The sequence below is a fragment of the Flavobacterium denitrificans DSM 15936 genome, assembly GCF_000425445.1.
GTDB lineage: Bacteria > Bacteroidota > Bacteroidia > Flavobacteriales > Flavobacteriaceae > Flavobacterium > Flavobacterium denitrificans.
Map to the genome: position 1 here is coordinate 1 of NZ_AUDL01000011.1, position 57,671 is coordinate 57,671.

54 protein-coding genes, 1 tRNA gene and 2 rRNA genes (1 of these 57 running past the window's edge) are annotated in these 57,671 nt (G+C 33.6%); 28 read left to right on the forward strand and 29 right to left on the reverse strand.

Annotation, left to right across the window (positions count from 1 at the left end):
* The 3 genes from H600_RS0105960 to pafA all read left to right on the forward strand — a co-directional run.
* Window positions 1-346 (forward strand): 23S ribosomal RNA (locus H600_RS0105960); the annotation flags it as partial.
* 147 nt (window positions 347-493) lie between these two features.
* Window positions 494-603, forward strand: a 5S ribosomal RNA gene (gene rrf, locus H600_RS0105965).
* 374 nt (window positions 604-977) lie between these two features.
* Window positions 978-2,618, forward strand: coding sequence for an alkaline phosphatase PafA (pafA, locus tag H600_RS0105970; protein ID WP_026727931.1), 1,641 nt, complete (start codon window positions 978-980; stop codon window positions 2,616-2,618).
* Between the two features lie 122 nt (window positions 2,619-2,740).
* Here the strand turns inward: pafA and ald are convergent, their stop codons facing one another.
* Window positions 2,741-3,859, reverse strand: coding sequence for an alanine dehydrogenase (gene ald, locus H600_RS0105975; protein WP_026727932.1), 1,119 nt, complete (start codon window positions 3,857-3,859; stop codon window positions 2,741-2,743).
* Window positions 3,860-4,059: 200 nt separating this feature from the next.
* Between ald and H600_RS0105980 the strand changes: the two genes are divergently transcribed.
* On the forward strand, window positions 4,060-4,518 hold the full coding sequence (locus tag H600_RS0105980; protein WP_026727933.1) for an Lrp/AsnC family transcriptional regulator: 459 nt from the start codon (window positions 4,060-4,062) through the stop codon (window positions 4,516-4,518).
* Window positions 4,519-4,580: 62 nt separating this feature from the next.
* On the opposite strand, the gene H600_RS0105985 is transcribed toward H600_RS0105980, so the two are convergent.
* Both H600_RS0105985 and H600_RS0105990 read right to left on the reverse strand, forming a co-directional pair.
* Window positions 4,581-6,029 carry a glyceraldehyde-3-phosphate dehydrogenase gene (locus H600_RS0105985; protein ID WP_026727934.1) on the reverse strand — a complete coding sequence of 483 codons (1,449 nt, stop codon included), beginning with the start codon at window positions 6,027-6,029 and terminating at the stop codon, window positions 4,581-4,583.
* A gap of 159 nt (window positions 6,030-6,188) precedes the next feature.
* Window positions 6,189-7,589 carry a trypsin-like peptidase domain-containing protein gene (locus H600_RS0105990; RefSeq protein ID WP_026727935.1) on the reverse strand — a complete coding sequence of 467 codons (1,401 nt, stop codon included), beginning with the start codon at window positions 7,587-7,589 and terminating at the stop codon, window positions 6,189-6,191.
* 160 nt (window positions 7,590-7,749) lie between these two features.
* On the opposite strand from H600_RS0105990, the gene dapF reads away from it, so the two are divergent.
* The 4 genes from dapF to H600_RS0106010 all read left to right on the forward strand — a co-directional run bounded on the left by dapF (window position 7,750) and on the right by H600_RS0106010 (window position 11,307).
* A complete protein-coding gene (gene dapF / locus H600_RS0105995; protein WP_026727936.1) occupies window positions 7,750-8,532 on the forward strand; it encodes a diaminopimelate epimerase in 783 nt (260 codons plus the stop codon).
* Between the two features lie 29 nt (window positions 8,533-8,561).
* On the forward strand, window positions 8,562-9,095 hold the full coding sequence (locus H600_RS0106000) for a GNAT family N-acetyltransferase (RefSeq protein ID WP_026727937.1): 534 nt from the start codon (window positions 8,562-8,564) through the stop codon (window positions 9,093-9,095).
* Window positions 9,096-9,105: 10 nt separating this feature from the next.
* Window positions 9,106-10,146, forward strand: a complete 1,041-nt coding sequence (gene mltG, locus H600_RS0106005) for an endolytic transglycosylase MltG (protein ID WP_026727938.1) — start codon at window positions 9,106-9,108, stop codon at window positions 10,144-10,146.
* A gap of 519 nt (window positions 10,147-10,665) precedes the next feature.
* Window positions 10,666-11,307: a hypothetical protein gene (locus H600_RS0106010; protein ID WP_026727939.1), complete on the forward strand. Its 642-nt coding sequence runs from the start codon at window positions 10,666-10,668 to the stop codon at window positions 11,305-11,307.
* 50 nt (window positions 11,308-11,357) lie between these two features.
* On the opposite strand, the gene scpA is transcribed toward H600_RS0106010, so the two are convergent.
* The 12 genes from scpA to dnaA all read right to left on the reverse strand — a co-directional run bounded on the left by scpA (window position 11,358) and on the right by dnaA (window position 22,143).
* Window positions 11,358-13,496: a methylmalonyl-CoA mutase gene (gene scpA, locus H600_RS0106015; RefSeq protein ID WP_026727940.1), complete on the reverse strand. Its 2,139-nt coding sequence runs from the start codon at window positions 13,494-13,496 to the stop codon at window positions 11,358-11,360.
* Window positions 13,497-13,512: 16 nt separating this feature from the next.
* Complete coding sequence (locus H600_RS21905) at window positions 13,513-13,803, reverse strand: type II toxin-antitoxin system RelE/ParE family toxin (RefSeq protein WP_051234384.1); 291 nt, start codon at window positions 13,801-13,803, stop codon at window positions 13,513-13,515.
* Window positions 13,793-14,029: a hypothetical protein gene (locus tag H600_RS0106025; RefSeq protein ID WP_026727941.1), complete on the reverse strand. Its 237-nt coding sequence runs from the start codon at window positions 14,027-14,029 to the stop codon at window positions 13,793-13,795. The genes H600_RS21905 and H600_RS0106025 overlap by 11 nt, the downstream gene beginning before the upstream one ends.
* 42 nt (window positions 14,030-14,071) lie before the next feature.
* On the reverse strand, window positions 14,072-15,436 hold the full coding sequence (locus tag H600_RS0106030; protein WP_026727942.1) for a methylmalonyl-CoA mutase subunit beta: 1,365 nt from the start codon (window positions 15,434-15,436) through the stop codon (window positions 14,072-14,074).
* A 16-nt stretch (window positions 15,437-15,452) separates the two neighbouring features.
* Window positions 15,453-15,785 carry an FtsB family cell division protein gene (locus H600_RS0106035; RefSeq protein ID WP_026727943.1) on the reverse strand — a complete coding sequence of 111 codons (333 nt, stop codon included), beginning with the start codon at window positions 15,783-15,785 and terminating at the stop codon, window positions 15,453-15,455.
* A 156-nt stretch (window positions 15,786-15,941) separates the two neighbouring features.
* The gene (gene udk / locus H600_RS0106040; protein ID WP_008467967.1) at window positions 15,942-16,550 is read right to left on the reverse strand and encodes a uridine kinase; all 609 of its coding nucleotides are present in this window, start codon (window positions 16,548-16,550) and stop codon (window positions 15,942-15,944) included.
* A gap of 263 nt (window positions 16,551-16,813) precedes the next feature.
* Window positions 16,814-17,695 (reverse strand): SDR family oxidoreductase, encoded by an 882-nt coding sequence (locus H600_RS0106045; RefSeq protein ID WP_026727944.1) that lies wholly within the window; start codon window positions 17,693-17,695, stop codon window positions 16,814-16,816.
* A gap of 74 nt (window positions 17,696-17,769) precedes the next feature.
* The gene (locus tag H600_RS0106050) at window positions 17,770-18,897 is read right to left on the reverse strand and encodes a methionine aminotransferase (RefSeq protein ID WP_026727945.1); all 1,128 of its coding nucleotides are present in this window, start codon (window positions 18,895-18,897) and stop codon (window positions 17,770-17,772) included.
* A gap of 53 nt (window positions 18,898-18,950) precedes the next feature.
* On the reverse strand, window positions 18,951-19,445 hold the full coding sequence (locus tag H600_RS21910) for an energy transducer TonB (protein ID WP_051234385.1): 495 nt from the start codon (window positions 19,443-19,445) through the stop codon (window positions 18,951-18,953).
* A 19-nt stretch (window positions 19,446-19,464) separates the two neighbouring features.
* The gene (locus tag H600_RS0106060) at window positions 19,465-20,178 is read right to left on the reverse strand and encodes an SAM-dependent methyltransferase (RefSeq protein WP_026727946.1); all 714 of its coding nucleotides are present in this window, start codon (window positions 20,176-20,178) and stop codon (window positions 19,465-19,467) included.
* A gap of 60 nt (window positions 20,179-20,238) precedes the next feature.
* On the reverse strand, window positions 20,239-20,706 hold the full coding sequence (locus tag H600_RS0106065) for a low molecular weight protein-tyrosine-phosphatase (protein ID WP_026727947.1): 468 nt from the start codon (window positions 20,704-20,706) through the stop codon (window positions 20,239-20,241).
* Between the two features lie 9 nt (window positions 20,707-20,715).
* Window positions 20,716-22,143 carry a chromosomal replication initiator protein DnaA gene (gene dnaA, locus H600_RS0106070; protein ID WP_026727948.1) on the reverse strand — a complete coding sequence of 476 codons (1,428 nt, stop codon included), beginning with the start codon at window positions 22,141-22,143 and terminating at the stop codon, window positions 20,716-20,718.
* Window positions 22,144-22,329: 186 nt separating this feature from the next.
* Between dnaA and H600_RS0106075 the strand changes: the two genes are divergently transcribed.
* On the forward strand, window positions 22,330-22,734 hold the full coding sequence (locus H600_RS0106075) for an acyl-CoA thioesterase (RefSeq protein WP_026727949.1): 405 nt from the start codon (window positions 22,330-22,332) through the stop codon (window positions 22,732-22,734).
* 31 nt (window positions 22,735-22,765) lie between these two features.
* On the opposite strand, the gene H600_RS0106080 is transcribed toward H600_RS0106075, so the two are convergent.
* The 3 genes from H600_RS0106080 to ribD form a co-directional block, all read right to left on the reverse strand.
* Window positions 22,766-23,398 (reverse strand): IMPACT family protein, encoded by a 633-nt coding sequence (locus H600_RS0106080; RefSeq protein WP_026727950.1) that lies wholly within the window; start codon window positions 23,396-23,398, stop codon window positions 22,766-22,768.
* 196 nt (window positions 23,399-23,594) lie between these two features.
* Window positions 23,595-24,197: an HAD family hydrolase gene (locus H600_RS0106085; RefSeq protein ID WP_026727951.1), complete on the reverse strand. Its 603-nt coding sequence runs from the start codon at window positions 24,195-24,197 to the stop codon at window positions 23,595-23,597.
* Window positions 24,190-25,239, reverse strand: a complete 1,050-nt coding sequence (gene ribD, locus H600_RS0106090) for a bifunctional diaminohydroxyphosphoribosylaminopyrimidine deaminase/5-amino-6-(5-phosphoribosylamino)uracil reductase RibD (RefSeq protein WP_026727952.1) — start codon at window positions 25,237-25,239, stop codon at window positions 24,190-24,192. The genes H600_RS0106085 and ribD overlap by 8 nt, the downstream gene beginning before the upstream one ends.
* A 107-nt stretch (window positions 25,240-25,346) precedes the next feature.
* On the opposite strand from ribD, the gene H600_RS0106095 reads away from it, so the two are divergent.
* Window positions 25,347-25,832 (forward strand): GNAT family N-acetyltransferase, encoded by a 486-nt coding sequence (locus tag H600_RS0106095; protein ID WP_026727953.1) that lies wholly within the window; start codon window positions 25,347-25,349, stop codon window positions 25,830-25,832.
* Between the two features lie 84 nt (window positions 25,833-25,916).
* On the forward strand, window positions 25,917-26,765 hold the full coding sequence (prmC, locus tag H600_RS0106100) for a peptide chain release factor N(5)-glutamine methyltransferase (protein WP_026727954.1): 849 nt from the start codon (window positions 25,917-25,919) through the stop codon (window positions 26,763-26,765).
* Between the two features lie 71 nt (window positions 26,766-26,836).
* Here the strand turns inward: prmC and H600_RS0106105 are convergent, their stop codons facing one another.
* Window positions 26,837-28,081 carry an ABC transporter permease gene (locus H600_RS0106105; protein WP_035108434.1) on the reverse strand — a complete coding sequence of 415 codons (1,245 nt, stop codon included), beginning with the start codon at window positions 28,079-28,081 and terminating at the stop codon, window positions 26,837-26,839.
* Window positions 28,082-28,317: 236 nt separating this feature from the next.
* Here H600_RS0106105 and hisS point away from each other — a divergent pair, with 236 nt between their 5' ends.
* From hisS to H600_RS0106160, 11 genes are all read left to right on the forward strand, one after another.
* Window positions 28,318-29,745 carry a histidine--tRNA ligase gene (hisS, locus tag H600_RS0106110; protein ID WP_026727956.1) on the forward strand — a complete coding sequence of 476 codons (1,428 nt, stop codon included), beginning with the start codon at window positions 28,318-28,320 and terminating at the stop codon, window positions 29,743-29,745.
* A gap of 277 nt (window positions 29,746-30,022) precedes the next feature.
* Window positions 30,023-30,093, forward strand: a tRNA-Trp gene (locus H600_RS0106115).
* A 334-nt stretch (window positions 30,094-30,427) separates the two neighbouring features.
* Window positions 30,428-31,006 carry a nucleotide exchange factor GrpE gene (locus tag H600_RS0106120; RefSeq protein WP_026727957.1) on the forward strand — a complete coding sequence of 193 codons (579 nt, stop codon included), beginning with the start codon at window positions 30,428-30,430 and terminating at the stop codon, window positions 31,004-31,006.
* 84 nt (window positions 31,007-31,090) lie between these two features.
* Window positions 31,091-32,197, forward strand: coding sequence for a molecular chaperone DnaJ (gene dnaJ / locus H600_RS0106125; protein WP_026727958.1), 1,107 nt, complete (start codon window positions 31,091-31,093; stop codon window positions 32,195-32,197).
* A 161-nt stretch (window positions 32,198-32,358) separates the two neighbouring features.
* Window positions 32,359-33,288, forward strand: coding sequence for an ABC transporter ATP-binding protein (locus tag H600_RS0106130; RefSeq protein WP_026727959.1), 930 nt, complete (start codon window positions 32,359-32,361; stop codon window positions 33,286-33,288).
* Window positions 33,289-33,367: 79 nt separating this feature from the next.
* Complete coding sequence (locus H600_RS0106135; RefSeq protein WP_026727960.1) at window positions 33,368-34,684, forward strand: ABC transporter permease; 1,317 nt, start codon at window positions 33,368-33,370, stop codon at window positions 34,682-34,684.
* Between the two features lie 99 nt (window positions 34,685-34,783).
* Window positions 34,784-35,947 (forward strand): sigma-54-dependent transcriptional regulator, encoded by a 1,164-nt coding sequence (locus H600_RS0106140; protein WP_026727961.1) that lies wholly within the window; start codon window positions 34,784-34,786, stop codon window positions 35,945-35,947.
* Window positions 35,948-36,043: 96 nt separating this feature from the next.
* Window positions 36,044-36,730, forward strand: coding sequence for a DEAD/DEAH box helicase (locus tag H600_RS0106145; protein WP_026727962.1), 687 nt, complete (start codon window positions 36,044-36,046; stop codon window positions 36,728-36,730).
* Between the two features lie 121 nt (window positions 36,731-36,851).
* On the forward strand, window positions 36,852-37,070 hold the full coding sequence (locus H600_RS0106150) for a putative signal transducing protein (protein ID WP_026727963.1): 219 nt from the start codon (window positions 36,852-36,854) through the stop codon (window positions 37,068-37,070).
* Window positions 37,071-37,144: 74 nt separating this feature from the next.
* Window positions 37,145-37,948, forward strand: coding sequence for a Cof-type HAD-IIB family hydrolase (locus H600_RS0106155; protein ID WP_026727964.1), 804 nt, complete (start codon window positions 37,145-37,147; stop codon window positions 37,946-37,948).
* A 6-nt stretch (window positions 37,949-37,954) separates the two neighbouring features.
* Window positions 37,955-38,482, forward strand: a complete 528-nt coding sequence (locus H600_RS0106160; protein ID WP_026727965.1) for a GNAT family N-acetyltransferase — start codon at window positions 37,955-37,957, stop codon at window positions 38,480-38,482.
* Window positions 38,483-38,556: 74 nt separating this feature from the next.
* Here H600_RS0106160 and H600_RS0106165 read toward each other — a convergent pair whose 3' ends face one another.
* A complete protein-coding gene (locus H600_RS0106165; RefSeq protein WP_026727966.1) occupies window positions 38,557-39,075 on the reverse strand; it encodes a hypothetical protein in 519 nt (172 codons plus the stop codon).
* A 484-nt stretch (window positions 39,076-39,559) separates the two neighbouring features.
* Here H600_RS0106165 and mtaB point away from each other — a divergent pair, with 484 nt between their 5' ends.
* The gene (gene mtaB, locus H600_RS0106170) at window positions 39,560-40,894 is read left to right on the forward strand and encodes a tRNA (N(6)-L-threonylcarbamoyladenosine(37)-C(2))-methylthiotransferase MtaB (protein ID WP_026727967.1); all 1,335 of its coding nucleotides are present in this window, start codon (window positions 39,560-39,562) and stop codon (window positions 40,892-40,894) included.
* A gap of 312 nt (window positions 40,895-41,206) precedes the next feature.
* Here mtaB and H600_RS0106175 read toward each other — a convergent pair whose 3' ends face one another.
* The 8 genes from H600_RS0106175 to H600_RS0106215 form a co-directional block, all read right to left on the reverse strand.
* Window positions 41,207-41,713: a hypothetical protein gene (locus H600_RS0106175; protein ID WP_026727968.1), complete on the reverse strand. Its 507-nt coding sequence runs from the start codon at window positions 41,711-41,713 to the stop codon at window positions 41,207-41,209.
* A 67-nt stretch (window positions 41,714-41,780) separates the two neighbouring features.
* Entirely contained in the window at window positions 41,781-42,497 is a 717-nt protein-coding gene (locus H600_RS0106180) for a 3-ketoacyl-ACP reductase (protein ID WP_026727969.1), read from the reverse strand.
* 154 nt (window positions 42,498-42,651) lie between these two features.
* The gene (locus H600_RS0106185; protein WP_026727970.1) at window positions 42,652-44,838 is read right to left on the reverse strand and encodes a VWA domain-containing protein; all 2,187 of its coding nucleotides are present in this window, start codon (window positions 44,836-44,838) and stop codon (window positions 42,652-42,654) included.
* 70 nt (window positions 44,839-44,908) lie between these two features.
* Entirely contained in the window at window positions 44,909-45,865 is a 957-nt protein-coding gene (locus H600_RS0106190) for a hypothetical protein (RefSeq protein ID WP_026727971.1), read from the reverse strand.
* Window positions 45,866-45,867: 2 nt separating this feature from the next.
* Window positions 45,868-46,368, reverse strand: a complete 501-nt coding sequence (locus tag H600_RS0106195; RefSeq protein WP_035108437.1) for an RNA polymerase sigma factor — start codon at window positions 46,366-46,368, stop codon at window positions 45,868-45,870.
* Window positions 46,369-46,623: 255 nt separating this feature from the next.
* Complete coding sequence (locus H600_RS22505; RefSeq protein WP_084157358.1) at window positions 46,624-47,301, reverse strand: CPBP family intramembrane glutamic endopeptidase; 678 nt, start codon at window positions 47,299-47,301, stop codon at window positions 46,624-46,626.
* A 269-nt stretch (window positions 47,302-47,570) separates the two neighbouring features.
* On the reverse strand, window positions 47,571-48,407 hold the full coding sequence (locus H600_RS0106210; protein ID WP_026727974.1) for a DUF6929 family protein: 837 nt from the start codon (window positions 48,405-48,407) through the stop codon (window positions 47,571-47,573).
* 31 nt (window positions 48,408-48,438) lie between these two features.
* Window positions 48,439-49,170, reverse strand: a complete 732-nt coding sequence (locus H600_RS0106215) for a TPM domain-containing protein (protein ID WP_026727975.1) — start codon at window positions 49,168-49,170, stop codon at window positions 48,439-48,441.
* 479 nt (window positions 49,171-49,649) lie between these two features.
* Between H600_RS0106215 and H600_RS0106225 the strand changes: the two genes are divergently transcribed.
* Window positions 49,650-51,101, forward strand: coding sequence for a PhoX family protein (locus H600_RS0106225; RefSeq protein ID WP_026727976.1), 1,452 nt, complete (start codon window positions 49,650-49,652; stop codon window positions 51,099-51,101).
* 97 nt (window positions 51,102-51,198) lie between these two features.
* Complete coding sequence (locus H600_RS0106230; protein WP_026727977.1) at window positions 51,199-52,974, forward strand: cytochrome-c peroxidase; 1,776 nt, start codon at window positions 51,199-51,201, stop codon at window positions 52,972-52,974.
* Window positions 52,975-53,230: 256 nt separating this feature from the next.
* Here H600_RS0106230 and H600_RS0106235 read toward each other — a convergent pair whose 3' ends face one another.
* A complete protein-coding gene (locus H600_RS0106235; protein ID WP_026727978.1) occupies window positions 53,231-53,749 on the reverse strand; it encodes an outer membrane beta-barrel protein in 519 nt (172 codons plus the stop codon).
* A gap of 189 nt (window positions 53,750-53,938) precedes the next feature.
* Here H600_RS0106235 and H600_RS0106240 point away from each other — a divergent pair, with 189 nt between their 5' ends.
* From H600_RS0106240 to H600_RS0106250, 3 genes are all read left to right on the forward strand, one after another.
* Window positions 53,939-55,321, forward strand: coding sequence for an MATE family efflux transporter (locus H600_RS0106240; RefSeq protein WP_026727979.1), 1,383 nt, complete (start codon window positions 53,939-53,941; stop codon window positions 55,319-55,321).
* Window positions 55,322-55,432: 111 nt separating this feature from the next.
* A complete protein-coding gene (locus H600_RS0106245; protein ID WP_026727980.1) occupies window positions 55,433-55,660 on the forward strand; it encodes a hypothetical protein in 228 nt (75 codons plus the stop codon).
* Between the two features lie 157 nt (window positions 55,661-55,817).
* Window positions 55,818-57,671 carry the 5' portion of an LTA synthase family protein gene (locus tag H600_RS0106250; protein WP_245176542.1) on the forward strand. 99 nt of this gene lie beyond the right edge of the window, so only the first 1,854 of its 1,953 coding nucleotides appear in the window; the start codon lies at window positions 55,818-55,820; the stop codon falls past the right edge of the window.

Here is a 57,671-nt window from a genome sequence, read left to right on the forward strand (position 1 = left end):
CAAGGGTTGGGCTGTTCGCCCATTAAAGTGGCACGCGAGCTGGGTTCAGAACGTCGTGAGACAGTTCGGTCTCTATCTACTGCGGGCGTTAGAAATTTGAGTGGATCTGATTCTAGTACGAGAGGACCGAATTGGACAAACCTCTAGTGTATCTGTTGTCCCGCCAGGGGCACCGCAGAGTAGCTACGTTTGGAAGGGATAAGCGCTGAAAGCATATAAGCGCGAAACCCACCACAAGATGAGATTTCTTTTAAGGATCGTGGAAGATGACCACGTTGATAGGCTACAGATGTAAAGGCAGTAATGTCACAGTCGAGTAGTACTAATAATCCGTAAGCTTATGTACAAACTTTTCCCTCCGAGCAATCGGAGGGAGAGAACTTTCTAAAATATATTTACTTTTCTTTATCTCAGTATGTTAAGATATTGTTTTAATTATCAATTGTCAATTATCAATTATTAATTAAAAAGTTGCCCAAGCAACGAACGACCTTAAGGTGGTTATTGCGGCGGGGCTCACCTCTTCCCATCCCGAACAGAGAAGTTAAGCCCGCCTGCGCAGATGGTACTGCATCATTGTGGGAGAGTATGTCGTCGCCTTTCTTTTGAAAACCCTGTCCGTATCGGACGGGGTTTTTTGTTTTGTATCGGTTTTGAATTTTGGATCCCCAAGCTGTAATCCTGCCTTTTTCTTTGGACCACGATGCGTAAGGGATGCGAGCGGCATCTCCCGATTTGGAAAAACACGGCTTTTTTAGCCGTAGTTTTTGCTGATCGGTAATACATTGGACAGTCCGGCCCGGAGGTTGATGTCATAATGATTTTTATTTTCAAAGTTTGAATTAAACTTGCCATACTGTGCTATATCTAGTTATGTAAATCTGTTAAATTAAAGTCAATTTTAGGTTTTAAATTCCAGCGCGTTAGCCTTTTTAAATGTGAATCCTTATTTTTGTTTTAAATATTATAATTTAAGTATGAAAAAAACTATTGTATTGTTGGCATTGTTTGTTATTGCAAATTTAAATGCTCAACAGCGTCCTAAGTTGGTTGTAGGTATTGTTGTAGATCAGATGAAAATGGAATATTTATATCGTTTTTCTGATGACTTTACGCAAAATGGCTTCAAGAGATTGATGAATGAAGGATTTACTTTCCAAAATATGCATTATAATTATATGCCAACTTATACTGCTCCAGGCCATGCTTCAATTTATACTGGTACTACACCGGCGACACACGGAATTGTGGGTAACGAATGGTTCAGTAGAACTTTAGGTAAAGAAACATATTGTACAGATGATGCCAGTGTAAAAACTGTTGGGGACGGAACTGTAGAAGAGGGTGCCATGTCTCCTAAAAATCTTCAAAGCACTACAATTACAGATGAAGTTAGAATGGCAACCAATTTTAACGGTAAGGTAATAGGAATGAGTTTAAAAGATCGTGGTGCAATCTTACCTGCAGGACATTTTGCTAATTGGGCTTTTTGGTACAGTAAAACAGGTTCATTTATTTCAAGTACTTTTTATGGTGAAAAATTACCTGAATGGGTAACCGAATTTAATAATGAAAAGCATTATATGCCTTATATAAATAAGGGATGGGATTTGTATAAACCAGCTTCAACTTATAATGAGAGTTTGCCTGATAATAATCCTTATGAAGGAAAATTGTATGGAAGTGCTGCTCCAGTTTTTCCGTATAATTTAAAATCAATGTATGAGAAAAATGATGCTGGTATTTTAAGAGCGACTCCGTTTGGTAATGATCTTTTAGCTGAATTTGCTAAAAAAGCTATCGAAAAAGAGGAACTAGGAAAAGATAATATTACGGATTTTTTGACTGTAAGTTTTTCTTCGACTGATTATGTAGGTCATTTACTTGGGCCTCGTTCAATGGAACTTCAAGATACTTATTTAAGATTAGATCAGACAATTGCTGATTTCTTGGCTTATTTAGATAAGACTGTTGGTAAAGGAAATTATCTATTGTTCCTAACAGCGGATCACGCCGGTGCTGAAAATGTAATTTATTTGAAAGACCGAAAATATAATGTAGATAATTATCCTTCAAAAGATGTTAGGAAAAATCTTCAGGATTTTTCAGTAAAAACTTTTGGAGTAGATTTACTACAGAACTATTCTAATTTTAATATTTTCTTCAACAAACAAATTATTAAAGATAAAGGTTTTGAGTTGACGAAAGTAAAACAAGCTTTTAAAGAATTTTTGATTGCTCAACCACAAGTTAAAAGAGTTTATACTGAAGAGGAAATTCTTGCTAATAGTGGAAATGATTATTATTTAAACTTTGTGGCAAAAGGCTATGATGTAACTCAGGATGGTGATATGGTTGTTATAAATAAGCCTGGTGATATTGAATATTCGACTACGGGAACTTCTCATGGCACGCCATATACTTATGATACTCATGTACCAGCAATATTCTTTGGTTGGCATATTAAAAAAGGAGAATCATACGATAAAAAGGCTATTACAGAAATTGCTCCAACTATAGCGCAAAAAATAAAAGTTACTTTCCCAAATGGAACTGAAGCAAAAGTAATGCAGGAAGTTTTAGATGAGAAAAAAGAAGTTATGAATACAAAAAAGTAACATAAAATAAATTCAATTTAAGAGCCAGTCAATTGACTGGCTTTTTTGTGTGTAATAAAAAAAGGCTTTTCATAAGAAAAGCCTTTTATAGTGTTTAGTAAGCACTTATTTTAATGTTAGCCCTATGCGTTTGCTAACACTAATTCTTCATTATATGGAAGATTCCAAGCTTCAGCAACTCCTTTATAAAGGATTTTTCCATTCGCTACGTTTAATCCTTTTCTTAATTCTTCGTTCTCAGCACATGCTTTTTCCCATCCTTTATTTGCTAATTGTACAGCATATGGTAAAGTTGCATTGGTTAATGCTAAAGTTGAAGTGTAAGGAACAGCTCCTGGCATATTAGCAACACAATAGTGAACAATATCATCAATAATAAAAGTTGGGTTTTCGTGAGTAGTAGGAGTACAAGTCTCGATACATCCACCTTGGTCAACAGCAACGTCTACAACAACAGCCCCTGGACGCATTAATTTAAGCATGTCGCGAGTAATTAAGTGTGGCGCTTTTGCTCCTGGAATTAAAACTGCTCCAACAACTAAATCAGCATCTTTAATAGCTCTTGTAATATTATAGTGGTTAGACATTTCTGTATTTACGTTTGCTGGCATGATATCGTCTAATTGGCGTAAACGTGGCAAACTTAAGTCCATGATAGTAACTTGAGCTCCTAAACCTGCAGCCATTTTGGCAGCTTGAGTACCAACAATACCTCCACCTAAAACTAATACTTTTGCTGGTGGCACACCTGGAACACCACCTAAAAGAATTCCTCTTCCTTTTAATGGTTTTTCAAGGTATTTTGCTCCTTGTTGAATAGCCATACGACCTGCAACTTCAGACATTGGAACTAATAATGGTAAACTTCTATCTGTTTTTTCTACAGTTTCGTAAGCTAAACAAACCGCACCTTTTTCAAGCATTGCATGAGTTAATTCTTCAGAAGATGCAAAGTGGAAATAAGTGAATAATAATTGATCTTTTTTGATCAATGGATATTCAGAAGCAATTGGTTCTTTTACCTTAATGATCATTTCTGCAATAGCATAAACTTCTTCAATAGTTCCTAAAACTACTGCACCAGCATTTGCATACTCCTCATCACTAAACCCACTTCCTAATCCTGCAGTTGATTGTACATAAACAACATGTCCGTGTTTTTTCATTTCAGAAACACCAGCTGGAGTTAATGCTACACGATTCTCATTATTTTTGATTTCTTTTGGAACGCCTATTATCATATTGTTATATTTTTTTGTTTTTCTTGAATTTGTTTTACAAAGTTACTAGTAGAGAATATATTATTGATAAATGCTCTATAAATAAGAAAATATTATTTTATTTTATACTTTTACAGAAATATTTTCTGTTTAAAAGCTTTTAAACTTCGAAAAAGAGAAAAAATGACTAAATTATAATAATTAAAGAAAACGTTTTCGTTATGGTTTTAGATGATATTGACAAAAAAATCTTACGTCTTTTGCAGGAAAATGCACATTATACATTAAAGGACATCGCAAACAAAATAAATTTGTCCCTAACTCCTGTTCATGATCGTGTAAAACGCCTTGAAAAAGAAGGTGTTATAGAGAAATATGTTTCAATTTTAAACAAGAAAAAATTGGGAAACAATCTTACAGTTTATTGTCAAGTTACTTTAACTAAGCAGACATATGATACTTCTGAAGGGTTTAATCAAGCTATTTTAGAAATGCCCGAGGTTGTTGAATGCAATTATGTTTCTGGAAATTTTGATTATATGCTCAAAATTATCATTCCTGATATGGAAAGCTATCATCATTTTCATCAAAAAAAATTGTCTGTTTTGCCTGAAGTTTCGTTAATAAATACTGTTTTTGTTATTTCAGAAGTAAAAAGTACGACTGTGCTTCCGATTTAATAAAATAAAAATCCACCAAGAAAACTTGATGGACTTTAGAAATAGTTGGTTTTGGTTTTATATTAATAGTATGTAAAGCGTCGTACTTTTGCAATGTATTTTGCAAGACGAATTACCTGATGGCTGTAACCATATTCGTTATCGTACCAAATATAAAGTACAATGTTTTTTCCATCTTTCGAAACAATCGTGGCATTGCTGTCATAAATTGAAGGTGCAGAAGTTCCTACAATATCTGATGATACTAATTCATTATTCAAAGAGTATTTTATTTGCTCCACAAGTTCACCTTCTAGAGCATATTTTTTCATGATTTTATTTATTGCAGGAATTGTAGTTGCTTTTTTAACTTCTAAATTTAAGACAACCAATGAGCCATTTGGAACAGGAACTCGAATAGCGTTTGAAGTTAATTTTCCTTCTAATGATGGCAAAGCTTTTGCAACGGCACTTCCGGCACCAGTTTCAGTAATTACCATATTTAGAGCTGCTGCTCTTCCGCGACGGTATTTTCTGTGCATATTGTCAACCAGATTTTGGTCATTTGTGTAGGCATGAATAGTTTCTAAATGTCCTTTTACAACGCCAAGAGTATCTTCAACTGCTTTTAAAACTGGTGTAATCGCATTAGTTGTGCAAGATGCCGCAGAGAATATATTAATTTCTTCAGGGTTGAAATCATTATGATTGACTCCATGTACAATATTTGGAACTCCTTTTCCAGGTGCTGTCAATAATACTTTGCTAACACCTTGTGAAACTAAATGCCTTTTTAAAGCTTCCTCAGTTGTAAAAGCTCCAGTGTTGTCGATTACTAATGCTTCATTGATTCCGTATTGCGTATAATCAATTTCTTCTGGTGTATTTGCTGTTATAACATGAACTGTTGTTCCGTTAATAATTAAGGCATTGTTTTTTGGATCTGCCGTAACTGATCCCTGAAAATCTCCATGAATTGAATCATATCTTAATAGAGAAGCTCGTTTCTCTAGACTTGAGATATCATTCTTGTCACGTGTGACAATTGCTCTCAAGCGCAATTGATTTCCTTTTCCGGTTTTTGACATTAACTCTCTCGCTAACAAACGTCCAATTCTTCCAAAACCATACAAAACAACATCTTTTGGCTGAATTTCTTCCGAAGATTTGGCTTTCTTTAATTTATCCATTACAAAATATCTTGCATCTGGATATTTTTCATCTTCTAAACGATATTCGTAAGTTAGTTTTCCTAAATCTATTTTTGCGGGAGGCAAATCTAACGACAAAACAACTTTTGCGATTTCAACCGAATCAAAAATGGTAATGGGTTTGCCAACAAATTCACCTGCATATTGATGCAAATTGATTATATCGCTGACGTTTTTGTCCAACAACTGATTTTTAAATAAAACCATTTCGATGGATTTGTCATACCATAAATCACTTATAACTTTGATTAGTTCGACACCAGCTCTTCTTCGGTCGACTTGTAATGATACCTCTTTTTGGTACAAGGATTTTTTGCTCATAATTGATTAAATTGAAAAAATAAAATGCTCACTATTTTAAAATTTGGCGCAAAAGTATCTATTTCAATCGATTTCGTAAACTATTTTAGCATTTATTTTTGAAATAAAAAAGCCATCTTAAATTTAAGATGGCTTTGAAATTTTGAAAGTTTAGCCTTTTTAAATGATAATTCTAAAGATTTCTCCGTTTCTGTTTATCATTTCAATTCGAACACTTTGACCTTCGTCTTTTTTGCTTAAAAGTTTTGAAACTATTTCAACGTTTGTTGCTTTTACATTATCAATACTTAGAATAATATTTCCTTTCAGCTCATTTTGATACTGCATTAAATTCTCATTTGTTATGTTCTTAATTTTAACACCATAATCTATTCTGAATTTTTTCTTATCAACAGCATCAATATTTTCTAATTCGATACCTTTAAATTCTGCACTATAAAATTCATTTTTGCTAAGAGTTACAGGAACTGTTTTAGTTTTTCCTTCTTTAATATAAGTAACTTTTACAACGTCATTTGGTCTTTTTGTATTGATATATCCCGAAAGATCTGCATAAGTCGAAATGTTTTGATCGTCAAGTTTTACGATAATGTCGCCTTTGGTTAAACCTGCTTTTTCGGCTCCAGAATTTTTAGAAACTCGGCTAATATAAAACCCTTGTGTTTCTGTTACTCCTAATTCTTTTGAAGCAGTTGCGTTTAATTCGCCTCCTTCAACTCCAAGAATACCTCTTTGAACATTTCCGTATTCCATTATATCTTCAATAATTTTTCTGGCAATGTTTGATGGAACTGCAAAAGAATATCCAACATAAGAACCTGTCATAGAAGAAATCATGGTGTTAATTCCAATCAATTCACCTCTTGCATTTACTAGCGCTCCACCACTATTGCCTGGGTTTACAGCTGCATCAGTTTGAATGAAAGATTGGATGCCACTTTGGTCTAAATTTCTGGCCTTCGCCGAAACAATTCCAGCCGTTACTGTTGAAGTCAAGTTGTATGGATTACCAACGGCCAAAACCCATTCTCCCACTTTTACACTGTCAGAATTTGCAAAAGCAGTATAAGGAAGTTTTTCATCAGCATCGATTTTCAAAAGAGCAATGTCCATTTTTGAATCTGTACCAATTAACTTCGCTTTGTATGATTTTTTATTGTTTAAAGTAATTTCAATTTCTGTAGCATCTTTAATTACGTGATTGTTTGTAACAATATATCCGTCTTCTGAAATAATTACGCCAGAACCAGTTCCTACTTGTTCTTGTTGCTGTTGTCCGCCGTAACCATAGAAAAACTCGAGCATTGGGTTCGTTACTGTTCTTCTAGAAACATTTTTTACGTGAACAACGGTATGAATAGTTTTGTCCGCGGCTTCGGTAAAATCTAATGTTTCAGCACCTAATCCAACATTTTTTCCATAAGAGTTAGGGGCAAGAGTTACAACAGAGTTTCCTTTTCCAAAAAAAGAATTGTTGCTTTCAAATAATAACTTGTAAGCACCAAGAGTAATAGCACCACTTAGTAATGACACTAAAAATAAGGCTGAAAATCTTTTCATATTAGAATTTGTAATTAAGTTATTAGAATTTAAGTTTCATGTTTTATTAACGTAAAATTACTTCAAAAAATTATTTGGAAAAATGGTTTAACGCTCTTTAACAATGATTAACATTTCATTAATTAATAGTTCGTACTTTTGTATTTCTAACAACTAAAAAATGCAAATAGAATTTTATAAATATCAAGGTACAGGAAACGATTTTGTGATGATTGACAATCGTTCCAATTTTTTTCCAAAAGAAGACATTCAATTAATAGAACGCTTGTGCGACAGACGATTTGGTATTGGTGCAGACGGACTTATTTTGCTTGAAAACGATTCTGAGACTGATTTCAGAATGGTTTATTACAACTCAGACGGAAACGAAAGTTCGATGTGTGGTAATGGTGGGCGTTGTCTTGTAGCTTTTGCAAACCAGCTTGGAGTTATAAACGACAAAACTACCTTTATCGCTACCGACGGATTGCATCACGCTTCTGTAAATAAGGATTCGATTGTTTCATTGCAAATGATTGATGTTGACGAAATTCAAAAACACGATTCTCATACTTTTTTAAATACAGGTTCTCCGCATCATGTTCAGATTGTTGAAAATTTAGAACAATACAATGTAAAAGAAAATGGAGCGGCGATTCGTTATGGTGCATTATATGGAGAAAAAGGAAGCAATATCAATTTCGTTAAAAAAATTGATGATGATACTTTTTCGCTTCGTACCTATGAAAGAGGTGTTGAAGATGAAACTCTTGCATGCGGAACGGGCGCAACAGCAGTGGCAATCGCAATGAACGCAATCGGCCAAACAGACAAAACTTCAATAAATTTAAATGTTGAAGGAGGAAAACTTGTAGTTTCATTTGATAAATTAGGCGAACATTTTTCAAATGTATTCTTGACTGGACCAGCAAAATTTGTATTCAAAGGAACTATAGAAATCTAAAATCTGCAATCTAAATTCTAAAATTATTTATGATAACCCTAAAAGGCGAAAATATTTATCTGCGTGCACTAGAACCTAATGATTTAGAGTTCGTATACGAAATGGAAAATGATCAAAGCATTTGGGAAGTCAGTAATACGAATACACCATATAGCCGTTATTTGATTCGGCAATATCTTGAAAACGCTCAACAAGATATTTATGAAGCAAAGCAATTGCGTTTGGCAATTTGTCAAGACGAAGATTTTCCAGCAATTGGATTGATCGATTTATTTGAGTTTGATCCTAAAAATAGTAGGGCGGGAATAGGAATTGTGATCAAGAGTAAGGAATATCGAAATCAAAACATTGGTTCTGAGGCATTAGAGCTTTTAGTCAAGTATGCTTTTTTTAATTTAAATCTGCATCAGCTTTATGCAAATATTAATGTAGGAAATGTAGCTAGTATAGCTCTTTTTACTAAATTTGGTTTTGAGAAAATAGGAATTAAAAAAGATTGGATTTTGCTGAATAACCACTATCAAGACGAAGCAATTTTTCAATTAATTAACAAACAAATTTAAATTTTAAACTTTGAGCTTAAAAAAAATCATCACAATAACTGCTGTAGCTGTAATTTCTGTATTATTGATTTACGGATTTATTTTAATCAGCCGAATTTTTAGTTCCAACACTAAATTTGAAGAAAAAGAACTTTACGTACATGTACCAACGGGTGCAAACTATACTGACGTAAAAAAGATATTAGAACCTTACATCAAGAATTTTGACAATTTTGAATTAGTTGCGAGTAAAAGAGGTTATCCGGAAAATGTAAAATCGGGTCGTTTTTTACTTAAAAATGGCATGAATAATATCGATTTGGTGCGTGCAATGCGTTCAAATGTTCCAGTTAAATTAGCTTTTAATAATCAAGAGCGTTTAGAGAATTTTGCAGGAAGAGTAGGCTCAGAAATCGAAGCAGACAGTACATCTTTATTAAAAGCGATAAAAGATTCAACTTTCATGGCTCAAAACGGATTTAACGAAGACAACGTTTTTGCAATGTTTATTCCGAATACATATGAAATTTATTGGAATACTTCAGCAGAGAAATTCCGTGATAAAATGATAAAGGAATACCATAAATTTTGGACTGCTGAAAGAATTGAAAAAGCAAAAAAACAAGGTTTGACTCCGGTTCAAGCGACAATTTTAGCTTCAATCGTGCATAAAGAATCGGTTAAAAAAGATGAAAGACCTCGTATTGCAGGTGTTTATTTAAACCGTCTACGTTTGGATATGCCACTTCAGGCAGATCCAACAGTTATCTATGCTTTAAAATTAAGAGACAATAATTTCGACCAAGTGATTAAAAGAGTTTTTTATAACGATTTGGTTATGAGATCTCCATATAATACTTATGTGAATACAGGGCTCCCTCCAGGGCCAATTGCAATGCCTGATATTACAGCTTTAGATGCAGTTTTAAACCCAGAGAAGAACGACTATATTTATTTCTGTGCTAGCGTTGATCGCTTCGGATATCACGAGTTTGCAGCAACATTAGCAGAACATAATGTAAATGCAAAAAAATATTCCGACTGGATTGCAAGTCAAGGCGTAACCAGATAAAAAAAATCATTTATATAAAATGAGCTAAAACCGATGTAAAAAACATCGGTTTTTTTATGATTTTTTGTTCTAATTTTTAAATAAAAACAAGGTGTTTTTCTTACGAATATAATCTTTTGAAAAGAGTTTTTTGGCTTTTGAAAGTAATTTTATAGTCAGAAAAATAGAAAATATTTACAATTTATAGATTTTATCTTGTTAATTTTAACTTAATTTTTAAAATTTAGATTGTATTTATGCTAATAATTAGTAAAACATTATAAGTTTTGTCTTGCAAAATTAACTAATTTGATAAAAAAATGATAAAAATGATGTTTTTTGGATTTTTATTTTGATGTTTTTTTCGAGCTTTTTAAGTTTTTACAAATCTCTCGAAAAGGGCATGATCAAAGGGGTTTCGGAAGGTTTTTAAATTTGTAAAAATCTGTAAAGTGTTGATTTACTGGGTTGTTTTGTATTGCGTATCTTTGCATCGTAGAAATTTCAAAAAGGTGACAGCGTTTTGAAGAAAAACATTTTATGATAAAGAAGTGGTATTTTTATGCGAGTTTGGTCGTTATTATTACATTTTTAAGCTTGGGTTTTAGACCCTTTAAAGTAGAAACCGAACCTTGGTTTCTAACAGAAAAAACAGATGGAACTGAATATATGTTTCCATCACAAGAAAAAGATGATTATCCTAATTTAAACTTCCCATACACAGGAAATCATTTTATAGGTTTTAAAGAAGCAGTCGCTTTCAAAGAATCTCAAGGAAAATACCGATTGGTTAATTCACTTGGTTATATGGGTAAATACCAATTTGGTTCTGAAGCTCTAAGAGCTATAGGCATTAAAAACAACAAAGCCTTTTTAAAAAATCCTGCCTTACAAGAAAAAGCTTTTATTGCGTTATTATCCAAAAACAAATGGATCTTACGTTATGAAATCGAAAAGTATGAAGGAAAAGTAATTAATGGTATTGAAATTACCGAATCTGGAATTTTGGCGGCAGCGCATCTTGGTGGTGCTGGTTCAGTAAAAAGTTTCTTTAAAAATAAAGGAGCGAGGCATTTTAGAGATGCTTACGGAACTTCATTAAGAAGCTATATGAAAGATTTTGGTGGTTATGATCTCTCTTATATTGAAGCTGATAGTAATGCGACAATACATAAGATCTAAAAAAGCATAAAAAATCCCGAATCAATCAATTCGGGATTTTTTATGCTTTTTTAGTCAATTAATATTTCTAAGATCTGAATTGCTGCTTCGCTTATTTTTGTTCCTGGACCAAAAATAGCAACTGCACCGGCATCAAATAAATATTGATAGTCCTGCGCCGGAATTACACCGCCTACAATTACCATAATATCTTCACGGCCGTATTTTTTTAATTCTTCAATAACTTGTGGAACTAAGGTTTTATGCCCCGCAGCTAGTGATGAAACGCCTAAAATATGTACGTCATTTTCTACAGCTTGTTTTGCTGCTTCAGCTGGAGTTTGAAAAAGTGGTCCTATATCAACATCAAAACCAACATCAGCGTAGCCTGTAGCTACCACTTTTGCACCACGGTCATGACCATCTTGTCCCATTTTGGCAATCATAATTCTTGGGCGTCTTCCTTCTTGTTTCGCAAAAGCATCGGCTAATTGCTTTGCCTTTTCAAAATTTTCGTCATTTTTTATTGCTGCACTATACACACCGCTAAAGGATTTAATTTGCGCTTTAAATCGTCCAAAAACACTTTCCAGAGCATCGCTGATTTCGCCTAAAGTTGCTCTTTCACGAGCTGCTTCAACAGCAATTTCTAATAAGTTTCCTTGTCCTGTATTGGCACAATGAATTAATTTTTCCAGTGATTGATTTACTTTTTCAGTATTTCTGCTTGCTTTTATTTCTGTAAGACGCTCAATTTGTTGTTTACGCACCATTTGGTTATCAACATCTAAAATATGAAGCGGATCTTCTTTTTCTAATCTAAATTTATTTACACCAACAATAATATCTTGACCACTGTCAATTCTCGCTTGCTTTCTCGCTGCAGCTTCTTCAATTCGAAGTTTTGGAATTCCGGCTTCGATGGCTTTTGTCATTCCGCCCAATTCTTCAACCTCTTCAATTAATTTCCAAGTGTTTTCTAGAATCTCATTTGTCAAAGATTCGACATAATAACTACCTCCCCAAGGATCGACTGTTTTTGTAATTTTAGTTTCTTCTTGCAAATAAATCTGCGTATTTCGTGCAATTCTAGCCGAAAAGTCAGTTGGTAGAGCAATAGCTTCATCTAAAGCATTAGTATGAAGAGATTGTGTTCCTCCAAAAGCAGCAGCAGTAGCTTCAATACAAGTTCTGGTCACATTATTAAACGGATCTTGTTCGGTTAAACTCCATCCGCTGGTTTGACAATGTGTTCTTAATGTTAATGATTTATCACTTTTTGGATTAAATTGTTGTACTAGCTTTGCCCAAATCATTCGGCCAGCTCGCATTTTTGCAATTTCCATAAAATGATTCATTCCAATTGCCCAAAAGAAAGAAAGGCGAGGAGCAAAGTCGTCGATTGTCATTCCGGTTGATAAACCTGTTCGAATGTATTCTAATCCATCTGCTAAAGTGTATGCTAATTCTATATCTGCTGTTGCCCCTGCTTCTTGCATATGATATCCAGAAATTGATATGGAATTGAATTTAGGCATTTTTTTGCTCGTAAATTCAAAAATGTCAGCAATAATTTTCATTGAAGGTGTTGGAGGATAAATATAAGTATTACGCACCATGAATTCCTTCAAAATATCATTCTGAATGGTTCCTGATAATTTTTCGATTGCAACGCCTTGTTCTTCCGCAGCAACGATATAAAAAGCCATAATTGGTAAAACAGCGCCATTCATTGTCATAGAAACCGACATTTCGTCAAGCGGAATCTGATCAAACAATACTTTCATGTCTTCGACAGAATCAATCGCAACGCCTGCTTTTCCAACATCGCCAACAACTCTTTCATGATCTGAATCGTAACCGCGATGGGTAGGCAAATCAAAAGCAATTGAAAGTCCTTTTTGACCCGCGGCAAGATTTCTTCTGTAAAAAGCATTGCTTTCTTCTGCAGTCGAAAATCCGGCGTATTGACGAATTGTCCAAGGACGGCGAACATACATTGTGGCGTATGGTCCACGTAAATTGGGCGCAAAGCCAGCTCCGAAATCTAGAAACTCTAAATCTTCTATATCTTTTTCAGAATAGTTTTTTTTGAGTTCGATTCCTTCGGCTGTTGTGAAGTTAGGAGTTATAGGTTGAGAGTTATGCGTTAGTTCGTCTAACTTCTCACTTTTAACTTCTAACTTTATATGTTTAAGGTCTTTTCTCAATTGTAAAAATTGGTATTTAAAATAAGTTTAATTCGCTATCTCTTGATGTATGAAAAATGGATTTTATAACAATACAATTTTCATAAATAGAATAATGTACTGCGTATGGAAACGATTTTAAAAATACGATTCGAATGTTATCATATCTTATTTGAAACAATAATGGATTTTGTTTAATGATTGCTAAACTTTTTTTAAAGGAATCATTAAATCTAACAGCTAATTTCGGATGTATGTCTTTATAAAAAAGTAAAGATTTTTTATAATCCAATTTAGCTTCTTCAATAATAACAACTTTATAAATCATCTTCAATCTCTTTTAAAAAATCATCAATGTCAGTAACATTCTTTGGATTTTTTAAATAAGCTTCAGTTCTTTCCCTAACTTGGTCGATTTGCCATTGCGGAATTTTATATTCATCATTTTGAACAGGTAAAATAATTACTTCCACTTCATCAGCTTTAAAATCATCTGGTAAAATGACAGTTACTGATTGATTTTTTACTGATATTATTCTTCTAATTGCTTCCATAATTATTTAGGTTTATATTCAAATATGCTGTTTGAAATCAATTTACTCAAGCTCAAGTCTTTCTTGTTCCAATTTCTCGGCTAATCTTTTTTCTATAATCGGTGTAATTAATGTTTTTCTAGGTTTGATTTTTACAAATGGAAACAATTCTAAATCGTGTTTCATTTTGTCTTCCTTATTAGGATATTTATTTGTGCCCAATAAAACTTCTTTTTTAGAATCAAATAATTCCTGTTCTTTATTAGCGCTTTCCTGAATTTTCTTTTTAATCGTTCCGTCGTTCAAAAGTTTTAAGAAACCTCCTTCAGCTTCAATCTCTTTAAACAATTTTAAGCTTTTTTCGGCTAATTGCATGGTTAGACTTTCAATATAATAACTCCCGTCAGCTGGATTATCTACTTTGTCGAAATAACTTTCGTGTTTTAAAACTAAAAGCTGATTGCGTGCAATTCGATCACCAAATTCGTTGTCTTTATGATATATAGCATCATAAGGTAAATTGGCTACAGCATCTGCGCCACCTAAAATTGCCGACATACATTCGGTCGTTGTGCGAAGCATATTGACATTGTAATCGTAAATAGTTTTGTTGCGTTTGGTTGGTGTTACTAAAAAATGGCAATCTATATCTGGATTATATTCGGAAGCAATTAATTTGAAAAGCATTCGCAAGGCACGAAGTTTTGCAATTTCAAAAAAGTAATTGGTCCCAACAGATATTTGAAAAACAATAGGTTTGCTTAAACTCGGAAAGTGATTCAAGTATTCATTGGCATGTGCTAAGCTGTAAGCAATTTGCTGTGTGATATTTGCTCCAGCATTTTGATACAAACCAGCGTCAATGCTTAACAGGGAAAGATTTGTTGTTTGCTTTGAAATTTTTTCAATCGTTTCAAAATTATTTTTGTCCGAAGTCGTAAACCAGTTTCCTTCTCTTGCCAGATAGCCAATTGGGTCTAAATTACAATAAAAAACGGCTTTTTTCTCGGTTGCAATTTTGTCTAATTTTTTAACGAAATCGATTGAGAGAAAAGTCAAATTAAAGTAAATGATTTTGTCCTCTAAAGGAAGATTTTCCAATAAAGAAACAATATCAGCATTTTCGTTTTGAATCGTAAAACGTAAACTTTCTGCTCCTCTCTCCAGTGTATTATTTGCTCTTCTGATCGATTTTTCAATGTCGTGAACAAAAATATTTTGGCAGATTTTAAAATCAGAAGCATGAGTTTCAACGGAAGCCGATTTTGTAAACTCATCGATATGATAAAAAGGTTTTACCTGAATATCTTCTGGAGAATTCCAAACAACGGTTTGGTTATAATCGGCTCCATCCAATTCAAACTGAATTTTTTGTTTCCATTGTTTGGATGAAATTGGATTAAAATCTTCGAATAAGTTAGTGGCCATTAGGTATTTTTTCTGATTATTCTTTATCTTGAATAGTGTCTCCTTCAAAGTGGATGATGTAAATATCTTCGCTGTCTTTTTTCATAAAGTACTTTTCGCGAGCATATTTTTCTATTTGTTCAGGATTTTTAAGCTGTTTGATCTGTTCCTGATCTTTTCTTATTTCTTCTTGATAATATTTTTTATTGTCTTGAAGTTCATTGATCTGGCCATCTAGAAAACGATGATCAAAATAAGAGTAATTGTCTAAAAATAACATCCAAACAATAAAGAAAAGCAAAACCCAAACATATTTGTTTCCTAGGTATTTGAACCATTTTTTGTCTTTGTATGGATTTTTGAATTTCATTTTAAACGAATATTTCTTTTGAATATGATTGGTCTTTTCTAGCCCCGATAGAAGTGGAAATCCTTTTGTGTCTCGTTTCTTTAACGAGACACAAAAGATTGCAACGTATAGCGGGAATTAGCTCCTAATTATAATGGTTTAAATTTACAATAAAAATTATGAAATTCGCTGATTAATTACGGCGCGAACTACATCAATTGCTACAGTATTGTACTTGTCGTTTGGTATTATAATATCTGCAAAAGCTTTTGATGGCTCTATAAATTGCTCGTGCATAGGCTTTAAAGTAGTTTGATAACGGTTTAAAACCTCGTCGATATCACGTCCTCGTTCTGAAATATCTCTTTTTAAACGACGAATTAATCTTTCGTCAGAATCGGCATGGACAAAGATTTTGATATCAAACATATCACGAAGTTCAGGATTTGTTAAAATCAAAATTCCTTCAACAATCATTACTTTTCTTGGATGCGTTGAAACCGTATCGTCAGTTCTATTATGTTGAATAAAAGAATATACAGGCTGATCGATTGTTTCACCAGCTTTTAAAGCTTTTAAATGTTTTACCAACAATTCGAAATCTATCGCACGAGGATGATCAAAATTGATTAGTGCTCTTTCGTCAAACGATAAATTATCGGTTTGTTTGTAGTACGAATCTTGAGAAATTACACCAACTTCTGTGTCTGGTAATTCGTTCATGATTTGGTGTACTACCGTTGTTTTTCCACTTCCTGTTCCTCCTGCAAGTCCAATAATGAGCATAAAATTTTTGTTTTTTATTTGTTTGACAAAATTAATAATTAAAGTGAATTTCTGAACATATAATTTAATTTAACCATATAAGTAATGTAAGTAAATTTAAGCTATAAAATGTTTAAGCGGTGCAATGCTTAACTGAACTTATATCACTTATATGGTTAAAAATATGGTGAAAAACATAAAAAAATCCCGAAAGTAAACCTTCGGGATTTCGTGCAATCAGTATAGATTTGATAAAATATTCTGAATTTAGTAAGCACTTGTAATTATTTGTTCTTTTTTGCTTTTATCATCATTTCAAGCTGATCCCAAAGTTCTTCTGGAATTGCTTCTAATAAATTGAATTGTCCTGCGCCTTTTAACCATTCACCTCCGTCAATTGTAATGACATCTCCATTTACATAAGCTGAAAAATCAGAAACTAAGTAAGCAGCTAAATTTGCTAATTCTTGATGATCTCCAACACGTTTCAAAGGCACTTTTTTAGCCATATCAAATTTCTCTGAAAGATCACCCGGTAATAATCTGTCCCACGCACCTTTTGTTGGGAATGGTCCCGGAGCAATAGCGTTTGAACGAATTCCGTATTTTGCCCATTCTACAGCAAGACTTCTGGTCATGGCCAAAACTCCTGCTTTTGCAGTTGCACTAGGAACAACATAAGCTGAACCAGTCCAAGCATAAGTTGTTACAATATTTAAAATCGTTGCCGATGTTTGTTTCGTGTCGATCCAGTGTTTTCCAAAAGCAAGTGTACAGTTTTTAGAACCTTTAAGCACAATATCGATAACCGTATCAAATGCATTTGCTGATAAACGTTCTGTTGGAGAAATGAAATTTCCTGCTGCATTATTTAAAAGAACATCCACTTTTCCGAAAACTTTTAAAGTTTCCTGAAGCATGTTTTCTACTTCTTCATAATGACGAACATCGCACTGTAGCGGTAAACATTTTCCGCCAGTTTCACTTTCCAATTCTGAAGCCGTTGTTTTTAATTTTTCTAAATCTCTTGAAGTAATCGCTACCTGAGCGCCCAATTCTAAGAAATATTTTGTCATTGCTTTCCCTAAACCGCTTCCGCCCCCAGTAACTACAATGACTTTGCCTTTTAAGGCATCATCGCGCAACATTTTATCTGTATAGCTCATACTTTTCTTTTTTTACAATATTAATTAAAAAAATAGGATGCACGCATAATATTGTTATAAAATTTTGATAAACTTTATATTTCGCACAGTTTTTTTGCGGCAGATTCGAGGGTAAAATTATCTTTTGCAAAGCAGAAACGAATCAATTTCTGGTCTTTATGATCGGAATAAAATGTAGAAATCGGAATTGCAGCAACGCCATGATTGATAATAAGATTTTTGCAGAAAGTCACGTCATCTTCATCTGAAATATTGGCATACGAAGCAACCTGAAAATAAGTTCCTTCGCAAGGTTTTAATTCGAAACGGCTATTTTTTAGCAGTTTCTGAAAATAATCTCTTTTTTCCTGATAGAATTTTCCAAGCAAATTAACATCAACAATATCTAAATATTCATTGATTGCAAATTGAGAAATACTATTCACACTGAAAACCAAAAACTGATGGACCTTTTTGATTTCTTTCATTAAATATTCTGGCGCAATGGTATAACCAATTTTCCAGCCTGTAATATGAAATGATTTTCCGAAAGAAGAAACCATGACGCATCGGTCTAAAAGAAAGTCTTTTGTATGTGCCGAAATATGTTTTTCTTCGAAAGTAATGTATTCATAAACTTCATCAGATAAAACTAGAAGGTCTGGATATTTTGAAAGTATTTTTTCTAATTGAAGAAAATCGGTTTCGTTTAATATTTTTCCTGTCGGATTATGAGGATTGTTTATGATAATCATTCGGCTTTTTGCCGAACAGGCTTTTTCAATTGTTTCCCAATTTGGCGTGTAATCATCATTTAGCGCCACACGAATAGGTTTTGCTTTACAAAGCAAAACAGGTGATTCGTATGAATCATAACTTGGGTCAAGAATAATTACTTCATCGTTTTCTTTTACTAAGGCCAAAATCGTAGTGAAAATTCCTTGTGTTGCACCCGCCGTAACTAAAAGTTCTGTTTCGGGATTAATAGTTCTGTTATAAGATTTCTGAGTTAACTTCACAATTTTATTCATCAACGGAGGATAACCAGCCATTGGTGTATATTGGTGTACATTTTCTTTTGATAATCGGGCAACAATATCCGTCAATCTTTCATCAACAGGAAAATTTGGAAATCCTTGAGAAAGATTTATCGCATTGTATTCGGTTGCCATTTTTGACATTACCGTAAAAATGCTTGTGGTTATGTTTGGAAGTTTACTCATAATAAAGTTTGATTTGGGGGAAACTTGTTAGTGAATAAGATAAACTTGATAGCTTATTTCATAATTATAGGTAACGAATATAAAACTCTTATTTTTTTACCATTATGTTCTCCTGGATTCCATTTAGGAGAATCTTTTAAAACTCGAAGTGCTTCAGCTCCTGTATTGTAACCTGCATCTCTAAGAATTTTTATGTCAGTTATTGAGCCGTCTTTTTCAACGATGAATGTTATGTAGATTTTTTTTCCTTTTATATTTTTTGCTCCTTCAGGAGTTTTAAAATTGCTGTCTACAAATTGATAAAATTTTTCCATTCCCCCAGGGAAGTCTGGTTTAACATCTATACCGGCCGCGTTATAAACGACATTGTCCTCATTTGTAGTGGTTGAAGAAGAAAATGCAGGTTCATCTATGGTCATTATTGCATCAGTAGTGCCAGTTTTGGTTTTAACGGCTTCTGAACTTTTTGTTTTAGAGTTCTGTGTAGTACTTTGTGAAAATGTATTTTGTACAAAGCAAATTGCAATTAAGATCAAAATTTTTTTCATAGTTGGTTTGTTCGTTAGTTTACATTTTATGAATAATAAAAATCGTAGGACGTTTATCAATATCAATTTTTAATTTTTTCCAATCCGATACTTTCAAGGTTTTGATGAATTCTGTTGGTAAAGTAATATCAGTTGCAATACATAAATGCGTTGACGGATTTAAAATTTGCAAAAGATCTTCAATCAATTTATTGTTTCTATAAGGTGTTTCGATAAATAACTGTGATTGGTTTTTGTCCTGAGATAATCTCTCAAAATGGCGTATTGCCGACTTTTTTTCATCTTTATCAATTGGCAAATAACCATTAAAAGTAAAACTTTGGCCATTCATTCCAGACGCCATCATCGCCAATAGGATAGAAGAAGGTCCAACTAAAGGCACAACTTGAATTCCTTTTTCGTGCGCTAATTTTACAATTACAGCGCCAGGATCTGCAACGCCCGGACAGCCTGCTTCGCTCATTAATCCCATGTTTTTTCCTTCTAATAAAGGTTTTATGAAATCTAAATGTTCACTTGGCTCTGTACGTTTGTTTAAAGTAAAAAGCACCAATTCAGATTGTTTTTTCTCTGGATAAACTGCTTTTATAGATTTTCTGGCGGTTTTGTCGTTTTCAACAATATAGTGGTCAATAACTTCGATTGTTCTTCTTACTGTTTGTGGTAAAACATCCATCGGATCGCTTTCGCCCATTGTGGTTGGAATTAGATATAATTTTCCGAAAGATTTCATGTGCTTTTGTTTAAAATTAAAAAATTCAATTATCTCTTTTTTAGAAACAATTGAATTGAATTAGGAATGCTTTTTAAGTAGCTGATCTGCAATTAAGTCAGTTACTTCATCCAGCATTTGGTAAACGTTGTCAAAACCATTTGCAGAACCATAATATGGGTCTGGAACGTCGACATTTTCATCTGGGAATAATTCGTTTAAAATCAAACGAACTTTATTTTTATGTTCTGGAGTTTTTGCTAAATGAACTACATCACGAAAATTTGAATTATCCATAACGTAGATGTAATCAAATTCATCAAAATCAGAAGATTGAATCTGTCTGCCTTTTTGTGCGCTGATGTTGATTCCGTTTTTGCGTGCAACTTCTATAGAGCGTTTATCAGGACAATGTCCAATATGCCAAGATCCAGTTCCGGCGGAATCTACAATAAATTTGTCTACGGGTAATTTTGATGCTAAAATTCCTTCTGCTAAAGGAGATCTGCAGATATTCCCCAAACAAACCATTAAAACTTTTACTGGCATGATTCGCGTTTATAGCGTTAGTTTTTTGTTGATATCTTCGACAAATTTTTTGAATTGTTTGTCTGTAGAAACTAAATTGTCAACAGTTTTACAAGCGTGTAAAACGGTAGCATGGTCGCGATCTCCAATTTGTGAACCAATATTTGCCAAAGAAGCTTTAGTGAATTTCTTTGCAAAAAACATAGCCAATTGTCTCGCTTGCACAACGTGCCTTTTTCTGGTTTTCGATTGAAGCGTTTCGATATCCAATTGGAAATAATCAGATACAATTTTTTGGATATAATCGATAGAGATTTCTCTCTTTACGTTTTTAACAAATTTCTCTACAACGCTTTTTGCAAGTTCAATCGTAACTTCTTTTTTGTTGAAAGAAGATTGAGCGATCAACGAAATAATTGCGCCTTCAAGCTCACGAACATTGGTTTTGATATTTCGGGCAACATATTCAAGAATGTCTTCCGGCATATCAACACCGTCGCGATACAAAATATTTTTTAAGATCGAAATACGAGTTTCGTAATCTGGTTGATGCAATTCTGCAGATAATCCCCATTTGAAACGAGACAACAAACGTTGTTCGATATCCTGCATATCAACAGGCGCTTTATCCGAAGTCAGAATTACTTGTTTTCCGTTTTGGTGCAAGTAATTGAAAATATGGAAAAATACGTCCTGAGTTCCTGATTTTCCAGATAAGAACTGAACGTCATCAATAATCAAAACGTCGATTAACTGATAAAAATGAATGAAATCATTACGATTATTCTTTTTTACAGAATCAATATATTGTTGTGTGAAAATCTCGGCAGAAATATATAAAACCGTTTTTTCAGGATATTTGTCTTTTACTTCAACACCAATAGCATGCGCTAAGTGTGTTTTTCCTAAACCAACTCCACCAAAAATTAATAACGGATTAAATGAGGTTCCTCCAGGTTTGTTGGCAACAGCCATACCTGCAGAACGCGCCAAACGGTTTGAGTCTCCTTCAAGGAAATTATCAAAACTGTAATTTGGATTTAACTGTGATTCAATTTTTAGGTTTCTGATTCCCGGAATTACAAAAGGATTTTTAAGCTCTGGATTTAAGTTTTTAAACGGAGCGTCAACCTCTTGCGGTTTCATAGGTACTCTATTGGAACTTGGCAGCTGCTCGGTAAACGGCTGTTTATTTCCATAAGTGTTTTCCATTTTGATTTTATAGAGTAACTTTGCGTTTTTTCCTAGTTCTTTGGTAAGCGCAACTTTCAATAATTTAACGTAGTGTTCCTCTAGCCATTCGTAGAAGAATTTACTTGGTACCTGAATATATAATGCGTTGTCGGTTAGCTCAACTGATTTGATTGGTTCGAACCAAGTTTTATATGCTTGATCTTGAATATTGTCTTTTATAAAGGACAAACAGTTTTCCCATACCGATTGAGCAGTTTTAGTCATAGATTCAGATAAGTTTTTTATTATTGATAAAGATTCTCCTAATAAAAATGGAGCAAAATTTTTCCGTATTTCGGGATAACAAATATGTGAACAAATTTCTGTAAAAAAAAATATTTTGGGTCTAATTTTGTAAAAAAAAAGTTGTAAGTGAACTTTAGGAATTTAATTTTTTTTAATCTATAAATAATGAAAAATCATCAAACGCAAGTGCGTGTTCGTTACTCAGAAACGGATCAAATGGGAGTTGTTTATCACGGAAATTATGTGCCTTATTTTGAGATTGGACGCGTGGAATGGCTTAGAAATAAAGGGATTTCGTATGCTAGCATGGAAGAAAGCGGAATTGGGCTCCCGATTGTTTCGATGCAAATTAACTATAAAAAATCAGCGCGTTATGATGAACTGCTTACAATTCATACCACCTTCAAAAGTCAGTCTTCTGTCAAGATTGAATTCGACTGCGCTATCTATAATGAAGCAAATGAGTTATTAACAACGGCAGTGTTTATTTTAGTATTTATTTCGTTAAAAACGGGTCGTCCAACAGCACCTCCAGATTACATTTTGGAATTGTTTAAAACATTGGAATAATTGTTAAAATGAGGTGTGTTTTAATGTTAATTTACACAATTTTAATATCGATTTCAAACATTAAATCAAAAATGTCGAATATAGATTCGGCATTTTTTTTGCGCGTTTTTGTCATTATTTTGCCAATTGGGAGTCCTGAATTTTCGTCAATTTCCATTTCCTGAGAAGTAATTTCGAGTTTCTTTTCTTTGATGACCCGCATTACTTTGTTCATGTTTTTATAATCAAAAGAGATTAAAAAATGAACGTCAATTGTTTTTTCAACAATTTCACAAACTTCAAGCGTCATTTGTGCGGTTGTTCGATAAGCCGTAATCAAACCGCCAACTCCTAATTTTACGCCACCAAAAATACGAACCACGACTACAAGAACATTGGTCAAGCCAAAAGATTGAATTTGTCCATAAATAGGCGCGCCCGCGGTATTGCTAGGTTCACCGTCATCATTTGCTCGGTACAATATTTTTGGAGCCGTTCCTAATTGATAGGCATAACAATAATGAACGGCGTGTGGATGCAGTTTTTTGAGGTTTTCAATTATTGGTTTTACTTCATCTTCACTTTCAATAGGAAATGCATAGCCAAAGAATTTGCTTCCTTTTTCTTTAAAAAGAATCTCTTCAGATTCAAATGCAATGGTTTGATAAGTATCGCTGTATTCCAAAATTAAAATTCTAAATTGTTTTTTTTGCCACAGATTTAATGGATTTAATGGTTTTTTTTTTCGCCACGAATTACACAAATTTCCGCGAATTTTATTTTCAATTTAAAACTAATTCAATTAGTGAAAATTTGCGTAATTCGTGGCAACATGCTTTTTAATCCTTTTAATCAGTATAATCTGTGGCTAAAATATTTTTTTATAATATCCCTTTGCTAAATAAATCGACAACATCTTCTTTTCCAACTTGCAGATTCCAAACCTTAATTCCTAAAGTTGAGGCACTGTCTGTGTTTTCTGTTTTGTCATCAACAAACAAAGTGTTTTCTGGAACTAAATTGTGTTTGTCAAGTAAAAATTGATAGATTTTTGGATCTGGTTTTCTCAATCCCATTTCAAAAGAAAAATAAACTTTTTCAAAACAGTTATAGAAATCGGTATAAAAAGTTTTTCCTACCGTTTTTTCAAAAGTAGCGATATGAATAGCATCTGTATTGCTTAAAAGAAACAAACGGTATTTTTTTGAAAGCTCTTTTAAAAACTCTAATCGATACAAAGGGAAATCAGCTAAAACGGCATTCCAGGCTTTAAGTATTTCTTCAATCGAAGCATTCGGCAATTCTTTCTGAAATCCGCCAACAAAATCTTCATATGAAACATCGCCAGTTTCAAACAATAAATTCAAACGATCCATTTCTGAATTCCATTCGGTCATTCCTAATTTTTTTAATCCCGAGATCGTTCCTTGTTTGTTTAAATTGATGAAAATATCGCCAAAGTCAAAAATTATCGTATCAATCATGGTTTCTAATGTATAGTAATTCGTCGTTTTGAATAGTTGTTTTGAAAATATTGCTTTTCTGAATTATCGGTGCTTTTACTCCTTTTTCAAAAGTATTTGTTCCAATGAAAATTCGGGCTTCATCCCATAAATCCGAATCTATAAAAGATTGCAAAGTTTGTCTTCCGCCTTCAATTATTATGGATTGTATTTGATGCTGATATAAAACATTTAAAATTTGAGAAACTAGATTTTCATTAAAATCAATCTTCTCAAAAATGGTGTTTTCGGTAGAAATATTGTTTTCTGATTTAGAAAATACAATCGTTTTTACGCTGTCATCAAAGACAAAGCTGTCTTTTGAAATTCGGTTATTTTGATCCAAAACTACTCGCACGGGATTATTTCCTGACCAATCCCGCGTGTTTAATTTCGGATTATCGTCAATAACCGTTTGCGTTCCCACTAAAATTGCTTGTTCTTCACTTCGCCATTTATGTACTAATTGCCTTGAATATTGATTGGTAATCCAAATTGGTTTTCGTTCTTGATTGATTTCTTTTTCAGGTGCTAAAAATCCGTCTTGACTTTCGGCCCATTTCAGTATTATATAAGGTCTCTTTTTTTGATGAAAAGTAAAAAAGCGTTTGTTGAGTTCGTTACATTCGTCTTCTAAAACGCCAACGGTAACATTTATGCCGTTTTCAATTAATCTTTTAATTCCTCTTCCGGCGACTTTCTCATTTGGATCGACGGTTCCAACAACGACATTCGGAATTTTGTTTGCAATAATTAAATCGCAACACGGAGGTGTTTTTCCAAAATGGGAGCAAGGCTCTAAACTAACATAAATGGTAGCTTTTTTTAACAGCGATTTGTCTTTTACAGATTGTACAGCATTGACTTCGGCATGTGGTTCGCCGGCTTTTTTGTGCCAGCCTTCGCCTATTATTTTGCCTTCGTAAACAATTACACTGCCAACCATCGGATTTGGATATGTGGTTCCAAAACCGTTTTGAGCAAGTTCAATGCAACGTTTTATGTATTTTTCATGTGTATTCACGGTGCAAAAATAATCATTTTGAGCTTAATCACGATAGTTAACAGTATAGTTGAAGAACTATCGAAAAAGTATTTTTACTTTTGTAGATATATCACACGAATAAAAAAATGAAAAATTGCATAATCAGAGCGATTAAAAAAGAAGACAATAAAGCAGTCGCTCAATTAATACGTTCTGTTTTTGATGAAATGGAAATTCCAAAAGTAGGGACAGCTTACGCAGATCCTTATCTGGATTTAATGTTTGAAGAATACAACAAGCCAAGATCAGTTTATTTTGTTGTTGAAAATGAAGGAGAAATTGTTGGCTGTTGCGGAATTGCACCTTTAGAGAATGGAGCGCCAGAAATTTGTGAACTTCAAAAAATGTACTTTTTGCCTAAAACACGAGGTTTAGGAGTTGGTAGCCAAATGATGGAGAAATGCTTACAGGAAGCGAAAAATTTTGGATTTGAAAAATGTTATATTGAAACGATGCCTTTTATGCATGCTGCTCAAAAATTATATAAAAAATCAGGTTTTGAATATTTAGATGCTCCAATGGGATGTACTGGGCACAATTCTTGCCCGGTTTGGATGTTGAAAGTTTTGTAAAATCGTGTAACAAATTAGATTTTTCAATACTTATTTGAAAGAAAAATCAGCTTTTGCTGAATAAAAATTACTCAGAGATCAGAAATGAAAATTAAACAATACCGCACTCAGTTTATAAAAGAATTATCGCCTTTATATGATGCATACGAAGCGGAGAGTTTTTTCTATTTAATTCTAGAAGACAAACATAAATTGCGCCAGATTGATTTGGCTTTAAATCATGAACTGAATTTTTCTGAAAAGGATTTCGTGGTTTGGGATTCACTATTAGATGATTTAAAAAACGAAGTTCCGATACAGTATTTGCTTGGGAAAACCAGTTTTTACGGTTTGGATTTTGAAGTCAATGAAAATGTTTTGATTCCGAGGCCGGAAACAGAGGAATTGGTAGAATGGATCATTAATGAAAACAAGGGAAATTCCAAAGAAATCAAAATATTAGATATAGGAACTGGAAGTGGCTGTATTGCAATTTCATTGGCTAAAAATCTTCCAAATGCAAAAGTTTATGCGATTGATGTTTCAAAAAAAGCATTGGATACGGCTAAAAGAAATGCGATAAACAATAATGTCGAGGTTACTTTTATGCTGAAAAATATTCTGGAATTGGAAAGATTGAAATCAGATTATGATATCATTGTTTCAAATCCACCGTATGTTCGAAATTTAGAGAAAGCTGAAATCAAAAAGAATGTTCTGGATTTTGAACCACATTTAGCCTTATTTGTTGATGATAACGACGCTTTGATTTTTTACAGAAAAATTGCCGAATTAGCTCAGAAAAGCCTTTTGGAAAATGGACAATTGTATTTTGAGATCAATCAGTATTTGGGTAAAGAAACGAAAGAAATGCTGGAAAAAATGAATTTTATAAATATCGAACTCCGCAAAGATATTTATGATAATGACCGAATGATAAAAACGAATATTTAAGTTTACAGTCTCAGTCTCAGTTTTCAGTTTTTTACTGTGACGGGAAACTGAGACTGAATACTAAAAAAAAATTATTCATAGCGCAAAGCCTCAATTGGATCTAGTTTAGAAGCTTTTATTGCAGGATACAATCCTGAAACTATTGCTACTGTAAAACTAGTTGCAAAAGCAGCAAAAATAGCGCTCCACGGAATAACGAATGCAAAATTCATTGCCGTTGCAATCGCAAAACCAAGCAGAATTCCGATTATAATTCCGACCAATCCGCCAATTTGACCAATTAATAAAGTTTCGATAAAAAACTGAGTAGAAATAGTTGATTTGGTTGCGCCTAAAGCTTTTCGTACTCCAATTTCGCGCGTGCGTTCAGTAACCGAAACAATCATAATATTCATTAAGGCAATTGATGAACCAAGAATTGTAATAATAGAAATTATCCAAGAAGCCCAGCCTAAGTATTGTGTGATTCCAAGAATTCTGTTTATTAAATCATCGCTTCGTCCAATTCCGAAGTTATTATCACGGACAGGATTTAATTTGCGAACTCTACGCATTACGCTGGTAGCATTGTCAATTGCAGGATCTAAAAGTTCTTTTTTAGAGACCATAACGCTAATTGTGTAATTGATATTTGGTGCTGTAAATAAAGAACGCGCCACTTGAATTGGAATCAAGATACGCAAATCTTGGCTGTTTCCAAATGTTGATCCTTTTTCTTTTAATACGCCAATTACTTTAAAACGCGCCCCCCTGATAGAAATAATTTTATCAATTGGATTGACATCTTTTAATAGCCCTTTTTCAAAATCAGAACCAACAATACAGGAATAAGTATTGTTGTCGATATCAAATTGATTGAATGAACGTCCTAAAGTGGTTTCAAGACCAGAATTTGAAATGAAATGTTCGTCTACACCAAGGATTTTTATTTCCGGATCTGTTTTTTCGCCTAAAAATTTAACTTCGGCTTTTGAGGTCGCAGTAAACGAAAGAGAGGTTTCAGTAAATGGATATTTGTATTTATTTTTGAAGGCAACCGCTTCAGGATAAGAAATAATCGGGTTTATGATTTCACGTTCGTTTCCGCCACGGTTTTTAAGATTGTTTTCGTATTGGTTGATGTTGAAAGTATTGGCGCCCATGGAAGCAAAATTTGTTGAAACAGTATTTTCCAATGCAGTGACAACGGTTAAAATTCCAACCAAGGCGGTAATTCCGATAGCAATAATTAATACAGTAAGAATGGTTCGTAGAATTTGTGTTTTGATGGAACCAAAAGCAATTCGGATATTTTCTTTAAATAATTTTAGCATCATGACCAATTTGACACGAAAATACGTTTTTTGTTACAAGTTTGTTTTCCAAGTGTTATTATTTATTTTAAAAAGTAAGATATTTGCAGACTTAAATTAAGTCGAAAGTTGGAAAGTCATAAAGTCGAAAGTCTAAGAACCAGCAATCAAAAAAATAAATAAATTAATTTTAAAGTTTTTTGAATTTTAAGTTTCAAAGGAAATCTAAAATCTAAAATCAACAATCTAAAATAAATAAAATGGCTTCAAAACCAAGCATTCCAAAAGGAACCAGAGATTTTTCACCAGCAGAGGTGTCAAAACGTCAATATATTATTCAGACGATAAAAGCTAATTTCGAAAAATTTGGATTTCAGCCAATCGAAACGCCTTCATTTGAAAATTCAGATACTTTGATGGGAAAATATGGAGAAGAGGGAGATCGCTTGATTTTTAAAATCTTGAATTCGGGTAACTTTTTTTACAATAAAAGTAAAATTGAATTGCCACAATCAATAGAAGAATTGCAATTGAATTCTGCTGAAAAAATAAGTTTAGAGCAAAGAATCGAACTAAACAAATTCACAGGAAAAATTTCTGAGAAAGCGTTGCGTTATGATTTGACAGTTCCGTTTGCAAGATACGTTGTACAGCACCAAAGCGAAATTGAATTTCCTTTTAAAAGATACCAAATTCAACCTGTTTGGAGAGCTGATAATCCGCAAAAAGGGCGTTTTAGAGAATTCTTTCAATGCGATGCCGATGTTGTAGGTTCGAAATCATTGTGGCAGGAAGTTGAATTAGTTCAATTGTACGATACGGTTTTTACAGCTTTAGGTTTAGAAGGTGTTACAATCAAAATCAACAACAGAAAAATATTATCTGGAATTGCTGAGGTAATTGGCGCTTCAGATAAATTAATCGATTTTACGGTCGCTCTTGATAAATTGGATAAAATTGGAGAAGACGGCGTAAAGAAAGAAATGATTGAAAAAGGAATTTCTGAAGAGGCTTTAGTAAAAGTGCAACCACTTTTTAGTTTTTCAGGAACTTTCGTAGATAAAATTAGCCAACTTTCAGATTTGTTGTCTTCATCTGAAGAAGGAATGAAGGGTGTTGAGGAATTGAAATTTATATGTGACAATGTTGCAGATTTAGGTTTGTCAAGCGCAATTTTAGACTTAGATGTGACTTTGGCACGTGGTTTAAATTATTACACGGGAGCTATTTTTGAAGTTGGAGCGCCAAAAACGGTTGCAATGGGGTCTATTGGCGGTGGCGGAAGGTACGACGATTTGACGGGTATTTTTGGTTTGAAAAATATGAGTGGTGTTGGAATTTCTTTTGGTTTGGATCGAATTTATTTAGTTTTAGAAGAATTACAATTGTTTCCAGAAACAGTTGCTGCGACTTCAAAAGCAATCTTTATTAATTACGGAGATAAAGAAGCTTTGTATGCTTCAAAAGCAATTCAAAAATTAAGACAAGAAAATATAAAAGTAGAATTATATCCTGATAATGTAAAAGTTGGAAAGCAATTTCAATATGCAGACAAACGTTTGATCCCGTTTGCGGTAATCGCTGGCGATCAAGAAATTGCATCAAATACTTTTGCACTTAAAAATTTAGTGACAGGAGAACAGGTTTCTGTCGATTTTGATGGTTTGAAAAGCGCTTTGCAAGCATAATTATTGCCATTTAGTCTTTTGCGGCATATTTGTTTCACGCAGATTCGGCAGATTAAAGCAGATTTAATTTGATTTTTATATTAAAGAAATCTGCGTTAATCTGCTTGAATCATTTTTAAATCTGCGTGAAATAATAAAAAAAAACTTTTTTGAGTTAACTATCTGTAGTAAAGGTTTTTGCTTTGAATTGTGCGGATTTAAAGGGTTTTCTTTTAAAATCTCTGCATGAAATAGTTGTCTGTAAAGAAAAAAAACTCTTAATTTGCGACCTCAAGTTACGGGCGTAGTTCAAGGGTAGAATAGCGGTCTCCAAAACCGTTGATGGGGGTTCGAATCCCTCCGCCCGTGCAAATAAATAGTTCAAAGTGAAAATTTTGATCATCGCCAAAATAAAAAAAGCTTCGTCTCTGTAGACGAAGCTTTTTTTTAATATAAGGTAAATTTGAATTAATAATTATTTATGAGGCCTTAGCCAACCCTTAAATTCAATTTTGATAGATAATAGATTTTGTTTTTATTTACGTCTTCAAAGATAAAATAAACTATAACGTAATAGTCTTAAAATTGTGCTAAATTTTTTTAGTATAAAATTGGTTTTTAAAGCCCTCAGTTTTAATAAAGTGACAATTTGACATTTTAGGATTTTTGGCAGTACTTTTGCAATCCAACAGAAAGAAATAAAATGAAGTTTAAGAATATTTTTAAAAATAAAAGTAATATGACTACGGAAAATACAGAATTCGATCAGGAATTAGATGATGTAACGTTAGAGAACAATGCCAACGGAGAGCAGTTAATTGTTGAAGAATTAAGTGTTGAGGAGCAATTAGCTAAAGACTTGGCTCACGAAAAAGATAAGTTTTTGAGATTATTTGCTGAATTTGAAAATTACAAAAAAAGAACTTCAAAAGAGCGTCTTGAATTGTTTAAAACAGCAAATCAAGAAGTTTTGTTGGCTATGCTTCCAGTTTTAGATGATTTTGACAGAGCGGCAGTAGAGATCAACAAGTCAGATGATGAAAATTTGAAAAAAGGTGTTGAGTTGATTCACGATAAACTTAAAAACACTTTAGTTTCTAAAGGTTTAGAGCAAGTTGAAATTCAAGCAGGTGATGCTTTCAACGCTGATATTGCTGAAGCAATTACCCAAATTCCAGCTCCGTCTGACAAATTGAAAGGGAAAATTGTTGATGTTATTGAAAAAGGATACAAATTAGGAGACAAAATTATTCGTTTCCCTAAAGTTGTAGTTGGAAACTAAAAAAAAATGTAAACAAAGTCCAAGTGAATTATTTTGGATTTTGGTCCCGAAGCGTCGGGATAAGATTTGGAACCTAATCTAATTATGAAAAAAGATTTTTACGAAATATTAGGCATTTCAAAAAATGCTGATGCTGCCGAAATTAAAAAAGCATATAGAAAAAGTGCTTTAAAATACCACCCTGATAAAAATCCAGGCGACAAAGAGGCAGAAGAAAACTTCAAATTGGCAGCAGAAGCTTATGAAGTTTTAAGTGATCCACAGAAAAAAGCGAAATACGATCAATATGGTCATCAGGCATTTGATGGTTCTGGCGGATTTGGCGGTCATGGTGGCATGAACATGGATGATATTTTCAGTCAATTTGGTGATATTTTCGGTGGAGGATTTGGCGGCTTCGGTGGCGGAGGCGGTGGCCCTCGTCGTGCTAAAGGAAGCAATCTTCGAATTAAAGTGAAATTGACTTTAGAAGAAATTGCAAATGGAGTTGAGAAAAAAGTAAAAGTAAAACGTAAAGTTCAGGCAAAAGGCGTAACGTATAAAACTTGTACGACTTGTAACGGTCAAGGACAAGTAATGCGTGTTACCAATACTATTTTAGGAAGAATGCAATCTGCGTCAACTTGTCCTACTTGTGGAGGTTCAGGTCAGATTTTAGATAAAAAACCTGCTGAGGCTGATGCTCAAGGTATGGTTCAAGAAGACGAAACAGTATCAATCAAAATTCCTGCGGGAGTTGTTGACGGCATGCAGTTAAAAGTTGCAAACAAAGGTAACGATGCTCCAGGAAATAGTATTCCAGGAGATTTAATTGTAGCGATCGAAGAGGTTGAACACGAATTCTTGAAGCGTGAAGGTGAAAATGTTCATTTCGATTTATACATCAGTTTCCCTGAAGCAGTTTTAGGAGCTTCAAAAGATATTGAGGCAATCAACGGAAAAGTTCGTATCAAATTGGAAGAAGGAATTCAATCTGGAAAAATATTGAGATTAAAAGGAAAAGGGATTCCGAGTTTGAATGGTTACGGAAGTGGAGATTTGCTAGTTCACGTAAACGTTTGGACTCCAAAAACATTAAATAAAGAACAAAAACAATTCTTTGAAAATGCTTTAAACGATGAGCACTTTGCTCCAAGTCCAGAGAAATCAGAGAAATCATTTTTCGAGAAAGTAAAAGATATGTTCTCATAATCTAAACTTTTTGAAAAGGTTATAAATTTCAAAAACCCATTCTAGCATAAATTTAGAATGGGTTTTTTGCTGAATAGTACGCAGATTCGCTACTAATTATTTACTTTTACAGTCGCTTTAGCCATAATGGCATTAGCAACGTAGAAAATCTCAAAAACCACATGAGCAACTTACTCGAAGTACATAAAGTCGTAAAGCAATATGGCAATTATGTAGCGCTTAACGAAGTTTCATTGAATGTGCCAAAAGGCAGTATATATGGACTCTTGGGTCCGAATGGAGCCGGAAAAACTTCCCTTATCAGAATCATAAACCAAATTACATTGCCAGACAGCGGCGAGATAATTTTGGATGGAGAAAGATTACAGCCGAAACACGTGCAAACTATCGGTTATCTTCCAGAAGAAAGAGGTTTGTATAGCTCGATGAAAGTAGGGGAACAGTGTTTGTATTTGGCTCAAATGAAAGGTCTTTCTAAAGCTGAAGCTAAAAAACAATTGGATTATTGGTTTGACCGATTAGGAATTCAAGGTTGGTGGAATAAGAAAATCCAGGAGCTTTCTAAAGGAATGGCGCAGAAAATTCAGTTCGTCGTTTGTGTTTTGCACAAACCAAAATTGCTGATTTTAGATGAGCCATTTTCAGGATTTGATCCGGTAAATGCTAATGTTATTAAAGATGAAATTCTTGCTTTAAAAGAACAAGGATCGACCATCATTTTTTCGACGCACAGAATGGAAAGTGTAGAGGAACTTTGTGAAAATATTGCTTTAATCCATAAGTCTAATAAATTGATTGAAGGGAAAGTTGTTGATGTAAAGCGACAATTTAGAACCAATAGTTTTGAAGTCGGAATCTTGACCAGCAATGTTGAAGGTTTGATGTATGACATTACGCAAAAATTTACGGTTTCGCCGGCAAGCTTTAAATCTTTAAATGATGATTTGAAATTGAATATTCAAATAGGAAATGCTTCTCCAAACGAATTATTAAATGTCCTTACACAACGCGGACAGGTTACACATTTCGTTGAAAAAATTCCAAGTATAAACGATATTTTTATTCAAACGGTTACTGAAAATAAAGTTTAGATTTCAAATTTTAGATTTTAGAGTGAATGCCTAAAATCTAAAAATCTAAAGTCAACAATCTAACATCTAAAATCAAGAAATGAGTATTATTTCATTAATTATAAAAAGAGAATTTATTGCCAAAGTCCGCAATAAATCTTTTGTTGTTATGACATTTTTAAGTCCGCTTTTGTTTGTGGCAATAGCTGTTTTTATCGGCTATTTAAGTTCAATGAAAGCAGAAACCAAAAAAATTGCAATTCATGACGAAACTGGAATTTTTGTTTCAGATTTTTTAAAAGAAAATAAAAAAGGAGCCGAATTTAAATATCTGAATTTATCTGAAATTGATTTAAAAGCTTTAAAAGACAGTATAACAAAAGAAAATTTTAGCGGATTGATTGTTATTCCGAAAATGGATAAGACGAAAGATCTCGAAAGTAAAATTGAATTTATTTCAAATAACAGTCCGAGTATTTCTTTTATTGAAAACACTCAGGATATCATCGGAAATAAAATCACAAAATTAAATTTAGAAGAAGCAAAGCTGGATACTTTGGCGATTCAAAAAGCACAGTCAAATGTGAATATCCATTTGGTAAAAGCTTCTGGAGAAGAGAGTTTGAAAGGTTTAAATGAGATAAAAATCGCAATAGGTGGCGCATTTGGCTATCTAATCATGATGTTCATTATCATTTACGGAAATATGGTAATGCGCAGCGTAATCGAAGAAAAAACAAATAGAATTATCGAAATCATTATTTCATCAGTAAAGCCATTTCAATTAATGATTGGGAAAATTGTGGGAACTTCATTAGCGGGAATTCTACAATTTATGATTTGGGCAATTATTGGTTTGGGATTAATGTTTGCTGCTTCGGCGTTTTTTGGCGTAAATGTTGGGCCAACATCCAGAATTTCGCCAGAAATGATGCAAACGGCACAACATCAATTATCAGGATCAGCCCAAATGTATATTACTGAATTATGGAATTTGCCAATTGCCAGCATTTTAATCGGATTTGTAATTTATTTTATTGGAGGATATTTTCTATACAGCTCATTTTATGCAGCAATTGGAGCGGCGGTTGACAATCAAACCGATTCGCAGCAGTTTTTATTGCCAATATTAATGCCTTTAATTTTGAGTGTGTACATTGGATTTTTTACTGTAGTAAATGATCCTCACGGAACGGTTGCAGTTGCATTTTCAATGATTCCGCTTACCTCGCCAATTGTAATGTTAATGCGTATTCCGTTTGGCGTGCCGTGGTGGCAAATTGCAATTTCGGTATCATTATTGTTTGCTACATTTTTCCTTGTGGTTTGGTTCGCTGCAAAAATTTACCGAGTAGGTATTTTAATGTATGGCAAAAAACCAACTTGGAAGGAATTGTATAAGTGGCTTAAATATTAACTTAGAGATTCTAAGTTTCTAAGATTCTGAGATGCTAAGATTTTAGCTAAAAAAAACTCAGAAACTTAGCATCTTAGTATCTTAGTATCTTAGAAAAGAATGAGTAAAATACTAATTATCGAAGACGAAGCAGCAATCAGAAGAGTTTTGGTAAAAATATTATCAGAAGAAAATGATTCGTATCAGGTTGATGAAGCCGAAGATGGAGTTGCGGGACTTGAAAAAATAAAAAACAACGATTACGATTTGGTTTTGTGCGATATCAAAATGCCAAAAATGGACGGAGTTGAGGTTTTAGAAGAAGTAAAAAAAATAAAACCAGAAATTCCGATGGTCATGATTTCAGGCCACGGCGACATGGAAACAGCAATTCAAACGATGCGTTTAGGAGCTTTTGATTATATCTCAAAACCACCAGATTTGAATCGTTTGTTAAATACGGTTCGTAATGCTTTGGATAAAAAACAATTAGTTGTTGAGAATAAAATCTTAAAGAAAAAAGTCAGCAAAAACTACGAAATGATTGGCGACAGCGAGTCAATTAATCATATTAAAGTTATGATTGACAAAGTGGCGCAAACTGAAGCAAGAGTTTTGATTACTGGGCCAAATGGAACTGGAAAAGAATTAGTAGCGCATCAATTGCATGAAAAAAGCGAGCGTTCAAATTTTCCTTTAATTGAAGTAAATTGTGCGGCAATCCCAAGTGAATTAATCGAAAGTGAATTGTTCGGACACGTAAAAGGCGCTTTTACATCGGCAGTTAAAGATCGTGCTGGAAAATTTGAAGCAGCAGACAAAGGAACTATTTTTTTGGATGAAATTGGGGATATGAGTCTTTCTGCGCAAGCCAAAGTTTTGCGTGCATTGCAAGAAAGCATGATTACCAGAGTTGGTGCTGATAAAGATATTAAAGTAGATGTTCGTGTGGTTGCGGCAACTAATAAAGACTTAAAAAAAGAAATCGCAGAAGGCCGTTTCCGAGAAGATTTATACCATCGTTTGGCCGTAATTTTGATAAAAGTGCCACCTTTGAATGAGAGACGTGACGATATTCCAGCTTTGATTGCGCATTTTTCGGAAAAAATTGCTTCAGAACAAGGAAATGCCGTGAAAGGATTTTCGGCGCAGGCCATACAATTATTGCAGGAATATGATTGGACAGGAAATATCCGTGAACTTCGAAATGTAGTGGAAAGGCTGATCATTTTAGGAGGAAGCGAAATTTCTGAAAGTGATGTAAAAATGTTCGCAAGCAAGTAAAATTAATTTAATGATTGAAAAATTTAATGATTGAAAGATTTTCTTCGGATTTAATTTTTCAATTTTTTCAATTTTTTAATCTTTCAATTCTAAGAGATGAAACTAAAAAAAATAAACGAGAAATTACAAGACGCCTTAATTGAAAATGGTTTGACAGAAGCAAATGTTTTGCAGATGGAAACTTTTTCGACCATAAAAAGTGGTGCGGACTGTGTAATTGTTTCGCCAAAAGGGAGCGGGAAAACCACGACAATTGTTTTGAATGTAATTCAGCAATTGGCAGGGAAGAATGAAGAATCTCCTCGAGCTTTGATTATTGTTGAAGACAAAGAAAAGGTTTTGGCAATGGAAGCGCTTTTTGATAAGTATAATAAATATACAAATCTAGAAGTATACGGAGTTCACGACAAAGGCGATATGGATTATGATAAAAATTATGTTTCTACTGGAATCGACGTTTTAATTGGAACTCCAACCAAATTAAATGACATGTTCAGTACGGCAGGTTACAACGTAAATCGTCTTAAAATGTTTATTATAGATGATGCAGATCCGATTTTAAAATTGCGCCATGATCCAAAAATTACTCGTATTTCTAATAGTATTGCCAAAGTGCAACGAATTATCTTTGCTGAAGATTTGGCAGAACGCGTTGAAATTTTGGCAGATAAAATTATGATTGAGCCTTATTTGTTTGATATGGAAGAGGAAGGCGACGAAGAATTTGATGAAGAAGAAGATGAGGAGCTTGATGAAGAGGAAGATGACAAAGAAGAGGAATAATTAACAATCCCGGTTTTCAGTCTTAATGATTGGAAAGCGGGATTTTTAAAAATAGTTTTAGTACGCGGTTTAGTTGAGAACTGTGACTGAGACTGAAAACTTAATAACAAAATAGATTATCATGGGATTAATGAAAGTGTTTTCAGGAAGCGAAGTATTAGCGATTGCTTTGCAGGAAAGATTAGAAGAAGCAGGAGTAGAAACAGTAAAAAAAGATAATATTCAATCGGCTAGATTGGGAGGTTTTGGCGGAACAGATTTGGCTGTTGAGGTTTTTATTCAGGAAACCGATTTTGCAAAAGCAAATCCAGTAATTGAAGATTTTAGAATGAGTATTTAAAAAGTTTTCAGTCGCAGTTTTCAGTCACAGTGAAAACTGAAAACTGCGACTGAAAACTGAAAACTATAAAAAAGATGCAATACAAAATGTTAGTGCTCGACATGGATGATACCTTGTTGACAGACGATCATAGAATTTCAGATTTAAACAAAAAAGTTTTATTAGAAGCTCAAGCAAAAGGAGTTTATGTGGTTTTGGCCTCTGGCCGTCCAACTTCGGCAATGACTGCTTATGCAAAAGAATTGGAAATGGACTTAAATGATTCATATATAATTTCATTTAATGGCGCCATAATCAGTCGAGCAAAAGACGATCTTGTTTTATTTGAACAGAAATTAACAGTTCAACAAATTCACGATTTGTATGATTACAGCGCAAAAATGAATACACATATCATCACTTATTTAGATGACGAAATTATAAGTGAAACCGATTCTGAATTTATTGAAGTAGAAAAAGAAATTACTGGAATGGCGCATCTTAAAGTTTCGAGTTTTAAAGATTATGTTGATAGGCCTGCTGTAAAATGTATTTTATTGCAAGAGCCATCTTATTTAAAAACTTTAGAAAATGATTTGAAAATGGCAATGCCTCATTTAAGCGTTTCAATGTCGAAACCATTTTTCTTGGAAGCAGCACAACAAGGCATAGACAAGGCCGCTAGTTTGAAAATTTTGGCAAATAAGCTCGGAATTCGTCAAAGTGAAATAATCGCCGTTGGAAACGCTGGAAACGATTTAACGATGATTGAATATGCCGGACTTGGTGTTTGGGTTGATAATGTAACGCCTGAATTGCGCGATAAAGCCGATTTGATTGTCGCTTCAAACAATAATGATGGAGTGGCAGAAGTTGTTCAGAAATATATCTTAAATTAAATTTTGATGAAAAATCCAATTGAGACAGAGCGTTTGCTACTAAGAGAATTTCTTCTTTCTGATGCTGATGGAATGTTTGAATTGGATTCAAATCCAAAGGTGCATCTTTTCTTGGGTAATAATCCAGTAAAAAAGCCCGAAGAGAGTATTGAATATATTCATTTTGTTCAAAAACAATATAAAGATTTTGGAACAGGGCGTTGGGCAGTGATTCTTAAGGAAACTAATGAGTTTTTGGGTTGGTCCGGAATTAAGTTCATTACAGATGAAATTAACGGACATAAAAACTTTTATGAAATTGGTTATCGTTTCATAGAAAAACATTGGGGAAAAGGATATGCAACAGAAGCCGGGAAAGCTTTTGTAAATTATGCTTTTAATGAAATGAAAGTAGATGCGCTTTATGCGTATGCAGATGCAGGGAATGAAAACTCAAGAAAAATTCTCGAAAAACTAGGCTTGCAATACGTAAACTCTTTTGAGTATGAAGGAGAAACAGAAGTCTGGTATGAAATGAAAAATCCAAACTTATAGCAAGAAATGCGTTCCAAATCTTTGTAAGCTTTAGATAGTTTACAAAGATTTGGAAAACGTAATTTCTTAAATAATTATTTTTTAGCTACAGAAACAAAATATTTGTTTCCATCACCCATTGTTAATTTCACACGCTCGTCGCAAAGATCAATTGCAAAAGCGGCACTTTCGTAGCAGCTGCAAGTTGTGTTTTTGTCTTTAGACATTTCAGTTTTGCAATTGTTGTTTTTGAAAGTTGCTAATTGCGGTGTGTACAGGCTTACTAAATCTGTAGAAGCTGTAACCAACGAAATAATACTTGCAGAATTGTTATTCGTAATTCTGTAAACAATTCTGTCTGTATAGTTTACTTCATTTACAGTTACTTTACGAATATAAGTGTAGGCAGTAGATTCTGCACCTGGTTCTTTAACCTCAAATTTAAAACCAACGGCGCGAATTGCAACATCAAATTGCTGTTGAGAATTTAAACTTGCCCAAGCCGTTAAAGTACTAATTGATGGAAATGGATTTGAGGCTGGGGCATTAGTTTGCGCTTGCGAACTAAAAACGGTTAAGAACATCAAGCAGATTGTGGGTAAAAATGCTTTCATAAAGTGTGGTATTTGTATTTTTATTTTGCCTACTCTCTTTGGTTTTCGGCTTTCCCATTTCATTTTGTTACACAAAACAACAACATAACGATTGAAATTCAAAATTGTTATGTCCGATTTATTATTAAATTAATTAATACATTCCATAATTTTAAAATCGGAATAAATTCTACAAGAGGATTTAATTATAGTAAATGTAAGATTTTTTGAATATAAACCGATAAAAAATGTATTTAGTCGATAAAATTTGCACTTTATCGATGTTTTTGTCATTTTATTCTTATTGAATTGTATAACGTAAAGTTCGTAAAAAATATTGTTTATCAAAATTTTTACCTTCATTAAGTCGATTTTATTTTTAATAAAATCATAATAAATGCAAATTGTTGAAACGAAGTCAATTATTGATTTTCTTTTACAGAAATTGTTTGTAAATTTGCAGCCTTAAATTTTTTGACAACGATTTCATTAATTTAAGAGAATTATGGAAAATAGAAAGAAAGTTGCCTTTTATACGCTGGGTTGTAAACTGAATTTTTCAGAGACTTCTACAATCGCCAGAAATTTCAATGACGAAGGTTTTGACCGCGTCGATTTTGAAGAAATAGCCGATATTTATGTGATTAATACTTGCTCTGTAACAGAAAATGCAGATAAGCAATTTAAGCAAGTAGTAAAAAAAGCCATGAAGCTGAACGATAAAGCTTTTGTTGCTGCAGTTGGCTGTTATGCACAATTAAAACCAGAAGAATTAGCAGCAGTTGATGGTGTTGATTTGGTTTTAGGTGCTACTGAAAAGTTTAAAATTACCGATTATATTCACAACTTAAGCAAAAATGATATGGGTGAAGTTCACTCATGCGAAATTGCTGAAGCTGATTTCTATGTTGGAAGTTATTCTATTGGAGATCGTACTCGCGCTTTCTTGAAAGTTCAGGATGGCTGCGATTATAAATGTACTTATTGTACAATTCCGTTAGCAAGAGGAATTTCGAGAAGTGATGCTTTAGAAAATGTTCTAAAAAATGCTAAAGAAATCTCCGCACAAAACATCAGAGAAATCGTTTTAACTGGAGTAAACATCGGAGATTACGGAAAAGGGGAGTTTGGAAACAAAAAACACGAACATACGTTTCTGGATTTGGTTCAGGCTTTAGATCAAGTTGAGGGAATTGAGCGTTTGAGAATTTCGTCGATTGAACCGAATTTATTGAAAAACGAAACAATAGAATTCGTTTCTAAAAGCCGCACTTTTGTACCGCATTTTCATATTCCACTGCAATCAGGAAGCAATGATATTTTGAAATTGATGAAACGTCGTTATTTACGAGAAGTTTATATTGATCGTGTAAATAAAATTCGCGAAGTAATGCCGCACGCCTGTATTGGTGTTGACGTAATTGTTGGTTTTCCTGGTGAAACGGACGAGCACTTCTTAGAAACGTATCATTTCTTGAATGAACTGGATATTTCTTATTTACACGTTTTTACATATTCAGAAAGAGATAATACAGAAGCAGCAGAAATGGATGGCGTTGTTCCGGCAAATGTTCGTGCAAAGCGAAGCAAAATGTTGCGTGGATTATCAGTGAAAAAACGTCGTGCTTTTTACGAAAGCCAATTAGGAACCAAAAGAACAGTTCTTTTTGAAGGAGAAAATAAAGAAGGATATATTCATGGATTCACTGAAAATTATGTAAAAGTGAAAACGCCTTGGAATCCAGAATTGGTGAATACTTTGCAAGAAATCAATTTGACTAAAATTGATGAAGACGGAAGTGTCCGAATGGAGTTTGTAAATAAATTAGCAGAAGCTTAATTTTTTTAAATAATCAAAAGTTATCACATATTCTGTCATTTCTGATAAAAAGCAAGAGGCTGTCCTTATTTTTTGGACAGCCTCTTTGTTTTTTATTTTTAGGCCCCAGCGGGGCAGAATATTTATAGAAATTCAAAATTACAGATGGCAAAGTAGCTCCAGAGGAGCGAAATAACCAGCATTAAAAAAAAATGTCGCTCCGCTGGAGCTTTGTCATCAATATAAATGTAATTTCTATAAATATTTCGCTTCTACGAAGCTGATGTCTGATCATCAAATACTTTTTGGACAGCTTCTTGTTTTTTTAAAGAATCATTTATTATCCTGAACAACCAACTTCAAAGAATTAATATAATCCGTATCAAACTCTATAACACGAATCTTTTCAGGAATAAAATTTAATTCGCCACCAAATTGGCCTCTTGTGTCTAGAAAGTCAATCAAAAGTTCATCATCAGTAAGAGAAAGCAATTTTCCTAAATAAGCTGATTTGGCTGATTTTTTGGCAATTTGAAAAATGCCATATTTATTGCTTATGTAATTCAAAATAGAATCTAAATCTCTAATCGGGATAATATCTTCAGAATTGATTTTTAGGCCTTTCAAGCGAATTACTTTTTCTGTAAAAGCCAAATCATGATCTCTGTTGACTGCTAAGATGTTTTTGTTTCTTAAAATTACAAACCCATCCAAAATAAAATCAACAGGATTATTTCGAAGCAAAATCCAATCATCCGAATAATCTATAAGAAATCCAGTGAAAATCTGTTTTTTATCGACAAATTCTATTTCTACCAATTGTCTTAAATATTTTTCCATTTTATGTTTTTTTGCGATTGGAACTTTGTCAAAGTTTCAAACTTTGACAAAGTTTACAAGATTGCTTTTAAGGATTAGTAGACCAAATACTGCTGTTTTTTACAAAAACTCTTCGGTTCAATTTTAATTGCGAAATGATCAATTCGGCCATATCTTCAGACTGCATTACTTTTTCAGGGTTGCCATCAGTTAAGTTTAAATCCTTTGCCATATCAGTTGCAACTGTACTTGGCGTTAAAGCTGTTACACGAATGTTGTGTTTTCTCATTTCCTGCATCAAAGAATCGGTCAAGCCTAAAACAGCAAATTTTGAGGCGCTATATGCACTTGTTAGTGCGTTTCCGTTTAAACCGGCAGTCGATGAAATATTTATAATGTCGCCCGTTTGTCTTTCAATCATATTCGGGATAATGGCGCGCGTTGTGTAGTACGTTCCCATTAAATTGACTTGAATAATTCTTTCCCAAGCTTCTGGTTCTAATTCTAAGAATTTTCCAAAAGAAGCAATTCCGGCACTATTGATTAGAATATCAATATGTTTGAATTCGGCTAAAGCTTTTTCTGCAGCCGCATTAATAGAATTCATGTCAGAAACGTCAGCAGTTAAGGCTAAAGCTTTTACGCCTAAATTTGAAGCTTCATCAGCTAATTGTTCAACATCTTTTTGAGTTCTCGAAACTAAAACTAGGTTTGAGCCTTCTTTTGCTAAAGCAATGGCAACGGCTTTTCCTATTCCTTTTCCTGCACCTGTAATAAAGGCAGTTTTATTTTTTAAGTCGGTCATGATTGTATTTTTAGAAATGCAAAAAGCATCATTATAAGTCTTACAAAAATAAGCTTTTGCAAACTAAAATGATGCTTTAAGATGTTTTCTTAATCTAAGTTTAACAAGTTTTTGTTATTCCTTCAAAACCATATCTATGCACATTATGTATTGACTAATTGTATTGTTTTGCACCTTCAACCAATCGAATGAATTCAGCTTTATAACCTTCGCCATCGTTTGAATTTCCTTGTTTGGCTAATTTTACAATTTCTTCAGGAGATTTATTGGCAATTAATTTCGAATCTCTCAATTTCAATCCGAACCAAGCAACGGCAGAACTAAATTTCATATCATCACTCGCTTTTTCCAAAGCAACCGATTTATTTTCGATAATCTGAGCCATTTCAATGCTTTTTTCGCCATCTGGTTTTTTGTAGCGGAATTTTATTGTCGCCAATTCATTGCTGTAAACGTTTGAATTGTTTTCAGTTTTAGTATATTTTAAAGCGTCTGGCTGTTCTGTTAAATAATCGCTTTTTACACCAGCCGGAATAATTTCATACAATGCCGTTACGGTGTGATTGCTTCCTAATTCTCCTGCATCAATAGCGTCATTTTTAAAATCTTCTGGGCGCAATTTTCTGTTTTCGTAACCAATCAAACGATAGGCTTGAACTTGTTTCGGATTGAATTCAATTTGGATTTTTACATCTTTTGCGATTGCAAACATCGAACCTTTGAATTCTTTTCCTAAAAAACGATTCGCTTCTTGAATATTATCGATATAAGCATAATTGCCGTTTCCTTTATCCGCTAAAATTTCCATTTTGCTGTCTTTGTAATTTCCCATTCCGTAACCCAGACAAGTCAAGAAAACACCTGTCTTTCTTTTTTCTTCAATCAATTTTTCCATATCAGAATTTGAAGTGCTTCCAACATTAAAATCGCCGTCTGTTGCTAGAATTACACGATTGTTTCCGCCTTTAATGAAATTTTCTGTTGCCGTTTTATACGCCAATTCGATTCCTGCGCCACCAGCAGTGCTTCCTCCAGATTGCAATTTGTCTAATGCGTCAATAATTGTTTTTTTCTCATCTCCAGAAGTTGGTGGCAAAACCATTCCCGCAGCACCAGCATAAACCACAATTGCTACTTTGTCTTTAGAACGTAATTCATTTACTAAAATTTTCATAGATTGTTTCAATAAAGGCAGTTTGTTCATGTCGCCCATTGAGCCTGAAACGTCAATCAAGAAAACAAGATTTGAAGCCGGCAAATCCTCAGTCGGAATGTTTTTTCCTTGTAAACCAATTTTTAAAATTTTAGTATTTGAATTCCAAGGTGAATCGCTTACTTCTGTATTGATTGAAAACGGATGCTCATTTTTTGGCTGTGGATAAGTATATTTAAAGAAGTTAACCATTTCTTCTACGCGAACAGCATCTTTTAGAACTTGTTGTCCATTATTCAAAAAACGTCTGATATTAGTATAAGAAGCATTGTCAACATCTATTGAAAAAGTTGAAAGCGGAGCAGTTTTTGGACTTTCGAATGCATTTTCTACAAAGGCATCATAATCTTCCTGAGTTGGTTGAGTAGGAATCGGAATAATATTTAATTTTTTGTCTAATTCTTTTTCTGAAAGGTTTTTGTAGATTTCGTTTTTGGTCGAAATTACGACAACTCCATTTGAAGCTTTGCTGCCATAAACAGAAGTTGCCGCATCATCTTTCAGTACTTTTAAATCTTGGATATCATTCGGATTAATTTTTGCCATTTGATTGGCTTTTGCTGGAACTCCATCAATAATATACAAGGGTTCGTTTTTTGGAGAAATTGAAGCATTTCCGCGTATAGCAATACTTTGACTTGGCGCGACAGAATAATTCATGTTACTTTGAACTTGAAGACCAGCTATTTTTCCCTGTAAAGCAACCGCTTGAGAAGCTTGCTTAGCTTCTTTTTTTTCTCTTCTTCTTTCCGCTCGCTCATAACTTCTTGCACTGTAATCTGAAGTGCTTTCACTTGTGCCATAACCAACAACTACAACTTCATTCAACGTTTGGCTGTATTCATTAAGTCGTATATTAATTGTATTTGAGTTTTGAACTTTTTGTTTTTGAGTTTCGTATCCAATAAAACTGAAAACTAACATATCTCCTGTTTTGGCTTGGATGCTGTATTTTCCATCAAAATCAGTTGTGGCAGATATTTTTGTATTTTGAATGTAAATCGATACTCCGGGAAGAGGCTGTTGGTATTTATCAGAAACAATTCCCGTAATAGTTCTTTCTTGTGCCAGGGTTACGAAACATATAAGCATAGCAATGGCTGATGAAATAAGTTTTAGACTTTTCATGATAATAAGTTTTAAGAATTAATGTTTTGATTTTGCTTTGGCCAAGCTGCAGACTTTGGCCAAGCTTAGATTATTTTTTAGGAGTTGGTTTTCCTGTTTTTGTAGTGATTATAACAACTCCTTTTTTGCCTCTTTCGCCATATTTTTCAGTAGCTTCAAGGTCTTGTAAAATGGTTATTGTTTTAATGTCTTGCTGATTTAATGGGGCATAAGGACTCGTTGGTTTTTTGCCAAATAAATCTTCTTCAGAATAATATATGCCATCAATAATGTAAAGCGGTTCGTCAAGAATTACTAATGATTCTACATTTTCAGGTTGTACATTCGGAAGTTCCGCCTGCATCATTTTATCTCTTTTTGTATCGTCGCTGTGAGCTATTGCATTGCCGTTCATTATAATTAGCGGTGCACTCTTTTTTGCACTCATGGCTTGTTTTTCTGCAAAAGCAACTTTAGCAGATTCCTGTCTGTATTTTGTTGCATATTCTTTTTGTTGAGCTTCTTCTCTTTTCTCTGCGATTTCAGCTTCTTCTTCAAAATTTTGTGTTGCAACAGCATCGGCTACTGATGTGGCAGACATTACAGGAGCAGGCAAAGTATAAACTGAATTACCGCTAGATGATTCCTGAATGGCTACACTTTCTTTGTTTTTGGTTTGTTTTTCTAGAATTTTAATGGCTGCCGTTTTTGGGACTAATTGCGAATCCGATGAAACAATTGCTGTGCTTTCTTCAGCAGGAATATTGTTATTAGGCTCCTCTTTTGTATCGCTTGTAACGATTTTGTTCGTGTTTTCTAAAGTTGAATTTTTATCTGTTTTTAAGAATTGATAACCCAAAGAAATTACTAATAAAAGTGAAGCGGCAACTGCAATTTTTTTCCAAAGTGAAATGGTTTTTTTGTCTTCCTTTTTGTCGAGTTTTTGTTCAACGCGCGACCAAACTTTTTCCATTCCCGGAAAATCTTTTATCGGAGCATTTTCAGCTGCTTCCTTAAATATGTCGAATATTTTATCTTGATTGTCCATGACTATTTTGCTTTTTGATAATACAATTTATTTACCAAGTCTTTCAGTTTGGTTTTGGCGGCATTCAATTGTGATTTTGAAGTGCCTTCAGAAATGTTAAGCATTGCTGCGATTTCCTTGTGTCCGAAACCTTCAATAACAAAAAGGTTAAAAACGGTTTTACAGCCATCTGGAATATGGTTCAATAAATTGAGCAGATCTTCTTCTTCTAATGCGCTTATTTCTTCGGTAAAAGGCTGTGAAAACACTTTTACATCATCAAGATACATGTTGAAATTGGTGTTTTTCTTGATGGTAGCCAAACAGTAATTAACAGCAATTTTTCTGGCCCAGCCTTCAAAGGCTTTCTCTTCTTTGAGCTGGTCTAATTTGGTGAAAATAGTGTAGAAAGCATCGGCGAGAGCTTCTTCAATTTCTTCTTCTTTCTTGAGGTATCGTTTGCAAACGCGATACAATTTTGGAGCCATGTGCTCATAAACCTGACGCTGAGCGTCTCGGTTCATTTTTTTGCAGCCAGAAATTAGAGTTTCGTTTATCACAAGTATGGTCTTTAAATATAAAGAGAACTAAAAAGATAAAAAGGTTGGGAAGGTTATAAAATTTTTTTAGATTCAGAGTTACAAAGAAACAAAGTTACAAAGGTTTTTTGTAGAGGCGCACTGCAGTGCGTCTATATGTCATATTAATTGAAAACCTTTGCGTTATAGTTTATTACAAATGTTTTAAAAGTTTTTATTCTATTTGTATAAATATGCTTTTTACGTTTTTGCCATCAAAAGAAAAAGATCCCATAAAAAATGACAGATAATCAAGATTTTAATGTTTCTGTATTTCTCGTACTGAATTGCAAATACTAATCCAATTACGATTGGCCCAATTACATTCAGCAATGTTCCGTCGCCAATGTGCAGTAATCCAAATAAAATACTTGAAATAATTATTGCGGGAATTTTGTTTTTAAAAAGCAGTTCTAATCTTGGCAATAAATACCCTCTGAAAATTAATTCTTCTGTAATTCCAGCAGTGACGCAGGTGAAAAAAAGTAAAAAGTAACTCTTTTTAAAAAGCGCCAAAGCTTTTTGTAATACGGCACTTTCGGCTGTTATTTTGAACAACATAATCAAAAGACCAGTAATATAAACGGCTAAAAATAATTTTACAAATGTTATGAATAGTGCTTTCGCGAATTCAGAAAATGTATAATTTGTTTCTTTCCAAAGCAAAAAAGGCTGTTTTTCTATTTTTATTGCATATAAATATAACAGCAATAAAGAAATCCAAATCGCAAATCTTGAAATGTAAAATTGTGTTTCATTATCTATGCCAAGTTTTTTGATTAACAATGAGAAATACATTGCCAGAACCGGAAGAAGTACAGAAAGTATAATGCTGATAATTAAAGCTGGTTTCTTGGTTGAATTTAAAATGTTTAGCATTTATTTTGGTTGTGGTTTTGGTTTTGGGGATTTATTATTTAGCTTGGATTTCAACTTTTTATGATCTTGTCATTTGACATAAAATGTGGCAAAAAAATATTTAACCGATAATTGTCGTTTTTTTATCGTAGAGGCGCACAGCAGTACGTCTAACGTCTCGTAAATCCGCAATTTTGCCCCAATCATTGTTATATTCTTTGCGGAGACGCACAGCTGTGCGCCTCTACGGAATATTGTAATCGAAAGACTTTGTGCGACTTGCGTAACTCTTACTTAACCGGCAAAGTCAATTTATAAATCTTAGTTTCTAAAAGTTCAGTATCATTATCCTCGCAAAGTAAAAACTCAATTTTGTTGTTTTCTTTTTTATAGAAAGTCAAACCTTCAAATTTATTGGTCGAAGTTATTTTTTGCGTGAAATCGATTTTCATAGTTTTGACGTCGATTCTTCCAATGAAGCTTCCCAGGATTTCACCATCATCATAAGTTGATTTTGTGTCTTCGGCAGTTGAAAGGAAATAGATTTTGTCTTCGACCAAAATGGCGTCTGTAAAACTGGAACGAACGCCTTTTATTTTTGGAAGTTTATAGTTCACCGCAATTAAAGCAAATTCTTGATCTAGTTTTTTGGCATGAATCGTGAAAATTGTGTTTTTGTTGGTAACGCCATTTCCACGATTAAATAAATACCAATTTTCGCCATCGAAAATAGCGCCTTCCAAATTGAAATCTTCTGGTTTTATTTCGCCAAAGCTTTGCATCAAGCCATATAAATCGACTAAATTATTTTTCTGTAAAACCTTTTTTGATTTGATGTCGAATTCAATCATTTTGTTTCGGTTTTCGGTGGAGCCGGAACCAAAAACATACAGCGTATCGTTATGATGCGTAATCGATTCAAAATCGGGTTTTAGGTTTTTTGGAATATTTTGCGTCGGACTGTCAATTAAAGCATGTTGGTTTAATTGCTGATTCTGCATATTATATTCATATAGAAATCCGCTGTTGTCGCCAATTACGTAAAGTGCGTCATTATTATAAAATAATCCTGATGCAGAACCGATTCCGATGATTTGAAATAATATTTCTAATGTGAATTTTTCCATGAAATTAAAATGTTGTTTTGAAAACTGTATTTTATTTAAGAATGTTGCTTATTTCAATTAAGGATTTATATATGCCTTCAAAATAATTATTGGTTTTAAAATTTGGAACCATAATATTGGTGATTAGTTTATCACAATTTTCATTTGTTAAATAGTTTTTTGCAATTTCGGTTGTTGCTATATAGACCTTTTTTAATTTTTTATTAAGCACGATAATCGCACCACTTTTTTGATATACTCCGCCAACTTTCCAATCTGTTAGCTTATTAATGGAAAATTCGTCAATATCTTTTTCTGGATATAAATCATCAATTGTTAGAATTACAATTTCCATTTTGTTTTTTGTTCTAATTTGTCTCGCTAGAACATTAATTTTTTCGGTTTCTTCTGTTGAAAATATTGAATCAATATCTATAAGATTAGTGAATGGTAAAATTGTAGAGTTTTTGATTTTAAAATCTTTGCAAGTTTTATTTAATTCGTTAATTAATTTATAATTGAGAACGTTAAATTCGTTTTTAAAATCCGCATGTTTTAGATTTTCTTGTTTAATGAGAATATAATCGTTTAAGAACTTTGAGTATATTTCTGTCTGTTGTAAATTAACTAAATGAGAATTAATTGCTTTAAGCGATTTTATCGAATCGCAAATTCCTATCGAAATGTATGAGATTTGTTGTTCATTATTTTTATCAGAAGCATTTTGAGCATTTCCATTTAAATTGAATAAAATAATAAATAAAATTAGAATTCTTTTTGTCATTGTGAATTTTGAAATATTGAAAAAAATCTTTTGAAAACCAATGCCCAGTCCTGATAGTCCCGACGCTTCGGGAGAAATACTTTGAAAAGAAATTGCATTTTTTCCTGACAGAACAAAGCGACTCCTGATGCATCAGGATAAGCTCTTGTTATGGCTTTGGAAAAAAGCAATTTATTGAAAAGTATTGCAATGAATAGCAGGACTATGCTTCGTAAAATTAGACTATTTATTAGGATAAAAAAATCAAAATAACGGAGATATGAGAAGAATTGCAGAATCAAGTTCTAAAATTCGCTTCTTTTTTTGACAGTAATGTTAATAGAAGTTTATCAGTATTTTGTATTACTAATTTATTGTTAAATTTTTCCTCAATAAATATGTTTTGTGGTAAAAGTCTTGTTTTTTTGATAATATAGAAGTCATTTTAAGTTAAAGTGCTCGGATTTAATTTGTAAAAAAAATAAAACCAATTTTAGCTTATGAAACGAATTATTTTACCTCTAATGATTATTGGGTCGGTGCTTACATCTTGTAACAACGATTCTAAAGATGACACGCCGGTCACAAGCGTTATTTTAAAAGACCAATCTGTTACGCCAAGTTTGTTGAAAGCGCAAGCAGGTTTCGAAAATTTGAAAATCTACTCTCTTTTTAGCTCAGATGATGTTTTTCCAGATAGCCCAAGCTTTGTTTTTGGAGGTTCAGCAGATGGTTCAGGTTTATTGAAAAACACTGACGGAACATTTACTTTTTTAGTAAACAACGAAGATAACTTTGCAGTTTCAAGAATCACATTAGACAAAACATTTAAACCTACAAAAGGGGAATATTTATTGAATTCAAGCGGAGGAACTTGGAGATTGTGTGGCGCGACAATGGCTACACAAGCAGAACATGGTTTTGGTCCAGTTTATTTGACTTGTGGGGAATCTGGTGAAGAATCTCGCACACACGCTTTGGATCCTTACGGAAGTGCAGGAAATGCATCAGTTTCAAAAGAATTATCAGGATTTGGCCGTTTAAGTGCCGAAAATGCATTGCCATTGCGTTCTACTGCATACAAAGGAAAAACAGTTGTGGTAATTGGCGATGACGATTCTGGAACTTACGGAGGTCAAGTTTTTATGTATGTATCTAACTCTGTTGGTGATTTGACTGGCGGATCTTTATACATGCTAAAAAGAAACGATGATAATCAAAGAGAAAAAGATATGGAGACTGGTAAAACTTATCCTGTTTCTTTTGTGAAAATTGACAATCATACTACAATGACAGGTGCACAGATTAATGCTGCAGTAAATACTTTGAAAGCAATCAAATTTGGCCGTGTTGAAGATTTAGATTACCGCAAAGGCGGAGATAGTGCAGATCGTGAATTGTATTTCAACGTTACAGGACAAGCAACAACTGGAACAAATGCTGATGGTTCAAGAACGAAATACGGAAGAGTTTACAGATTAAATCTTGATGCAGCTGATCCGTTAAAAGGAACTTTAGAAGTGATTCTTGATGGAGATAACAGAAGCGGAATTGCAGGGAAATTCCAAAATCCGGATAATATCTGCGTAACTAAAAATTACGTGTATGTTCAGGAAGATGCAAACGGTTACGGAGACGAAACGCACGATGCATACATCTATCAATATAATATTGCTACAAAAGATTTGAAAGTTGTAGTTGAATTAGACCACCGTCGTACTGCTACAGATGCGGCAAAATACAACGTAGGCGGAACTTCTAAATTTGGTGACTGGGAATACGGTGCTTTGATTGATGTTTCGGAGCAAGTTGGTATCAATGACACTTTTATGTTAAGTGTTCAGCCACATACTTGGACAGGTGCAAAATACAAAGGTGTTGACGGCGGAACAAATCGTCCGAATGAGCAACAAGCAAGTCAAATTTTGGTACTTCAAGGTTTAGCTAGATAAATTTTTAAGTCCTTATAAAACAGTATCCACTATTTCAATTTTGAAGTAGTGGTTTCTGTTTTTTTGAATATAGCTCTTTTTAAATTGTCATAAAATCATGAAAAAAATATATTGTTTGTTGTTCTTGGCGACATTAATTGGCTGTCAGAAAAAAAACAGACATCAAGAAGTAAATAAATTGTTTCAGAAAGATATTACTTCACTTATTGAAAAAGTCGCCAAACTGAAATATTCTGTTGAAGAAGATTCGACTGAAGCTCAAATTCAGAGGCAATTTCTGGAAGCGCATCAAAATTATAAGAAAGTCGAATTGCTAAGCGAATATTATTCGCCGTCAGTTTCTAAAGCCATCAATGGCCCAGCAATACCTGAGTTCGAAGAAAATGATAAAGTAACGGTTCCGCCAGAAGGTTTTCAGGTTATTGAAGAATTGGTTTTTCCGAAATACAGCAAGGCAAACAAACAAGAATTGATTCAGGAATTAGGTGTTTTGGAAGCAAATTTGACCCGACTTGAAAAAGTTTCAGCTTCCAATGAATTGACAGATGCCCATGTTTTTGATGCTATGCGATTAGAAGTGTACCGAATTATAACTTTGGGAATAACAGGTTTTGATTCGCCTGTTGTTCTAAATTCACTTCCGGAAGCATTAGCATCTTTAGAAACTATCGAAAAATATTATCGGGTTTATCTGGAAGATCAATCGGTTTCAAATTCGAAACAAGTACTTCAAGCTTTTGAAAAAGGGAAAAAATACCTGAAATCGAATACCAATTTTAATGCTTTTGATCGCGCTTATTTTATCAAAGAAATTTTGAATCCGCTAAGCAAAGGACTTTTTAAAACGCAATCTGAATTGGGAATTTCTCTAATGAAAGAGCAACGTGGACTAAAAGTTACAGCTCAGACTTTATTTGATAAAGATGCATTTGATCCAGAAGCTTTCTCGGGTTTTCCAGATTATAAAACGACACCGGAAAAAGTTGAATTAGGCAAAAAGTTATTCAATGATCCTATTTTATCAGGAAACAACACTCGTTCTTGCGCATCATGTCATCACGCCGAAAAAGCATTTACAGACGGATTAGAAAGAGCAGTTTCATTAGACGGGAAATCGATGTTGCAACGCAATACACCGACACTTTCAAACATTGCTTTTCAACGCGTTTTTTTTGCTGATTCAAGAGTGAGTTATCTCGAAGATCAGGCCATTGCGGTTATCAAAAATGAAAATGAAATGCACGGTTCTTTGGAGAAATCGGCTTTGGCAATTCAAAAAAATGCGGAATATGTAAAGTCTTTTAAGAAAGCTTTTCCGAAGGGAGAAATAAACGAATTTGCAATCAAAAATGCATTAGCATCCTATATACGTTCGTTAAGTAAATATGATTCTAAATTTGATAATTATATGCAGAACAGAACTGCTTTTACAGCTGATGAAAAAGCAGGATTTAATTTATTTGCTGGAAAAGCCAAATGTGCTACCTGCCATTTTATTCCCCTTACAAACGGAACTGTTCCACCAAATTTTGATCGATCAGAAAGTGAAATTTTAGGCTTACCAGATAAAAATAAAAAGCTCGATGGTGATTTAGGCAAATTTGTGATTACGCAAGCCGCAATCCATAAAAATTCGTTTAAAACGCCAACAATTAGAAATATCGAACTTACAGCACCATATATGCATAACGGAGTGTATAAAACGCTCGAAGAAGTAATTGATTTTTATAACGAAGGCGGAGGTTTAGGAAAAGGATTTGATGTTCCAAATCAGACTTTGCCAGAAGATAAACTGAATTTATCTGACAAAGAGAAAAAACAACTAATTGCCTTTATGAAAACGCTTACGGATAAAAAATATTCTAGTAATTAGATAATGTGGCAATTTGATAATTAGATAATTTTTCGGCATGGCTAACTTTGTCAAAGTTTAAAACTTTGACAAAGATTTCTCAATTAACATTTTGCTAGAATTTGCCCTAAACCCGACAGTCCCGAAGCCTCGGGATAAAACCTTTTGGGTTTGATTTTTTAAGGAAACAGGAACTTTTATAAAACACCAAACCCAGCAGACTGTGCAATCTGCTGGGTTCATACCAAAAACAAAAAAATAAATTAAACCTTAACTTTTATAAGTCGAAACCATAAGCAACACGCAATGCTACTTGATTGGTTCTGAAATCGTGATAATCTTCGTAACGTACGCTCAAATCAATATATTTGTTAGCGTATCCAATTCCTGGCGCCCATAAAAAAGTGGTTTTGTCATAACCGTTTGTCACAGCAAAACCGGCACCTACTTCACCTAAAACATAAAATTGGTCTCCCCAAACAAAGGCTTTGAATCCAGCTTTTGCAGGAATAAATCCAAGGTCTTTTACGTTATTTCCAAGTTCATCTTTTCCCATGAATAAATTGGTAAATCCCGTTGTTAAGGTTAGTGACGTTTTTTTTGACAAATCATATTGTAAACGAACGTCTCCGCCAAGTGACCAGTCATAATCGTTATCTGTTGGAATTCCTCCATTGATCCCGAATCCTAATCTAAATCCCTGATCGTAATTTTTTGCTTCACTTTCTTGAGCAAAAGCGGTGTTGGCGAATAAAAATGCAAAAGCGGCTAGGCATATCATTTGTACTTTTCTCATGGCTTATATATTTGAATTATTAATAGTGTAAAAGTATAATCAAGGGCTTTGGAGCTTGTTATATAATTTTTAAAAATCGTTACATAATATTAGGGTGTGCTTAATTTTGCCTTAAAAATGGGATATCTTTTTATTGATAGGACAGAATTCGGAGCTTCTGACTATCTTTGCCGACAAAATAAAATAGAAGTGAATTTAAAGCAGTACACAAAGGAGTTTTCGTATAATTTGAAACTGGCGTATCCTGTGATTTTAGGAATGGTCGGGCATACTTTAATTGGTATCGTCGATAATATTATGGTTGGAAAATTAGGAAGCACTGAACTGGCAGCAGTTTCATTAGGAAACAGTATGATTTTTATCGCGATGTCTCTTGGAATTGGTTTTTCGACTGCTATTACGCCAATTGTTGCCGAAGGCGACGCCGAGAAAAACGATGCAAAAATTCGTTCTGCTTTTCATCATGGATTATTTTTATGTGCCATTTTAGGATTATCTCTTTTTGGCATCATTGTTTTGGCAAAGCCAATAATGGAAATGTTGGAACAACCGGCAGAAGTGATTGAACTGGCAAAGCCTTATTTAGACTGGGTTGCGTTTTCATTAATTCCTTTAATTATATACCAAGGTTACAAACAATTTGCGGACGGAATGTCGTTTACAAAATATTCAATGTATGCCATGGTTATGGCAAATGTATTGCATGTAGGTATGAATTATGTGCTGATTTACGGAATTTGGATTTTTCCAAAAATGGGAATTATCGGTGCGGCACTTGGAACTGTAATTTCTAGAATATTTTTAGTAATGTTCATGCACATTATGCTTTCAAGACGTGATGATTTGAAACGCTTTTTCAAGGATTTCAGTTTTTCCGAAATCAAAAAAGAAACCATCAAAAAAATAGTAAGCATCGGATTTCCTTCTGCCATGCAAATGCTTTTTGAAGTGGTTTTGTTTACAGCTTCAATCTGGCTTTGTGGAAATATCGGAAAAACAAGTCAGGCCGCAAATCAAATTGCATTAAGTTTGGCCTCAATGACTTTTATGTTTGCAATGGGATTAAGCGTAACGTCAATGATCAGAGTGAGCAATCAAAGAGGTTTGATGGATTATAAAAAACTGGTTGTCGTGGCACGTTCGATTTTTCTTCTAGCCATCATACTAGAAACGGTTTTTGCGATTTTCTTTATTGCTTTCCATGACTATTTGCCGTACATTTTCTTAAATATGGAAAACGGCGGGCAGGTTTTGGATAACACCGAAGTAATAAGTATTGCATCAAAATTGCTTTTAATTGCAGCTGTTTTTCAAATTTCAGACGGAATTCAAGTTGTAGTTCTTGGCGCTTTACGAGGTTTGCAGGACGTAAAAATCCCAATGTACATTACCTTTGTAGCCTATTGGGTTATTGGTTTCCCGATTTCATATTATTTGGGCGAACATACCGAATTAAAAGCTGAAGGAGTATGGATAGGATTATTAGCTGGACTAACAGCCGCAGCATTATTTTTGTATATTAGGTTTGCTTCTTTAACAAGAAAATTAGTTTTGGAGCATTCTCAAGAATAAAACAATTGTACTTTTGTGTTTAACTGTTTATTTAAACAATGATAAGGTTAAACAATTAGCTGAAAATAAACGATTACGCAATTCAACAAATAAACGATTAAACATAAAAAAATGGAATTACCTAAATTTTTACTTGGAGACAATACTGATTTTCCAGATGATATTTTCATCATTCACCTTGATTATCCTCGATTTATTATCAACTTAAAAGATGATGAGGTTGAATTTTTAGAGGAAGCGGAAGATCTTGATGAAGCTGAATTAAATGCTGAAATGGAGAGCTTGATCGAAAAAGCTAATGATTTTTACGACAGAGAAATAAACCGTTACGAAGAGTAGAGGCGCACTGCAGTGCGTCTCCTAGATGCCTGTTTTTTATTTAATGCCAGAATTTTTCACAAAGCACATTCTAAAAAATTATTTCACGCTCCCGATAGCTATCGGGAGCGTGAAAAAACTTTGCGAATCGTTATTTTCCTCTTTGAATCAAAAATTAATGTCAAATCATTTAATGAAAAAATTAAGTTACCTAAAACCCATTTTTAATTTCATAACAATTGGGTTGCTGATTACTACTTTAAGCCGAATATTTTTATTTTTTCTTTTTAAAGAAAGAGTAGTCGAAACACCAAATTTCTGGTATATATTTCCAATCGGTCTTCGAATGGATTTGATTTTACTATGTTATTTATCATTCCTTCCGGCTGTATTGATTACTTTTTTGCCAAATAAATGGCTCAAGTTTACCAATACTTTTTTGGTGATTTACAGTTTCTTGTTTTTGTTTCTTATTCTTTTCGTAGAATTGGCTTCTCCTGATTTTGTAAAACAATATGATACGCGTCCAAATAAGATTTTCCTTGATTATCTTATTTATCCGAAAGAAGTTGTCGGAATGCTTTTGAAAAGTTACTTGACATCGATTATGGTGACTTTTTTAATTCTTGGCGTTGTGATTTATTTTGCTTTCAAAAAAGGGAAAAAATATTTTCATACAATTAGTACAGAATATAAATTCAAGCTAATGATTTTTCCATTAGTCGCATTTTTATTGTTTTTTGGAGCACGTTCGAGTTTGGTTTCAAAACGACCAATCAATGCTAGTAATGCTGTTTTTTCTACAGATCAGCTTACCAATACTTTGGGATTAAATTCATTTTATACCGTTGCGTTTGCTGCTTATTCTATCAAGAATGAAGGAAACACAAAAATGTACGGTAAAATGGATCAAGCTGAAGCGATCGCTCGTGTAAAAAAATACATGATTGCTGGACCAAATGATTTTAATGATGCTGAAATTCCATTTTTGCACATTCAACAACCTGACTCCGTAATCCAAAAACCATATAATTTGGTGATTTTTCTTCAGGAAAGTTTGGGTGCCGAATATGTTGGAATTTTAGGAGGTAAGCCATTAACTCCTGAATTTGACAAATTATCAAAAGAAGGAACTTTATTTACTAATTTATATTGTACCGGAACCAGAAGTGTTCGTGGAATCGAAGCGGTCGTTACTGGATTTTTGCCGTCACCATCTGAAAGTGTGGTAAAATTGGGTAATTCGCAACAAGGATTTTTCACCCTTGCCGATGCTTTAAAACAAAAAGGATACGATACGAGCTTCATTTATGGCGGAATGGCCAATTTTGATAATATGGCGTCATTTTTCAATGGAAATGGTTTTAGCGATATTGTAGATCAAACCGATTTTGAATCAGACGGAAATAAATATGCTTTCAAAGGAACTTGGGGCTATTCAGACGAAGATTTGGTTACTAAAGCTAATCAGTATTTCAAGTCAAAAGGAGACAAGCCATTTTTCTCTTTAATGTTTTCGACTTCAAATCACGAACCTTTTGAATATCCTGCAGGAAGAATAAAACCGTATGACAAAAAGCCGGCAACAGTTAATAACGCCATGAAATATGCCGATTTTTCAATTGGGAAATTCTTTGAAATGGCTAAAAAAGAAGCGTATTTTAAAAACACGATTTTCATCGTAATTGCAGATCATAATACAAGAACATACGGAAAAAATCTTGTTCCAATTAATAAATTCCATATTCCAGCATTTATTATGGGACCTGGAGTTGCAAAAGGTGCAGTTTACGACAGATTAGCAAGTCAGATAGATATTCCGCCAACATTATTGGGTTATTTAGGAATTCCATTTGAAACGCCAATGGTTGGAAGAAATTTGACAAAATTAGATCCAAAAGTACAAGGAAGATCAATTATGCAGTTTAATGATATCAATGCGTTTAGAGTAGAAAATCAGGTGGTTATTATGCAGCCGAACTTGAAACCGCTTCAGTTTGAAATCAAAAACGACACCACTTTGATTCCTGTA

Coding starts and splice junctions, on each gene's coding strand:
- H600_RS0106050 (WP_026727945.1), bottom strand. CDS start 18,897: ATGAGTAAACTTCCAAACATAACCACAAGCATTTTTACGGTAATGTCA.
- H600_RS0106235 (WP_026727978.1), bottom strand. CDS start 53,749: ATGAGAAAAGTACAAATGATATGCCTAGCCGCTTTTGCATTTTTATTC.
- H600_RS0106190 (WP_026727971.1), bottom strand. CDS start 45,865: ATGGACAATCAAGATAAAATATTCGACATATTTAAGGAAGCAGCTGAA.
- H600_RS0106245 (WP_026727980.1), top strand. CDS start 55,433: ATGGAATTACCTAAATTTTTACTTGGAGACAATACTGATTTTCCAGAT.
- H600_RS0106140 (WP_026727961.1), top strand. CDS start 34,784: ATGAGTAAAATACTAATTATCGAAGACGAAGCAGCAATCAGAAGAGTT.
- H600_RS0106155 (WP_026727964.1), top strand. CDS start 37,145: ATGCAATACAAAATGTTAGTGCTCGACATGGATGATACCTTGTTGACA.
- H600_RS0106030 (WP_026727942.1), bottom strand. CDS start 15,436: ATGGCCACTAACTTATTCGAAGATTTTAATCCAATTTCATCCAAACAA.
- H600_RS0106075 (WP_026727949.1), top strand. CDS start 22,330: ATGAAAAATCATCAAACGCAAGTGCGTGTTCGTTACTCAGAAACGGAT.
- H600_RS0106160 (WP_026727965.1), top strand. CDS start 37,955: ATGAAAAATCCAATTGAGACAGAGCGTTTGCTACTAAGAGAATTTCTT.
- H600_RS0106065 (WP_026727947.1), bottom strand. CDS start 20,706: ATGCCAGTAAAAGTTTTAATGGTTTGTTTGGGGAATATCTGCAGATCT.
- H600_RS0106175 (WP_026727968.1), bottom strand. CDS start 41,713: ATGGAAAAATATTTAAGACAATTGGTAGAAATAGAATTTGTCGATAAA.
- H600_RS0106145 (WP_026727962.1), top strand. CDS start 36,044: ATGAAACTAAAAAAAATAAACGAGAAATTACAAGACGCCTTAATTGAA.
- H600_RS22505 (WP_084157358.1), bottom strand. CDS start 47,301: ATGCTAAACATTTTAAATTCAACCAAGAAACCAGCTTTAATTATCAGC.
- H600_RS0106210 (WP_026727974.1), bottom strand. CDS start 48,407: ATGGAAAAATTCACATTAGAAATATTATTTCAAATCATCGGAATCGGT.
- H600_RS0106130 (WP_026727959.1), top strand. CDS start 32,359: ATGAGCAACTTACTCGAAGTACATAAAGTCGTAAAGCAATATGGCAAT.
- H600_RS0106195 (WP_035108437.1), bottom strand. CDS start 46,368: ATGAACCGAGACGCTCAGCGTCAGGTTTATGAGCACATGGCTCCAAAA.
- H600_RS0106215 (WP_026727975.1), bottom strand. CDS start 49,170: ATGACAAAAAGAATTCTAATTTTATTTATTATTTTATTCAATTTAAAT.
- mtaB (WP_026727967.1), top strand. CDS start 39,560: ATGGAAAATAGAAAGAAAGTTGCCTTTTATACGCTGGGTTGTAAACTG.
- ald (WP_026727932.1), bottom strand. CDS start 3,859: ATGATAATAGGCGTTCCAAAAGAAATCAAAAATAATGAGAATCGTGTA.
- H600_RS0106000 (WP_026727937.1), top strand. CDS start 8,562: ATGATAACCCTAAAAGGCGAAAATATTTATCTGCGTGCACTAGAACCT.
- H600_RS0106135 (WP_026727960.1), top strand. CDS start 33,368: ATGAGTATTATTTCATTAATTATAAAAAGAGAATTTATTGCCAAAGTC.
- H600_RS0106180 (WP_026727969.1), bottom strand. CDS start 42,497: ATGACCGACTTAAAAAATAAAACTGCCTTTATTACAGGTGCAGGAAAA.
- H600_RS0106095 (WP_026727953.1), top strand. CDS start 25,347: ATGAAAAATTGCATAATCAGAGCGATTAAAAAAGAAGACAATAAAGCA.
- H600_RS0105985 (WP_026727934.1), bottom strand. CDS start 6,029: ATGAGCAAAAAATCCTTGTACCAAAAAGAGGTATCATTACAAGTCGAC.
- H600_RS0106085 (WP_026727951.1), bottom strand. CDS start 24,197: ATGATTGATACGATAATTTTTGACTTTGGCGATATTTTCATCAATTTA.
- dnaA (WP_026727948.1), bottom strand. CDS start 22,143: ATGACTAAAACTGCTCAATCGGTATGGGAAAACTGTTTGTCCTTTATA.
- prmC (WP_026727954.1), top strand. CDS start 25,917: ATGAAAATTAAACAATACCGCACTCAGTTTATAAAAGAATTATCGCCT.
- H600_RS0106185 (WP_026727970.1), bottom strand. CDS start 44,838: ATGAAAAGTCTAAAACTTATTTCATCAGCCATTGCTATGCTTATATGT.
- dnaJ (WP_026727958.1), top strand. CDS start 31,091: ATGAAAAAAGATTTTTACGAAATATTAGGCATTTCAAAAAATGCTGAT.
- H600_RS0105990 (WP_026727935.1), bottom strand. CDS start 7,589: ATGAAAAGATTTTCAGCCTTATTTTTAGTGTCATTACTAAGTGGTGCT.
- H600_RS0106060 (WP_026727946.1), bottom strand. CDS start 20,178: ATGAAATCTTTCGGAAAATTATATCTAATTCCAACCACAATGGGCGAA.
- H600_RS0106045 (WP_026727944.1), bottom strand. CDS start 17,695: ATGAGCTATACAGATAAAATGTTGCGCGATGATGCCTTAAAAGGCAAA.
- H600_RS0105980 (WP_026727933.1), top strand. CDS start 4,060: ATGGTTTTAGATGATATTGACAAAAAAATCTTACGTCTTTTGCAGGAA.
- hisS (WP_026727956.1), top strand. CDS start 28,318: ATGGCTTCAAAACCAAGCATTCCAAAAGGAACCAGAGATTTTTCACCA.
- H600_RS0106150 (WP_026727963.1), top strand. CDS start 36,852: ATGGGATTAATGAAAGTGTTTTCAGGAAGCGAAGTATTAGCGATTGCT.
- H600_RS21905 (WP_051234384.1), bottom strand. CDS start 13,803: ATGATTTATAAAGTTGTTATTATTGAAGAAGCTAAATTGGATTATAAA.
- H600_RS0106105 (WP_035108434.1), bottom strand. CDS start 28,081: ATGATGCTAAAATTATTTAAAGAAAATATCCGAATTGCTTTTGGTTCC.
- dapF (WP_026727936.1), top strand. CDS start 7,750: ATGCAAATAGAATTTTATAAATATCAAGGTACAGGAAACGATTTTGTG.
- H600_RS0106120 (WP_026727957.1), top strand. CDS start 30,428: ATGAAGTTTAAGAATATTTTTAAAAATAAAAGTAATATGACTACGGAA.
- H600_RS21910 (WP_051234385.1), bottom strand. CDS start 19,445: ATGAAAAAAATTTTGATCTTAATTGCAATTTGCTTTGTACAAAATACA.
- H600_RS0106230 (WP_026727977.1), top strand. CDS start 51,199: ATGAAAAAAATATATTGTTTGTTGTTCTTGGCGACATTAATTGGCTGT.
- H600_RS0106025 (WP_026727941.1), bottom strand. CDS start 14,029: ATGGAAGCAATTAGAAGAATAATATCAGTAAAAAATCAATCAGTAACT.
- pafA (WP_026727931.1), top strand. CDS start 978: ATGAAAAAAACTATTGTATTGTTGGCATTGTTTGTTATTGCAAATTTA.
- udk (WP_008467967.1), bottom strand. CDS start 16,550: ATGCTCATTATTGGACTTGCAGGAGGAACAGGAAGTGGAAAAACAACG.
- H600_RS0106010 (WP_026727939.1), top strand. CDS start 10,666: ATGATAAAGAAGTGGTATTTTTATGCGAGTTTGGTCGTTATTATTACA.
- H600_RS0106035 (WP_026727943.1), bottom strand. CDS start 15,785: ATGAAATTCAAAAATCCATACAAAGACAAAAAATGGTTCAAATACCTA.
- H600_RS0106165 (WP_026727966.1), bottom strand. CDS start 39,075: ATGAAAGCATTTTTACCCACAATCTGCTTGATGTTCTTAACCGTTTTT.
- H600_RS0106225 (WP_026727976.1), top strand. CDS start 49,650: ATGAAACGAATTATTTTACCTCTAATGATTATTGGGTCGGTGCTTACA.